We start from the raw sequence: 57,671 nt of genomic DNA, 5'->3' as shown, positions 1-57,671 counted from the left end.
AAAAATGCAAGAGATATCTACTTCAGCAGAAGGTTCCGTAAACGGAAAGAATGATGGACGAAAACGAACATCAACATCACTAAACATATATTTTAAAAAATCTTCTAAAATAAACTTTAGATTTGCAAAAGAAACAGTTCCTTCTTCATCTACTAATAGACCTTCAACTTGGTGAAACATAGGTGTATGTGTTAAATCATAATCCCTACGAAAAACGGCTCCTGGTGCTATCATGCGAATGGGAGGCTTAGTACTCATCATAGTTCTAATTTGAACAGGTGATGTATGTGTTCGAAGCATCATCTCATCTTTAAAGTAAAATGTGTCTTGCATATCACGTGCAGGATGATACTTTGGAAGGTTAAGTGCTTCAAAGTTGTTAAAGTCATCTTCAACAATCTGACCTGTTTTTACTGCAAAGTTCATAGATGAAAAATATTCTACGATTTTGTCCATTGTCTCCATAACAGGGTGTAAGGCACCTGCTTGACTTCGAGCACTAAACATTGAAACATCAATTGCTTCTGCTTTCATAGCTATTTGCAATTCTTGGGTTTGCAGTGTTATTTTTTTTGCTGTAAACTCATTCATTAGAGTCGATTTGTGAGTGTTTAATTCTTTAGCTATTTGAGATTTTTCCTCATTTGGCGCTGATTTCATTTTTATAAATTCAGCTGCTAAAACACCTTTTTTACCAAATACAGCTATACGGATGTCTTCAAGTGTTTGAACATCCTTAGCTTCATTTATTTTATCATACCATTCTTTCAAATTTACTCTTCCATAATTATTGATTTTATCTATTATTATACTTTAATATAAGTTATAAATAGCTTCATTAGACTTTTAGTATGTTATAATTAAACAAAATTAAGGATTTAATATGTGCCTATTTTGTAAAATAGTTAATAATGAAATACCCTCAAATGTAATACTAGAAGATGAAAACTTTCTTGCTTTTCACGATATAAATCCTAAAGCACCAGTCCATATACTCGCTATTCCAAAAGTACATGTAGATAGTTTTGATGATGTGAAACCAGAAACTATGTCAGGTTTTACTAGCTTTATACAAAAAGTTGTTAAAGAAGTAAAAATAGATAAGACGGGATATAGAGTTATAACAAATATCGGAGATAACGGTGGGCAAGAAGTTGGCCATTTACACTTTCATATTCTTGGTGGGGCAAAACTAAAATGGGGGCATTTCAGTGATGCAGATCCTATGAATAATCTCTAGAAAAAACTCTTTGAGTTTTCTCCCCAATCTCTACCTTTTGCAACAAAGGTAAACTCATAAGCTATACTCATTAATGCAATACTAGCTAATAAAACAATAGTCATTTCAAACATAATATAATCCTTGTAGATAATTTTTATGTTTGAATTCTAGTCAATTTTTGCCTTAACATTCAAAAACTTTGCGTTTTGTCATACTTTTTTTAAGATTTACTCTTTTAACTTGGACAGGCTTCTATCTCACCCATATCAATATTAGAACCACCACCACTTATAACTTCTTTATTTTCACAGATTAGTTTTCCATTATGTGTAACTGAATATGTTATTTTAGTAGTATCACGAATAGTATTAATAGTTGAACAATATGTTTCTATTGATGCCATCACCCACCTTTGTGCCATTGTATCATCAGCATCAGAGTCAAAAGTATATGTTAGGTGTAAAGATGTGAACTTTGCAGGATGCGGCTCAGCACGAACAACTTCCCCATCAACAACTAAGTTACTAACAGTTTTACCTTGATTTTTAGGCATCATAATCAAATCTGTAGCACTACAAGTAATAATTCCAGATAAAAAATATTCTATCGGGGATATTGTTGGACAATCTATAATGAAACTACTTTTTGCAGTTTTTGCTTCAAACTTCATTTCTTCTTTATGTGTTATGCTAATTTTCATAATTATTCCTTGTTTACTTCAGATAGTTTTTAAAGTGCTCTAGTTGTTCTTCAGTTCTTACAGATGCAGTTCCGCCCTCTGAAGTTCTTGCATTCATTGAGTGACGAAGTTCTAAGTATGCCATTACATCTTCATTTATTCTCGCATCAATCTCTTTTAAGTACTTAAAATCCATCTTAGATAAGTCGATTTTAAGCTCTTCGCCCTTAGCAACAGCACGACCTGTTATAAAATGTGCTTCACGAAATGGAATTTCACATTTTTCGACTAAATAGTCAGCTAAATCAGTTGCACTTAAATGTCCAATCGCACATGCCGACTCCATATTTTGAGATTTAACTTCCATTGTTTTAATAGCTTCTTTTAGTATCTCTAAAGATATTTCAGCAGTCTCAACTGCATCAAAAACTCCTTCTTTATCTTCTTGTGTATCTTTGTTATAGGCTAAAGGAAGCCCTTTCATTACTGTCAAAAGTCCCATTAGTGACCCATAGACACGACCAGTTTTTCCACGAAGAAGTTCGGGAACATCAGGATTTTTCTTCTGTGGCATAATTGAGCTACCGGTAGAATATTCATCACTGAGTTCTACAAACCCAAACTCATATGAAGACCACATAACTATTTCTTCACTCAAGCGTGAAATATGCATCATCATTGTTGAAATATTAAAAAGTATTTCAAGAGCAAAGTCTCTATCACTTACCGTATCTAAACAGTTTACACTTACACTATCAAAGCCTAACATCTCAGCTGTCATATTTCTATCCACATTATGTGGTGTTCCAGCTAAGGCAGCACAACCAAGTGGAGAAATATTATTGCGCTTGTATGAATCTTCAAATCTTTGAATATCGCGTTTGAACATACAAAGATATGCCCCTAAGTGAAATCCAAAGTTGATAGGTTGTGCATGTTGAAGGTGAGTCATTCCAGGCATTAGTGTCTCTGAGTGTTTCTCTGCCACTACAAGAACTTCTTTCATAAGTAACTTCATTAAATCTACAATCTCTAAGTTTTTACGAAGAACATAACGACGAAAATCCACTGCAACTTGGTCATTTCTACTTCTTGCAGTATGTAATTTCTTACCACTATCACCAATGAGTTGAGTCAAGCGTTTTTCTATACCCATATGCAAATCTTCATCCTGTATATTCCATTCAAAAGAACCAGACTCTATTTCAGATCTCACTTGATTTAAACCATCTATGATTTCAATTAGCTCTTCTGATGTTAGAATACCTTGTTTAGCAAGCATAGAAGCATGAGCGACTGAGCCCTCAATATCTTCTTTATAAAGCTTTCTATCATACATAATTGAAGCATTAAACTGGTCTAATAGACTTGAAGCACTTGCATTAAAACGACCTGACCACATTTTATCCATAATTATATCTCCGATTTTAAAAAGTTTTGTATTTTAGCGAAATAAGGTGATTTTACAAAGTGTAAGAAGAACAACAGAGTAATAAACTACTCTGTTTAAAAAAGAAGTTAGATATTAGTTACAAGCTGGAACATTTCCACTATCTCTTGCATACTCAACAAGGAACTGTTTCAAGTGTTTAGTTTTTTTAGAATATTTCTTACTTCTAAAATATTTCCAAGATTTTTTAGCTTTTCTCTTTTTAAGGTGAAGAGCTGCCAACTTTTTACCTTTTTTCTTCATAAGCTTTTTCCATGTCCTCATTTTATACTTAGAAACAAAGTTTTGCCCAGCATCATGGCACTTTAAACATTTTTTTACAAAAACCCTTTGTCCCTTATAAATTGCTGCGTTTGACGATGTTAATGTTAAAACAGTTAACGATAGAAAAATTAATATTAGTTTTTTCATACTTACCCTTTTATGATTTATCATATAATATTACATTAGAAATTATTATATTTTCCTTAGATGGGGTAAAATATATTTTTTAATCACAAAATATCTATAATTGATACTTTATAGCGAGGTTTTCTTCCAAACTCCAAACATTTTTTTCTTTTAATCTCTCTATTACAGAAGCTGTACAATCAACATCATCAGGCCATTCTCTTGTAAAACCATCTAAACTATTTTTATTTGTTCCGTCCACACCTACCATAAGTCCAGATGTATATATATCTCTTTGTGCATCTACATTATTACTTACTCGCCAAACTAGCATGTAAGGATTATCTAACTCATTCTTTTCCTCATCTACAAAAACTACTATTCTTATATGTGGGCTTAAAGATACTAAATCATCAAAATACTCACTTACACTCTTTTTTTTATTAAGACTTATAACTGTAATAGGATTTTTTGTACTTGGCATATACTGATGTAATCCAACTACTTCAGGTATCAATTCTTTTAATTTACTTAAAAGATCCGTATTTCCCAGATAAACAGGAGCCTCAACTTTATTTGCTGCTGTTGCATCAATTCCAAGTTTTCCACCTACTAGTGTTTCAGGCGAAGAATGATCAAGAGCATCTAAGATACCCTCAGTAATAAACATAGACTTAGGTGTAAATCTATTTAAAATATAGTTTGTTAATGCCTCATAATTATCAAGTTTTGGAGCTTTATCATCTACAAATATTGCATGTTTTACAAAACTCATCTGTCCTGCTCCCCAAAAAGCATGCATAAATTGTTTTGCATGTCCTTTATATAGTGGCTGCATTTTCCCAAAGATTAGGTTGTGGAAACCTGCATTTTCTGGCATATGATAATCAAGTAAATCTGGTACTGTTGTTTTTAAAAGAGGGAAGAATATCTTTCCTGTCGCCCAACCCATATACTTATCTTCTAAAGGTGGTTTTCCAACAACTGTTGCCAAAAATGTTCTTTCTTCCTTCATTGTAATTGCACTGACTTCCATAACAGGATAAGGCTCTTCAAGAGTATAGTAACCTGTATGATCACCAAAAGGACCTTCTACTTTAAGCTTACTCGTGTCAACCCATCCTTCTATGACATAATCAACATCACGAGGAATATAAAGTGGTGTAGTCAAAGACTTTACAAGTTGTGCAGGTTTTTTAGTTATAAGACCATACATGAGAAGTTCATTAACCCCATAAGGAAGAGGTGCTGTTGCACACCAAGTATAAAGAGGATCTCCACCGATGGCTATACTTACAGGCATCTTTTTTCCAGCTTTTTGGTACTGATCAAAAAAGTGAGAGCTATCTTTGTGTATCTGCCAATGTACTCCTAGATGATTTTTATCATAAACTTGTAGTCTATACAAACCAAGGTTTACCATTTCTCCATCAAAACTCTGAGTATAAACTTGTCCCATTGTTATGTATGGTCCACCATCTTGTTCCCAAGTAGTAAGAACAGGAAGTTTCCCTAAATCAACATCTCCATTAAGATACTTTATTTTTTGGCATTTACCCTCGCCTTTTAACTTTTTGGGGAAAATATTTTTCAACGAAAAAAGCTCTTTAGCTAAGCCCATTTTTGCAACTAATCCACTAGGTGGTTTCATATGAAGTAGTTTTGTAATTTCCTCCGCTACAGACTCAACACTTCTACCAAAAAGTAGCTCAGTACGCTTATATGAGCCAAATACATTCATAAGAACAGATTCATCAAATTTTTGTCCATTCTTCGCGTCGATTACATTTGTAAAAAGAAGTGCTTTTCCACCATCTTTTTTCTTTACCTCAGCATAGGCTAAATGAGGAATTTCAAGATATATATCTAACTCTTCATCAATTATCTTGAGTTCATTATGCTTTTCTAAAAGTTTTATAGTTTTTTTCATATTTTAATTCTTATAGTCTTTGTGGCATTTCATCTTTAAAGGCCATTTTTTGTGCATTTTCTAAAAGTTCTAGAGCACCCTCTGCTATCATTTTTTGTGCCACTCTTTGACCTAAACCTTGAGAATCACATAGAGATACTACTTGTTTTTCTTGCATTATATTTGTTCCATCAGGAAAACCAAGCATAACTCGAAATGTAACTTCATTTTTTCCTACGACGGCGTTACATGCTACAGGTGCCGAGCACCCTGCCCCAATAGCAGATATAAAATCTCTCTCAATTCTAGTTTCCATAAATGTATTTACATCTTTGAGACTCTCTGCAATCTCTCTTACTTTATCATTATTGCATACTATCTCTATTCCTAGAGCTGCTTGTCCCATTGGAGGTATCATCATATCAAGTGAGAGTTTTTGTATATAAGGAATATCTTTAAGTAGGTCTAATCTATGTAGTCCTATCCAAGCAAGTATAATCGCATCATACTGGCCTTCACCTAGTTTTCGAAGTCGTGTGTTTACATTACCCCGTAAATTTTTTACTACAAGATCAGGTCTTTTTTTAAGTAGTTGCATTCTTCTTCTTAAACTTGTAGTACCGACAACTGCTCCACTAGGTAAATCTTCTACAGATGTGTACTTATGGGATAAAAAAACATCACTCTGGTCTTGACGAGCAGTTACTGCTACTAACTCTAAACCATCAGGTATATAAGTAGGTACATCTTTTAAGCTGTGAACTGCTATATCAGCCTCACCGCGAAGCATTGCATCCTCTAGTTCTTTTGTAAAATGACCTTTGCCACCTATTAGAGCTAAAGGTTTATTTAAAACCTTATCGCCATTACTAACTATCTTGTTTAAAACTACTTCTACATCAGAAAATACGGATTCTATCCTATCTTTTATATGATATGCTTGCCACAGTGCTAAGTCTGAAACTCTTGTTGCTATTGTTAATTTCATGATTATTTATATTTCAAATATTTTTTTTTAGTTTTATCTATTGCACCATCAAAGTAAAGAGTTGGTGTTCCGTTAACCATAACATTATTAGCTGTCTCTGAGTCATAGTTAACTTGTTTATTTACCTCTGTAGTTGTCAAGTCTGCTGGAACTAACTTTGAACCTATAGCCTTGTTAAACGCAGTAAGAACCTTCTTTATATCTTTTTCTTTTGCGTCCACTTGAACCTTATAAAGATTTAAAACGACATTCTTATATCCTTTAAGTTCTGCAGCTACAGCGGCTTTCACTAAAGGCACAGATGCCGGATGAATCGATGGAAGTGGAAAGTGGTAGTAATATATAGCAAACTTTTTAGGCTGCTTTTTCATATCTTCTATAGCACCAGGAACAAAGCTTCTACAAAATGGACATAATGGATCTGAAAAAATTGCTACTTTATGTTCTGCATTGTTATTTCCATAAATAAGATTTTCTTTTTTATAGTACCCATCTTTAAACTTTGGTCTTACAGAGTCAGTAAGACTTTCTTCTGTTTTAAGGCTCGTAAGTTCTTTAGTGATAACTTCTCCATTTGAGAACCATATCACTTTTTGTTGAATTAAATTATCTGGTTTTTTTTTGAGTGTTGCTTTAAGCACTACTATATATGCTTTCCAGTCTTTGAGTTCCTTTAATGCAACTTCTTCTTCAATTTCAAGTTGCAGAGTTTTAATATTTGTATTTTCTGAATACTTTTCTTCTAAATACTCTTTAACTTTTTCACCGCTTGTACTTGCGTTTACAAAACTAACTAATAGTAGACTTGTCGCTAATAACTTCAACATCAATAACATCTGAATCCTTTGTAATATTTCTATCTTCCACAAAATCTGTCTTACACTTGCCTTTATACATATTATAACGACTCACTAGTATCGTAGTAAAAAGAGAAAACTGCATTAGTGCTCCTATTATATCAGTTAAAAAGCCCGGAATAATAAACAGAAGGGCTCCAAGAAGTGTAAAAAGGTTAAGCTTTTGGAATTGTTCTAAGTCTATGCAATTATAGGAAACTGCTGTCATATTTTCTACTAATATCTTTCTAAAATTTACAAGAATCGCAATCCCTACAAATGCACTCAGTACTATTTCTAAAAAAGTAATCAAACCACCAATAGAAGACGAAATATTTACAGAAATCAGTACTTCTAGAAAAAGATAAATAATAAAATATAGCATTTAAATAAGTTCCATAATTGATTTAAAGACATTATCTGCACTTACATCATCTTTCTCTTTTGTAGCTCTTGTAAATATCTGAACATTTCCATTTACAAGTTCTTTTCCTATAATGACAGTATATGGAAAACCTATAAGTTCTGCATCTTTCATCTTAAAGCCAAATCTATCTTTTCTATCATCTATCATTACTTCAACACCAGCAACTTGAAGTTTTAAGTAAAGGTCTTCACCCATTTTCATTTGTTCTTCATCTTTGATATTACTAACCATTACATTTACCATGTAAGGTGCTGTTGCTTTAGTCCAGATACAACCACTTTCATCATGATGCTGTTCTACTACTGAAGCAACTAAACGCGAGACACCCATACCATAGGTACCCATGATAAAAGACTGTGCTTTTCCATTCTCATCTAAAAACTCAGCCTTAAGGGCCTTTGAATATGTAGTTCCTAATTTAAAGATATGTCCAACTTCAATACCCTTAGAAAAAGACAACTCTCCCTCACAATGAGTACATGAGTCTCCTTCATTAACTTGGGCAATATCACAAAAATAGGCCACATCGCTTATAACAGAAAGGTCCGCACCAACAAAGTGATAATCTTGCTCATTAGCGCCACAAATCATATTTGTTGCACCTCTAAGGCTTTCATCTATTACATGCTTTGCCTTATCTTGATCTAGTGGACCTACAAATCCTGGAAATAACCCAATTTTGGTGAGTTCTTCTTCACTTGCATCTTCTATCTCTAATGCTTCAGTTGCATTCATTGCTTTTACATCTTGAAGAGTATCACTACCACGTAGAAAGAAAAGTACTATCTCACTACTCTCATCATATATCACTTTTTTAGCCACACATTTTATAGTGTAATAAGCATCTACTTTAAAAAATGCTTTTAATTCTTCTATACTCTTTACATTGGGAGTTTGAAATTTATTAAAAGCAGCTTCTGGGGCTTCTGGTAGTTCTGTTTTAACTGAGCGAGTCGCTGCTTCTATGTTTGCACCATATTCACATTTTGAACAAATTGCTATTGTATCTTCACCACTATCAGCTATCACCATAATCTCTTTAGAAGCACTTCCACCAATCGCTCCACTATCAGCTTCAACAACTCTAAAATCAAGTCCTAAACGAGAAAGAATCTTTTTGTATGAAGCCTCGACAGCATCAAATTCTCTATTTAAATCTTCTTCTGATGCATGAAAAGAATAGCCATCTTTCATAGTAAACTCACGCCCACGCATAAGTCCGAAACGCGGTCTTGCTTCATCACGAAATTTAGTTTTAATCTGGTAAAGATTCATTGGAAGTTGTTTATATGAAGTGATTCGATTTCGAACTAAATCTACCATCATCTCTTCATGTGTTGGCCCTAAAAGAAAAAGGTTATCTTTACGGTCACGAAAACGAAGTAATTCTTTTCCAAATTTTTCCATTCTTCCAGACTCTTCCCATAACGAGGCAGGTGTAACAAAAGAAAGCTCAACTTCTTGTGCTCCTATATTGTTCATCTCTTCGTGAATAATATTTTCTATCTTTCTTATAACACGTTTAGCAAGAGGCATATAGTTATAAAGTCCTGCTGCATTTTGAGAAACAAAGCCTGCTCGTGATAAAAAAATATGGCTTACTAATTGTGCATCTGATGGTGCATCTTTTGATGTTGGTATAAATACTTTACTTCTTCTCATTAAACTAATCCTACACTTTTTCTTTAATTATTGAAGCGATTGCTCCACTTAATAAATCACTATATGGCTCTTTCGTCTCATTTCTCATGTTTACTGTAAAATCATGTAAAAATCTTTTTAATACCTGCTCACACATTTTCTTAGCTTCTTTTTCATACTCTTTAGGTATATATCCACTTTGGATGGCTCTTGCGCTTTCTTGTGCAGCTGCATCCCCTGCTCTAAGGTATATCTCTTTTATTAGTGGCTCTATATCTTGAGTATTAAGCCATTCAAAAAAATCTACTATTTCACGACCAATAATACTATGTGCAGCTCTTGAAGCATTCTCACGAAAAGTGAGATTTTCATCTACTATCGCCTTTAAGTCATCTATGACATATAGATGTATATTCTCACCCTTACTATAGTGAATATCTCTAGGGAGGGCTAAATCAAACCAATATCTATCAAAATCACATGATTTAATAATTTCATCAGTTATTATTGGAGAAAATGAAGATGTTGCCGTGTATAATATCTCAAATTCATTTATTGCTGTTGGTAATTCACAAAAGTCTAATACTTCAGCCTCACAACTTTGTGCAAAGGCCTCAGCCTTATGTTTAGTTCTATTCATGATATAAACATTTACGCCAGCTGTTTTTAAATGCTTTGCAGTGATTTCAGACATCTCTCCAACACCAATAATTAGTGCTTTTTTACCTTCTAAATCATGAACTAATGATTTTAGCTTTGAGGCAGCAACACTTGCCATTGAAACTGGTTTAGAAGATATTTCTGTAGTACTTCTTACCTTAGCCGCACATTTAAACGCTGACTTCATCGCTCTTGCTAATTTCTTACCACAAAATTGATTATCATAAGCAAATCTAAATGCATCTTTTAACTGTCCTACTATTTGCGTCTCACCTATAACCATCGAGTCCAATGAAGATGTAACACTAAAAAGATGGTGTATTGCGGAACTACCATCAAAAATATCAGCACGGCCTTCTAACTCTTCTATACTGATATTTGAGCGATTACTTAACATATTAAATATATGTTCTGTCGCGCTTGGAATATCGCTACAATTACAAAGTACTTCCATTCTATTACAGGTAGAAATTAAAATAATTTCTAAAATAGCATCATTTTGTAAAAGAGCTGTAAGACATTTGTGCTTACTCTCTTCATCTGGATAAGAAAGTTTTTCTCTTATCTCAAGAGTAGCATTTTTATGAGTAAAGCTAATATTTAAATAGTGCATTAATAGTTTCTCTTTATCATTGTTTGTAAAATATTTACCAAATCTTCATCACCACTCATAACACTTTGAGCTTCTAGTGAAAGTTTTTCTGCAAGTTTAAAAGACTCTTCAACACTTTGGTGAGTCATCATTTTTTCTTTAATCCAAGAGATTTCATCTGCACAGAGCTTTTTAGCATGAAGTGATACTAGCTTTTTTCTATCATTTTCTTCAAGCTTTTCATAAAGGTATATATATGGTAATGTACATTTTCCCTCTACAAAATCATTCATAGCTGGTTTACCAAGAGTTTTTGAATCAGTTGTAATATCTAAGATATCATCAATTATCTGAAATGAAAGACCAAGATTTTTGCCATACACTTTATGAGTATTAACATCTTTTTTTGCGAGCATTGCACTAGCAGCAGCTGATGCTTCTATAAGTGTAGCTGTTTTAAGGTAAAGCATATTTAAGTAAGTCTCTTCTGACTCATTAAACTCTTTTGCCATATTTACATCTAATAGTTCACCCTTAGAAAGAGAAGTTACTGAAGATGCTATAATCTTTGCAATCTCTTTATCAAATACTACAAGCTCGCTAAATGCCTTTGAGTATAAGATATCTCCTAACATAACAGCTGTTTTACTACCTTCTGTCGCGTTTACAGAAGACTCTCCACGTCTTGTCATTGCATCATCTATAACATCATCATGAAGAAGTGAAGCAGCATGAATCATTTCTACTATTGCACCTAAAAGTGGTGCTTGCTCATTATCAGAAGCTATTTTTAAAATTAATTTCGCACGAAGACGTTTACCACCGTTTAGATTACTAAATAATCGTGTTACTTCATCATAATCAATCTCTTCAATTAATCGTGCTAATTCTTTTTCAACTCTTTGCATTATCTCACTTTAATCATTTTTAAACTCATCTATCTGTGTCTCTCGTCTTGGATCAGATAAAAAAAGTTCAAAAATAGCTCTATTTTCTTTAGTATCAAATTTCTTAAACTTAACTAAGAAGTAGACTCTTTCATAAATCCTAGAACCTCTTTTTAGTATTACTTTAAAAGTTTGATTTGTATTATTTAAAAACATCATATGATGTGACACAATTGTATCGTAAGAGCTTAAAGTAACAAGCCCTTCATTTGTATAAAGAGTCCATCTAAAGGTAAACTTTCTCTCTTTATTTTCATATTTTACAAGAAATACCTTTTGTTCATCCTTTTGTAAAGAAATATCATCCATTTTTAGTAACTCATCAGCAGATGAAATACTCATAAACAATATTAAAGCGATGAAAACTTGTAAAATCAAACTCACATCTTTACTTAACTATTTGGGTACCAACACCCTCTGAAGTAAAAAGTTCAAGTAACATAGAGTGTTCAAGTCTTCCATCAATAATGTGTGCTTTTTCAACGCCACCAGTAATTGCTTCAAGGCAAGCATCTACTTTTGGTACCATTCCACCATGAATTGTTCCATCAAGTTTAAGGTTATTTACTTCATGAGCATTTAAAGATGTATAAAGGTTCTTATCATTATCTAATACACCTTCAGTATCTGTTAAAAATATAATTTTATTTGCACCTATTGCTTTTGCAACATATGAAGCACAAAGATCTGCATTTATATTATATCCTGGATGACCCATCTCTTCTCCAGCGGCAATAGGAGCGATAACAGGAATAAATCCTTCATGGATAAGGTTAGAAACTACATCTGCTTTTACATCTGTAATATTTCCAGTTAATCCCCATTTTGAAAAATCTTTCGCCTCAGCTGTAATAAAATGTGCATCTTTACCACTTATGCCGATTGCTTTAGCACTGTGTGAGTTCAAAAGAGAAACTATTTCTTTATTTATTTCACCACTTAAAATCATTTCAGCTATACGCATAACTTCTTTAGTAGTTACTCGCTGTCCATCAATAAACTTTGTATCAATTTTAAGTGCATCTAACATCTCTGTTATTTTTTTTCCACCACCATGAATGATTACTGGTTTAATACCAACAAGGTACATAAGTAAAATATCTTCGGCAAATTTTTCTTTTAATTGAGGGGAAGTTTGTGCTGAACCACCATATTTTATAACAACAATCTCTTTACGAAACTCTTTTATAAAAGGGAGTGCTTCAAGAAGTGTTTTTACTGTTTCTATTTTTGCTTTCACTTTATTTCCTTCTAGGTAAATAATAATTTCGCAATTTTATCTAAATATTTCTTTATTTATCAATTAGTCAGTATTAACAATTTCTAAAATACCTTCTTCATTTTCTTCTAATTGAAATATTTTTTTCTTCATATCTTCATGAATATTAAGTTTAATATCTCTACTTGGATTCTCTAATTTATATGTTATATGATTAAAACCACGTCCAATATTTCCTATTTCAACTTTAGAATCTAAAATATTTGTCATATTTTTAATAATTTCCTCTTCTATTGCTTGAATCTTTGTTTTTTGATAGAGAACTTCTTCTCGAAGTTTTTTATAACGAACTTTCATAAGTTTACATGATTTAAAATTTTTGATAAGGACTGCCGAAATTGTAATTCCCTGGGATTGAGCCTTTACAATAGCATTTTTTATTTTTTTACATGGTTCCATATTTGTTTTAAGTTTTTCGCCATAATCTTTGAACTTTTTAGACAGACCTTTAAATTCTTCTCTTGAATTTTTGAGATTTATTTTTCTCTCATCATTATTATCGATATTACTGAGGCCCTTTACAGAGGAATCTAAGATAAATTTATTTTCTTCTCCTCGGATACGCTCTACTTCTATAAACTCAGAAGCTTCCATTGTTACATAAGCACCTAATTCCCTTATTTTAATTGTTTTAGCACGTATTTTTCCACTTATTGCATTTTTAATAATAGCAATATCAGCGATAACTTCCCCACCTTCAAGTGTTTCTATTTCTACTGTATGTCCTGTTATTTTTCCTTTATGAAGTCCCACTTTAGCCTCACTACATTGGATTAGTGAACTGTTATGTGTTTGACCACTAATTTCAACACTTCTTGCTTCAACCTGCGTAGATGGGCCAATGCTTCCCTTTATTGTAAGGTTTTGCACCTTTACAGTCATCCCTTTTTCAATAGCATCTTCAAGAGGATTTTCCTTAGTAACATTTACAGATATATCATTATCAAGGTCTGTGTTGATTATTCCAGTAGTTTTAAATGATATTTCACCTATATCAATACTGTTTGAAACGTCATAACTATTTCCAGTTTTAACAAGATAACCACTTTTTGTGGACATATACTTTATATTTTTAAGACTATCAAGTATTTCAATATTATTGTCAATAGTAAAGTTTGGTTTTGCATCTAAATCGACAATATCCACTGCAATAATCTTTCCACGACATGTTCTTCCATTTGTACCCTGCTGTGGTTTATTAAATTGAAAAAGCTGTTCACCTTCTTCACAACTAATAAGGAATCCTCTATTAGCATAATCAACACGACCTTGGTTATCTTCTTCTCCAAGTCTATAGCTATCTTCTTTCGTCATAATACTTTCATGTTTTATTGAAGGGATTTCTTTGAGTCCTTCTGAAATAGGTATATGTTTATCGTCTTTAAAAGTTATTTTTTTTATTTGCTTAAGCACACCAATAAAATCTTTTATGCTCTTTTTATAAGGCACATCAAATAAATTGATAAGAATCTTTGCTTTAAGTTGCTGTTCTTGAATAAATTCTATAAAGTCTGAGTAAATATTATCATAGTATTTAAGTGTTGAACCCTTTTGTATAATTAGGTTAGCTTTTGTATATCCATCTTCAAATTCCACTTTAACATTCATGTTATTAAAAGGATAATTGTCGAGTTTTGAGAGAATTTCTATTTTACACTCTTGTTCAAACTCTAAAGAGGCATCACACATATAATTTTCATTTCTGTACTTACTAAGATCATCCTCTTTAATCTCAACAAGGTTACTATTACTGTCTTTAATAAAAGTAGTAGAAGTACCTATTTTGATGTATAGGTCTGAAGATGAAATAGAATTTTCTGCTGCAACACGAAGAAGTTCACGAGATACACTTTTAGTTACTATATGAACTGATTCAATCATATCTTAATGTTCCTCACTACTATTATCTTTTAAGGATAACAAATTTAATCTAACATCTACCTTTAATACTTTGCAAATACTACTCTTGCATTAATACTATATATTTATGTAACAAATTTATTCTATTATTAGACTAAGTCCAACTTTTCCATTGGCATTATCTATAGAGACTACTTCTATCATGGGTAAGTATTGATTTATTGATAACACCTCTAAAGGATGTGCTATTCTTTTTTGACTCATCTTTGATATATGTATCATCCCATCATTCTTTAGTCCAATATCGACAAATGCTCCAAAATCTGCAATATTTCTCACAACTCCTGAAACAAAACTCCCTTCTTTAAGCATTTTAATATCAGTTATACCTTCTTTAAATGGTACACCAGGCAAATCTTCTCTAGGGTCAAACCCAGGCTTACGAAGCTCTTTAACAATGTCACGGAGTGTTTCTTCTCCAACTCCAAACTCTTTAGCTTTGAGATTAAAATCCAATGTGACCAAGTCAAGTGTATGGAGTTTTTTAGCAATCTCATAACTTTCAGGGTGAATTCCAGTATTGTCAAAGGGACTTATTCCATGTTTTATTCTAATAAATCCGGCAGCCTGTTCATATACTTTTTTCCCTAAACCTTTCACTTTTAGAAGTTGGTTCTTACTTGTAAAGTTTCCATTTTCATCTCGAAAATCTATAATGTTTTTTGCAATTTTAATCCCAATACCTGCTACATGAGAAAGCAAAGACCCTGAAGCAGAGTTTAGATCAACCCCCACACGATTTACCAAGTCCGAAGTTACATCATCTAGTCTTTTATGTAAAAGCTTTTGATCGACGTCATGTTGATACTGCCCTATTCCAAGTGATTTAGGATCTATTTTCACAAGTGCCGCCATTGGATCACGAAGTCTTTGTGCTATAGATATTGCTCCACGGATTGTTACATCTAAATTAGGATATTCGTCTTGTCCTAGTTGTGAAGCTGAGTAAACGGAGGCACCTGCTTCTGAGACAACTGTGTAACTAAGATTAGCATTTTCTTCACTGTTTAGACGAGCAAAAAATTCTTGTGCTTCACGTGAACCAGTTCCATTTCCAATCGCCACACCCCTAATAGCATATTTTTTTGCAAGTTGTAAGACCTTGTCTTTAGAGTTTTCATAATCTTTTCTAGGTTCCGTCGGATAAATTACTGCTGATTCCAAATAGTTTCCATTTTCATCTATAACTGCCAACTTACATCCACTTACAAATGCAGGGTCAACACCTAGTAAAACCATATTGGCAACTGGTACATTCATTAGAAGTTGACCAAGATTTTTCCCAAATACACCAATTGCTGCCGAATCGGCCTTCTCTTTCAACTCTCCTTGAACTTCTCTTTCTATTGATGGAAGTAGAAGTCTTTTAAGCCCATCTTTATATGCAGCAAAAAGGTACTCTTTTGAACTAGAAGCATTACGAGGAATTTTATACTGTTTTATATTTTCTTCAATTCTCTCAACATCAATGCTTATTTTAACTGACAACTCTTTTTCTTTAACAGCTCTCATAATTGCTAAGTATCTGTGTGAGGGAATGTAAGCAACTTTTTCTGACTTTGAAGCCAAGTTTTTAAAAACTCCATTTTCATTAAAAGTTTTCGTTTTCTTTGTTTCTAAATTTCCATAGCGCTGCATAGAAGTACGAATGGCTTCTCTTTCTCTAGGCTGATCAGAATAGCGTTCGGCTAAAATATCTTGAGCACCTTTTATAGCTTCTTCTATGGAACTCACATCCCTTTTTATAAACTTCTTTGCCTCACTTTGAAATTCAGTAGTTGTAAGTCTTGCACTTTGCAAAGTATTTGCCAAAGCTGTGAGACCATTGGCAACTGCAATAGTGGCACGAGAAGATTTCTTCTCTTTAAAAGGTCTATAAATATCTTCTAAAATCCTCAAAGTATCCGCTTCTTCAATGCTTTTTTTGATTATTTCAGATAAAACTGCTCTCTCTGCTATAAGACGAGAGACTTCAACCTTTCTATCAAGCAGTTTTTTAGAACTGATATATATCGTCTCAAACTCACGTAACACCTCATCATCCGCACCGCCTGTCATCTCTTTTCTATATCTAGCGATAAATGGTATGGTAGAACCATCTTCTAGAAGTTTTAAAATGTTATTTATATATTCTTTTTTTAGTAATGTTTTTTTACAAAGTCTTTCTATTAAATTATCCATTATTTGCTTTACCCCACTCTTCAAATTTTGATTCTCTATCCATATGTGTCAAGTAAAGTCTTAAGTCAAACTCTACTTGATGATAAGAGCCCATCATATATTCACACAATTTATAAAATGCCTTGTTATGTTCTTTCTCTTTAAAATGGGCTAGTTCATGCACCACTATCATCTCTAAAAACTCTTTTGGAACACTTTTAAACATTGAAGCTATTTTTATCTCGTTTTTTGCTTTGAGTTTTGAACCTTGAACCCGAGATATAAAGTGATGAGTTCCAAGTGCATTATGTATCACATTAATCTTTCCATCATAGTGAGTTTTACTGAGTGGAGGAGATTTTTTGAGATACTCATTTTTGATATCCATCGTATAGCTAAAAAGTGTTTTATCATTTTTATAATTATGTGCATTGGGATATTTTTTTAAAAGGTGTGACTTTAACTTATCAGCTTTTATAAGTTTTACAACTTGCTCTTGCACACTGATTGGATAATGCTTTAAGTACTTTAACTTCATTATCTCTCTTTTTCTGAAAGTATACTACAACTAAATCTTTTATAAATTTAGTATATAATAAAATAATTGAATGAACCAAGAAGGAACACCATGAAAACATATGACATTATAGTAATTGGAGCAGGACGAGGGAGTAATCTCGCCCGAAATGCAGGCAAAGCCGGTAAAAAAGTAGCTATCATCGAAAAGTCAAAATTCGGAGGGACTTGTCCAAACCGTGGGTGTGTTCCTTCTAAGCTTCTTATTGGATATGCCCAAGTGGCTCGCGGCGTTAAAGATTCTTCTAGACATTTTATAGATGCAACCATTAATTCTATAGATGTTAAAAAAATATTTGAAGATACTAACAGCTATATCCAAACGATAGATCCTGCATATAGAAGTAGATTTAATGAAAATGTTGATACATATACTGGTACTGCTTCTTTTGTCTCTAACTATGTAGTCCAAGTCAATGGAGAACAAATTACAGCTCCTAAAATAGTTATAGCAACCGGTACTCGTCCCATAAATGCCCCGCATGAAAAAGCTTGGACTAGCGATGATATATTTCCACTTCTGGGTGAAATTCCAAAATCTATTACTATTGTAGGTTCTGGATTTATTGCATGTGAATTAGCTAACTTTTTTGATGCTGTAGGTATAGAGACAAAGTTACTAGTACGTTCACAAAGTCTTTTGAAAAATGAAGATGAAGATATATCTGCAATTTTTAAAAAAGAGTTTACTCAACATGTTGATGTCGTGTTTGATACTAGTATTAAACAAATAGAGCATAAGGACAATACTTTTTATCTTACTCTTGAAAATAAATCCGGAACAGTAACATCACATGCTAGCGAAGCACTTCTTTATGCAACGGGAAGGATGGCAAACACCGATACATTAAACTTAGAAAATACAGATATTCAGACTAATGAAAGAGAATTCATCGTGAGAGATGAGCATTTTGAGACAGCAGTTCCTGGTATTTATGTTGTCGGTGATGCATCTGGAGAGCATATGTTACAACATGCGGCAGCTGCAGAAGTTAATCATGTCCAAAAAGCTTTACTTACAGGAAAAAAAGAGATATTAAAATTTAAGTATATGCCTCATGCAGTATTTACACATCCAGAAATAGCTAGTGTCGGTTTAACTGAACAAGATGCTAAGGCTAAGGGGATTGAATATGTTGGCATTACTAAAGGCTGGAATGCGAGTGCTAAAGCTCAGTCTATGCGTCTTAAATACCCTAGAACAAAATTCCTAATAAATCCAAAGACTTATGAGATACTCGGATGCCATCTTATAGGTCCGCAGAGTGCAACAATGATGCATCAAGTTTTAAGTATAATGCATATAGATAATGACATACGACATTTAAAAGAGATGTTATACATCCATCCTGCACTCAGTGAAGCCCTCCTTCCTGCTGCAGTGAAGGCTGTAGGTGCCATGAAGTAATGAATCAAGGAACATTGACTTCTACTGCTACACACAACCTCCGCACAATCATAGACCTTGTGTTTAATTACACAGACAAAGAGACTGCTGTAGTAGTATATGACAACAACTCTTTGCTATCTAGTGTGTTAAGTGAGGCATATAAACATTGCCTTCCAAATGCCATCTTTATAGACTTTGATGAGTGCCCTGCTGCGGAAATCTTAAAAATATTAGATTCACTTGAAGCATATGACCTCGTAGCCTTAGTCCAATCTACAAGTTTTCGTCTAGATGCGTTTCGCATACGTGTAGAGTTGTTTAAACGAAAAATAAAAGTCATTGAGCACCCTCATGTTAGTCGTATCTCAGACGAAGATGCTATTCACTATATAAATTCTCTTGAGTATGATTCTGAATATTATAGAGGTATTGGCCATGCATTAAAAGCAAAAATAGACAGTTCCCCATCTGCAATTATTGACAGCGGTGGAGAGTTTTTAGTCTATGACGCACCCTTTGAATCTACGAAACTTAATATTGGGGACTACTCTAACATGCCAAATATAGGTGGTCAGTTTCCTATAGGAGAAGTATTCACAGAAAGTAAGGACTTAAAAGCTCTCAATGGACGTCTTCGGATTTTTATATTTGCTGATAAAAATTATAGAATCAATAAGCCAAAAAATCCTATCACACTCATAATAATACAAGGACAAGTAGTGGCATGTGAAAATTCAACTCCAGAGTTTGACCAAGTCCTTTTTAATATACGAAAAGATGAAGGGGTTGTTTGGGTACGTGAACTTGGGTTTGGACTTAACCGTGCATATAGCAAAACTAAAACGGTTGATGACATAGGCTCTTATGAGAGAATGTGTGGTGTTCATGTCTCTTTAGGTACCAAGCACGGAATGTATGGTAAACCTGGATTTAAACGTAGAGATGGTAAATACCATTTAGATGTTTTTGTAGATGTTCATAGTGTAACACTTGGGGATGAAGTTGTTTATAAAGATGATGCTTGGATTATTATTCCATTCAATCATTCTACTTAAGAGTAAAGCATTATGTATTTATTTTACTTCAAGTACTTATCATATAATATTAGAGATGATTGAAGGAGAATTAAGTGCTACAATCATTTGTTGAAGGTTTCTTGTTAGGGTTTGGTGCTGCCCTCCCATTAGGACCTATAAATATATTAATAGTGAATAATGCTTTAAAAAGTTATAAAGCCGGTGTAGCCCTTGGTCTTGGAGCTATGAGTGCAGATATACTTTATTTATTTTTAATTTTAGCAGGAACGACAGGCTTGATTCATAATCCTGCTATTCTCAATATCATAGGAATATTTGGAAGTTTATTTTTACTATATCTTGCATATATTATTTATAAGAGCAAAGAAAAAATCTTAAAAGTACAAACAATAAGAGTACAAATAAAGAACCTTTTCAAGATATACTCACAAGGATTTATTTTAACACTTTTTAATCCAATGACCATTGCTTTTTGGTTTAGTATTACAGGATATGGATCGAGTCGGGATTTAAATATGGGATTTACTATTTTGGGATTGATAAGTGCAATCACCCTATGGATAACAATTATGCCCTATTTAGTACATCGATCTAAACAAAAAATTTCGCAAAGAGCATCTAAGTATTTAAATACCATCTCTGCCTTCATTTTATTTGGCTTTGCTATTTTCTTGTTTACTGATGTAGTATTTTTATAATAAAATTAACATAAAAGATGAGTATTGCTCCGACATAAAAAACATACCCATCATAGAAGACAACATCTCTCTTTCTAAAAGTATAAGTATTATAAAAGAAGCAGACTAAAGACTTTATAAAGCAAAAAATCGGGTATAAATCGTGTAATATCAACATATATCGAAGTTTTATAAATATTTCAGACCCCTTAATTTTTCATAATTCCATACAATCCTGCTTGTTTTTCTTTACTCAAATCCTCTTTATCAACAGTCCAAAATATAACCTTATGGCTTTGCATAATTCCTCGTTTAAGTGCAATGTTTCTCAGTGCAATTTCTATATCGAAGTAACTGACATACGGGTAGTGTTTGTCAAACTCTTCATCACAGAGAACCGATGCTCTATCTATTAGTTTATGAAGCTTTATATTATGATTTAAAAAATGTATATATTCCAATACTCTATCTTCAAAACAAGAAACTTCCACAAAATCCAGTTTATCCCGTATCTTTTTCTCTATGATTTCACATAATTTTTTATATGTAGATGGAACATATTTTATTTCCAACACAAGTATAATTCGTTTGTTTAAAAGTTGAAGTATTTCCTCTAAAGTTGGAATTGATTCTCCCAAACCAACATCGATTTTTTTCAATTCTTCCAATGAAAGATTTTCAGGTTTTTCATCAGACCCGGTAAATCTAACAAAGTCGTCGTCGTGAAAAAGGATAACCTCCTCGTCTAGGCTTAGTCTTAGGTCTGTTTCTATTCCATCTGTGCCAGCCTCAATGGCTTTTTTAAAGGCCAATAGTGTATTTTCTGGATATAGTTCACTCAAGCCTCTATGTGCAATACTTATCATAAATCATCTTTTTATGTTATTATACCTAATGGACAAAAAATATGATACAGTTATTATTGGAGCTGGGATCAATGGTGTTGCAATAGCAAGAGCGCTTGCTTTATCTGGAAAAAAAGTTCTCATAGTAGAAAAGTCTCACATTGCTGCTGGTGCTTCTTCTAATTCTTCAAGGCTTATTCACGGCGGTTTGAGATACTTGGAAAATTTTGAATTTTCATTAGTAAAAGAAGCATTACTAGATCAAAAATATCTTTTAAAAACATATCCTGGCCTAGTAAAACAGTGTCCATTTTATCTGCCAATTTACAAAGGTTCTAAGCGTCCATTTTGGGTTATAGGTCTTGGTTTATGGTTGTATGGACTGCTCGCGTATCATAAAGAAAAACCTACAGAGGTAAGTAAAATAGAGTTTTTAAAACAATTCGAAGCGATTAAAAAAAAGAACTTAAGAAAAATATATAAATATTTTGATGCGAAAACAGATGATAACTTACTCACTCATACTATAGCTGAAGAAGCACGAAATGCTGGCACAGAAATCTTAGAATACACTCAAATAACAAGGATTGATGTAAGTAAAACACTCATAACATTGCAAATTAACAATGATGTTGTTCAAACTAATATACTTATAAATTCGGCTGGTGCATGGATAGACGAAGTCAACACTACATTTAACCTTCCATCTTCATATACAATCGAGAAGCTAAGCGGAATTCATCTTATTATAAACAGAGCACTAGTGCCCCAACCACTTATTTTAGAAACTTCAACTAAACGTATATTTTTCATCATCCCGGATAAAGATGCCACCATTATAGGAACAACCGAACGAAGCGAAGACATGCAAGTGGACGATATAGTCATAAATAACGAAGATATTGAATATCTCCTCAATCAAAGTAATGCATATCTTAATATTGTATTGACTAATGACGATATCCAAGAGGTATATATAGGAACAAGACCAATAATCAAAAGTAAGAAAAATCTATCTAAAATGTCGAGAGAATACAAACTCGACTTGCACAGAATAGGTCAAAATAAAATTCTTAATGTGTACGGAGGAAAATTGACAACTTTTCATTCTCTCTCCAAAAAAGCATTCAAAATTTTAGACTAAATTCTTGAGAACCTATATGCAGCCATAACTCACATAACAAGTCAAAACAAGCTCATGATTTATCTATCTCTTTCCTAAAGATTCAATCTATTAAAATATATTTAAGTACTTCATTAGCAAAATTCCCCTACCCTACAAATAATAAATTTATAAAATAAAATACAGAGAATAATTATGTCAAATAGACTAGAAAAAGAAGATTCCCCTTACCTCCAACAACACAAAGAAAATCCAGTAGACTGGTTTCCTTGGTGCGACGAGGTGTTTGAGAAAGCTAAAAAAGAAAATAAAGCTATATTTATAAGTATAGGTTACTCTTCTTGTCACTTGTGTCATATTATGGAAGAACAAGTATTCCAAAATCAAGAGTGTGCTGATATTTTAAATAAAGACTTTATTTGTATTAAAGTTGACCGTGAAGAGAGACCCGACATCGACAAGTATTATCAAGAAGTTTATCGACTTTTAAACCGTCGTGCAGGTGGTTGGCCAACATCTATTTTCTGTACACCAGAGAACAAACCATTTGTTGCGGGAACATTTATTCCTCTAGAGTCTACATCTCAAGATATGGAAGGGATGGGCTTTAAAGACCTTTCTACTCTCATAGCGAATAAAGTCCGTGAAAAAGATGAAGATGTTTTTAAAAATGCTGCTGAGATTGAAGGTTTTATAAACAAGGTAGAACATCCAACACAAGCGACTATATTAAAAGAATCATTTATAAAAAACTTTATGCTTCAAGCAAAAAATAACTTTGACACTACAAATGGAGGTTTTTCATTAAAACCAAAATTTCCACAAGCCTCAACACTCAACACACTCCTCACCATAGATAAACTCTATGATGACAAAAGTGCGAAGTCTATGGCTACTGATACTTTAAACGCCATGAAAAGAGGTGGAATGTATGACCTTATAGATGGTGGGTTTTGTCGTTACTCTACAGATAACGAATGGAAAGTGCCCCATTTTGAAAAAATGCTTTATGACAATGCGCTTCTAACAGGTGTTTATACAGATGCATATTTATCATATGATGATAATAGCTACCTCCAAACAGCAAAAGAATGTGCAGATTTTTGGCATAACTTTATGAGTGAAGATGATCTTTTTTACTCCGCAAGTGATGCAGACAGTGAAGGGACGGAGGGAACTTACTTTGTATACACTTATGAAGAAGTTTATTCCTGTTTAGTAAATGCAGGTTATGAAGATATAGAGTCCATGTGTGAAGAGATGTCAGTTACACACCTTGGCAACTTTGAAGGTAAAAATATCATAAGATTTAAAGATGGTATTCCTGAGTGGTTTTCAGATGTCAAAGTTTCACTTAGTACCATACGAAGTACCCGACTCTACCCTTTCATAGATAAAAAAGTACAGACTTCATGGTCAAGTATGATGATTAACTCTCTATTCAAACTCGGTTCTATAGATGTAAGTTATAAAGATAGAGCTGTTAAAAATCTTGATTCTCTTTTAAAAACTATGTTTCTAGATGGCGTTTTATACCACACAACACTCATACATAAAAAACCAAAAGTAGAAGCTTTTTTAGAAGACTATGCTTACTTAGCACAAGCTCTCATGAGTGCATTTAACCATACAGCTAATGAAGTTTATCTTATAAACGCACATCGTCTTGCAAACAAGGCACTTGAACTCTTTTATGAAAAAGGTCTATGGAACTTTAGTGTAGGAGAGTTTATCACTCAAGCTGAAACTTCTGACAATACATACATCAGTTCTATTAGCATAATTGTAGATGTTTTACTCTCTCTTGGAACTACTCTTGAAGATGAAAAGTATACTCATTTTGCTTATAAAACTATGGAGTATAATTCTTATGAACTCGGTCGAAAACCAATTTATGCACCTTATATGCTTACTCAAGTTTTACGATATCTAAAAGGTGACAGAATCATTAAATAACCTGCTAACAAACTCTTTTTAATAATTATTGATTTATAATTTAGTATAGATATAGGAGTTTATATGGGATCAAAAAGAAAAATGCTAGATGCCGAGCTACATGATAAGACAGTTTTAAAAGATATTATTCATGATGATAGAAGAAAAGCTAAAGATGCAAACAAATGTGAAGCAGATAAGCACTCTAAAAAAGATGCTAAAAAAAGAGTTGCTGTTTGGGTTAAAGATGAAGTTATACAGTATGAAATTGAATTAAAATCACTTCAGATTGAACTGCTTAAGATGCAAAACCATGTAAAAGAAACTGGTCAAAAAGTACTTATGATTTTTGAAGGTCGTGATGCCGCTGGAAAAGGTAGTACGATCAAGCGTATCACAGAGCACCTTAATCCTCGTGGTGCGAGAGTAGTGGCACTTGACAAACCTAGTGATACCGAAACAACTCAGTGGTACTTTCAAAGATATACTCACTTCCTACCATCAGCTGGAGAGATAGTTCTTTTTGATAGAAGTTGGTATAACCGTGGTGGTGTTGAGCCTGTAATGGATTTTTGTACACAAGAAGAGCACAAAGAGTTCTTACATGAAGTTCCAGAATTTGAAAAAATGCTAATAAATTCTGATATTAAAATATTTAAATTTTACTTCTCAGTATCTAAAGATGAGCAGAAAAAACGATTTGACAAACGCCGTACAGATCCACTTAAGCAATACAAACTATCACCAGTAGATGTAAAGTCACAAGGTTTATGGGATAAGTACACAATCGCTAAGTATTCTATGCTTTTAGCTTCACATACAGAACATTCTCCATGGACTATTATTCGTTCAGATAACAAGAAAAAAGCTCGTATAAATTGTATTAAGCATATCTTGACACATATGAAATACTCTGATAAAATTAGTCTCAAAAAGCTCAAAGCTGATGAAAAGATACGAATACATGCAAATGATGAGATAAAAATCATGGAAACAGAGATGAGTCTCAAAAAAAATTAAAAGGAGATACGAAATGAAAGCAGTTATATTTACAATAATCATCGCTCTTGGTATAATGAGTACACTAGCAGGTTGTGAAAAACCAGACTACCAACACCCTGGATACAGAAGTGGAAAAGTAAAGTAATCCTATTTAACATTTTTTGCTATAATCTATCTTTTATATTTAAAAGGTAGTTTATGCTTAAAACATTAGGTAAGTTTATATTTATGATCCAACTAGGTTTCAAATATATAGCCATCTTCAAAAAAACATTTTTCCATCCCTTTATAAGTCTCAAACCAGCATACACTCAACTTTCAATAGATCGGCAAAATTATTCTAAACAAGTGTTGCAATTTCTTAATATTGAGCTTAAAATCATAGGTTCTCTCCCCTCACACAACCGTGTACTCTATGCTATAAACCATCGTTCTCTTCTTGACATTATCATCATGGAAAATGTCTTTTCAAAAAACAATAAAAGTGGTTCTTGGATAGCAAAACAAGAGCTACTTGATTCTCTAATATATGGTAAGTTTTTTGAGTATAGTGGTTGCATTAGTGTTGACTTAGAAAATAAGAAAGGACTTTTAAGTTTTTTTAAAAATATTAAAAAAACTTTTAAAAAGGTAGATACAATGAACCTTTATATGTTTCCAGAAGGGGAACGTTTTAAGGGTGATGGTATTCATTCATTTCAAAGTGGTGCAGCAAAGATTGCAAAAGCGAATAAACTCACGGTTGCTCCTGTATATATAAATGGAAAAATGGAAGCAGTGTTTGAAAATGCTCCTTACAAAGAAACATTTACAGTAGAAGTTCACATTGGGAACTCTATAAGTCATGAAAACCTTGAAAATGAATACAATACATTTTATAATGAAATTAAGAAGGCTTACTAAATGAAGTTAGGTGTAAACATAGACCATGTAGCAGTTCTACGTGAGGCAAGACAAGTAAATGACCCAGATATTCTTCAAGCACTCTATGTAGCTTGTGAGAGTGGAGCAAATCAGATAACGATTCATCTACGCGAAGATCGACGCCATATTCAAGATATAGATGTAAAGTCTATCATAGCGTTTAGTAAGGTTCCTGTAAATCTAGAGTGTTCAATCAATCGTGACATCTTAGATATTGTGAGTGCCATACAACCACATCGTGCAACACTTGTACCTGAGAAACGCGAAGAAGTCACTACAGAAGGTGGCCTTGACGTGATAAACCATGCAGACGCAACTCTTTATGCAATTGAGCAACTTCATGATGCTCTTATACCTGTTTCTCTCTTTGTAGACCCTACTATAGAGGCTATGGAAAAGAGTAAAGAGTTAGGTGCTGAAATGGTAGAACTTCACACTGGTCTTTTCTCCAATCTTTTTGCTATGCTCAACTCATCACTTCCTCACTCAAACTACACTATTAAAGAGTTACAGCTTCCTCGATATGAACTTAGTGATAGGCTCGAACAAGCAGTACAAGATATAAAAAACTCTGCTATTCATGCAAATAAACTAGGGCTAGAAGTTGCAGCGGGACATGGACTAAATTATCATAATGTACATGAGATGATGAAAATAGAAGAGATTGTAGAACTTAATATCGGTCAGAGTATCATAGCTCGAAGTGTTTTTTCAGGTCTTAGTGATGCAGTTAAAGAGATGAAAAGACTCACAACAAGAAATGACTAAACCAACGATAGCCATTAGTGTCGGTGACCTTAATGGTGTCGGCATAGAAATTGCCCTTAAAGCCCATGAAAATGTATCTAAACTATGTAGTCCCATATACTGTATAAATAAAGAGCTACTTTCTCAAGCTTCTACTCTTTTATCAATAAAAATTCCTCAAGATTTTAGCCTCAAAGAAGTGGAAGGTTCATTTGACATACAAGCGGGTGTTGTTGATGTTAGTAGTGGTAACTACTCTTATGACTCCTTTATTTGTGCAATACAAATGTGTGAGAAAGAAGAAGCAAACGCAGTTGTCACAATGCCGATACATAAAGAAGCTTGGATGAAGGCAGGACTAGAATATAAAGGTCATACAGATCTTTTACGTCAGTATTTTGATAAAGAGGCCATAATGATGCTTGGATGTGATGAAATGTTTGTTGCCCTTTTTACAGAGCATGTTCCACTAAAGACTGTGCCTTCAATGATAGAATACAAAAAATTAAAACAGTTTTTTATAGACTTTCATAATGCAATTGGAAATGATAAAGTAGCTGTTCTTGGACTTAATCCTCATGCTGGTGATAATGGTGTTTTAGGAAATGAAGAACTTCGAATATACAAAGCTATAAAAAGTGCAAATAAAAAAATAGGTATAGAACAGTTTTTTGGTCCCATCGTTCCAGATGTCGCATTTACTCCTCACTTTCGTAAAGATTTCAAATACTTTATAGCCATGTATCATGACCAAGGTTTAGCACCTCTTAAAGCTCTGTACTTTGATGAAAGTGTAAACATCTCACTTAATCTTCCTATCGTTAGAACATCAGTAGATCATGGTACTGCGTTTGACATAGCCTATAAAGGGAATGCAAAAACATTAAGTTATATAAATGCTATTAAAAGTGCTGTTGATTTAGTTATTTAGCACTTTAATTGTTTTATTGATTTAAAGTACAGCTGACTTATAACCATGAAATGAAGATATTTTTATCAACTTTTTTATATCACTTTTTGATAACTTATTTTTTATAAGAGAAGGACATAGTAGTTGGGATTTTACATTCTCCTGCTCAAATAAATCTTCAAGAGAACACTCATCTTTTTTCAAAGAACCTGTTATATAAAAATAGTACTCTTGGAGTTCTTTGTCCTAAATGCACACATGCAAGTGTATTTAAATTTGCACTTTTTTTTAGTATTACTAACAGCTCGAGAAAGGTCACTTTTAGCTAAAGCTTTTTTATCACCTAAAAAGTGCTTCGTATACTCAGAAAAATTATTACACAAAAAAGATTAAAGTTCTTAGTATATATCAAATCCCACAGTATTAGATACAGATGAAATTATGTTATTTTCTATACTTTTAACTGAAATATAAATTTTATTATTTTGAGAAATTGTACTTAACTCTGCCCAATTATTTTGTAACTCATTTAAATTATGCACGATTATTGAAATTGTGTTAGTATTCATTGTGATATTTGAAGATACATAGATTATGTACTCTGAAGCTTCTGCATTAACAACTAAAGTAGGAGCCACATGAAATGTGGTATTTGTTTGGTTGGTTGAAGAGAGTAAAAGTGTTGTATTTGTAATACTTATATCTTTATCTACAATTTTTGTATTTAACTCTGCTACATCAAGTATTAAATCTGCCATTAACTGCTCTGTGTGAACAATTTTATCTGCCATAGTTAAAATTCGGTCAGCCATAATACCTATATCATCAGCCATAATACCTATATCATCAGACATTTTACTCATAAGTTTTAGCATTTCTAAAGAGACTGCTGTTGCACTCTTTACTACTGTTCTAAAAAAACCAGCATTAACTTGCGCTGGTAAAACAAGGCTTAAAGCTAAGACAATTATTAGTATATTCTTTTTCATAATGAATTCCATAAGTTAAATTTATAATGGAATAATACATTTACAATCTTAATATAATATTAATTTATTATTAGTATAAGTTTGATACAATGTTTACTTAATATCTAAAATAATATAAATACTAGGTAGGAAAAAATGATTATGGCATTATCAACCCAAGCTCAAGAGACGTATACACTTGTAAGAACTCTACAAAAAAGATTTGCTGACAAACTTGATATAGTTAGTAGTAAACTAGGTGAAGGTAAAAAGTTTAAAGAAGTCACTTGGTTAAGAGACAATGGTCTCCATGGTGGAGGTAGCCGTTATGAATCTAGAGACACTTCACTTTTTAATGCGGCAAGTATAAATGTATCTCAAGTTCACTATGATGAAAATCCAGAGAAAAGCCTCAAAAGTGCAACAGCTATTTCTACCATCATCCATCCAAAAAATCCTAATGTTCCATCTATTCATATACATATAAGCCTTACAGAACTTAGGGACTCTTCATCTTACTGGAGAATTATGGCTGATCTTAACCCAAGTATTGCAAAAAGCCAAGATACTGATACTTTCAGTAACTCTTTAAAATCTTTGAGTGCTTCTCTTTACGATGAAGGTAGTCTCCAAGGTGATAAGTACTTTAACATTCCTGCTTTAAAACGCACAAGAGGTGTTTCTCACTTTTACCTAGAGAACTATGCAACAGAAAATAAAGCAGCAGACTTTAAACTTGCAAAAGAATTTGGCGAGGGCATTATAGATACATATGTAGATATTATCAATGCTGCGTTTAAAACAAGACCTGGTATTTCTAGTAAAGATAAAAAAGAACAACTTGACTACCATACGCTCTACCTATTTCAAGTTTTAACACTTGACAGAGGAACAACATCAGGACTTCTTGTTCATTCTCAAAACGATGTTGGCATCATGGGTTCACTGCCAACTCATGTTGACAGAGAACTTTTAGCATCTTGGAGTGACAAAGTTGAATCACCACAAAATGAACTAGTAAATGACCTCGCAAATAGTATCAATGAAAAAGGTGAGATAGATGTAGATACTAAGTTAAAACTAGCATCTGTAATTAGAGAACACTATAAAAAATATCCACAAGCTCTAGACCTACAAGCAAGTGGAAACACTATACCAAGTACAGTAAGCAACCACTCTAAACCTTAGTATACACCCAAGTTTTCTTCTGGTAAACATACCAGTAGATGACTCCCTTTATAAGTGTTTCTATATTCATAATAATAAAAATAGCGATAATCCCATAACCAAGAGAGTAAGCTATATATGATGGAAGCACTCTAAAAACCCATAAAGAAAAAAGATTAATTTTTAGTGTTATTTTAGTAGCACCAGCACCACGAAGAGCAGAAGAGTAAACAAACATAATGGCTAAAGGAATCTGTGCTAAACCCACTAAAATTAGATACTTAGAAGCCACAGCGATTGTTAAAGTGTCTTTTGTAAAAAAAGAAACTAAAAATTCAGGAAAAAGTATAAGTACAACTCCTACACTTCCCATAAACACATAAGCAATTCTTCCACTAATAATTCCCATGTTATAAGCTTTATCATACTCTTTTGCACCGATACTCTGTCCGACTAAAGCCATTGCAGCGATGGCAAAGCCAAAACCAGGCATAAACGCGATGCCCTCCACTCTTAGTCCAACTTGGTAGCCTGCAAGTTCTGCTGTTCCATAAGCCGTAATTATTGAGACAAAAACTAAAAAACTCATACTTGAGGTTCCTCTATCTAAAGCTGCACTCCAGCCTACATGCCAAGCGCGAATCAAATCTTTTATTCGGATAAGCGGGATAAAGTCTAGTTTTGAATTCATCTTTGTTATAAGGATGTAGTATGCAACAGCATTAAAGGTATAAGCGATGATAGTAGCGATTGCAGCACCCTCAATACCATAAGCATCAAAACCAAAATGTCCAAAGATAAGTACATAGTTTAAAAAAGCATTTAAACATGCAGAGAGAAGTTTTATGTAGAGTGAACTTTTGGTATCTCCCGCCGCAGAGAGTGCATTATATAGTAAAGTATCTATGAAGATTACAACTATTCCTAAAGAGATGATTTTAAAATATTTTGAGCCTTCATCTACTACTGTATCTGATGCACCCATTAGAATGTAAATAGCCTCACTTCCAAAATATCCTCCAATGCCAACAAAAAAAGACAAAGCTATAGAGAAGAGAGTCAATGAAAAAAGAAGAGAAGATGCACGGTGTTTTCGACCTTGACCGATAAAACGTGAGATAAGAGCATTTCCTCCTACCACATAAAGAGTCATTAAAACATTTATCACCATCATAAACTGCATACTCAGACCAACACCTGCTAGAGCCGCAGTACTAATAACACCAACCATAAGCATATCAATAAGAACTTGGAGAATATCAACGAGATGTTTGAGTGCTGCAGGAATAGCTAAAGCAAATACATGCTTCGTATCCTTTGAGATTAATCTAGATATTTTGCTACCTCTTGTATTTCTTTTATGAGAGCCTCTTTACTTGTAAAAATCAAAGTAGTCCTCTCTTTTACATCTTCATTGAGTGGTGTAAAGTCAAAAACTAAAACATAATGTACAATTTTCACTTTGTCACCATAGAGTTCTTCCCACTCTAAAGACATTTCGGCAACTTCCCCTTGCATGTCTACTACAACAGCAGGATAAAGTCTAGTAATGCGAAATAGGTCTAAATCACCTTCTACAGATTTATATATTTTATTTTTCATGATTTAAACTCTTACGCATAGCACCTTTCCTCATCTTTAAAAAAGCTAAAAAGCCTAGGAAAGTTCCAACGACAATAAATATGCTCCCTAACATATCACCGCGTTCGTAAGCCATAATCATCCAACATATATCTGCGAAAAGATAAACTATAACAGCTTCATAAACCTTTCCTTTATATGTTAAGTATGCTCCTATATTTAAAAGTATTCCACCAATTATTGCAAAATTCATACTGATATTTCCTCAATTTTTTCTTTTTTTAGTACCCAAGCATAATAGATACCACCAACCATAAACGCCACACCCATAATGACAGCTATCATCTCTAATGAAAAGTCATGAGTCGCTAAAAATCCTATCATGTAGGAAGTAAACGCAGCTGAACTTAAAAAGAGCATATCGTTATAGGCAACTATTCTGCCGTAATACTTTTCTTCAATATTTTTTTGTAAAAGTGTATAAGTATATGACCATAGTGTCGTAGTAAAAAACCCAACAACAACACTTGCTAAAAGTGAAAGATAAAAGTTCTCCATCATATATGCCCATAACCAAACACTCAAACCTTGCAGTATAAATATATAAATAAGGCGTTTATTATTTATCCATTTTCCTAAAATAACAGGTCCTATAACTAAACCAATCGCACGAGAAGAATGTAATAAGCCTAGAGCTAAAGACGTTGCAATTACAGATACATAGTATGTATCTACCATCAGTGCTACAAGGGCATCAAACGCAGTCAAACCTACAAAAGAGTGAACTAGCATCAGATGTAAAGCCTTGGGAGTACTTCGTATATATGTAAATGTATCTTTCATCATAGAGAGAAACTTTTCTTTTACTTTGTTCATTTTCACATCTATCTCTAAACTCCACAAAAGCTTAAACGCCATCACAAATATCATAGCATCTAACATAAATGCAAGTTTAATCCCAAAAATATAAACAACAAAACCGCTAATAGCCATACCTAAAGTATAAGAAATTGACCAGATTATAGAATGAAGTTCATTTGCTTTTTGAAGTTTATCTCCATCGAGTACTTTTGGAAGTAATGACATTTCAGTTGTAAAATAAAAAGAGGCTGCAGCCATTTTAAAAAATATCAATATATAAAGAAAAGGTAAATCAGTAATGGTGTTGATAAATACTAAAGATATTGTAGCAATAATCTCAACACCTATTAATATTAACATCAATCTTTTAGGAGAAACACTATCTATAATGGAACCAGAAAATGGTGCTTGAACGACCCCTGCTAAAAAATGTAGCATTGCTACAAACCCAACAATACTTGCTGAGACTTCCATATTAATAAGAAGTGTATAGATAGCGACATTACTAAACCATGCTCCAAAGTAAGAGATAAGCTGTATAGTAGATAATCTTCGTAGAAGGGTATGTGAGTTTAATAGTTCTATATATTGTTTCATTAGTGCAAGATTATCATAATAAATGCCACAGTACAAAAAAAAATCAAAATTTAATTAAAGTTATAATTTTAGATGCCGATATGTATTTTAATATTTATACTTAAAAGAGGAGTACGTCATGGATGGCATAGCAAATGTTGCAAAACAACAACAATCACAAGTAAGTTCCAGTGAGTCTCAAGGAAGAGCAGCTCAACAGATACAGCAAGTAATACCCAAATTAGAAACGGTCAAGCAAGAAGATATTGTTAAAGATATTCAAGATGCATCAAAAGTAAATACTAAGATTAACTCAAAGGAACAAGTTCGAAATTTGGTGGATGACCTTAATAAAGCAATGGCTCCAATGAATACAAACTTAAGATTTGGAGTTGACACTCAAGATATATTTTATGTATCAGTTATAGAATCAGAAACAAGTAAGATGATAAGAAGATTCCCAGCTGAAGAAGCACAAGGTTTTCTACCAAAAATGCAAGAACTTACCGGTATGTTGTTTGATTTAAAAGGGTAGTCTACCTATTACCCTTTTTATCTACTCAAGATTTTACCTTTAACTTATCTTGAAGACTTTAAAATATTTCTAAAATAGACACTACCCTTCTTCACTAACCAAATCTTAATACTTTTTATAGTAAAATACACCTAATAATTTTACATTTTATAGGGATTATACATGAAAAAAGAAGTTAAAAAAGTAGTCCTTGCCTATTCTGGCGGACTTGATACAAGCATTATTTTAAAATGGTTACAAGATGAATACAAAGCAGAAGTTATCACTTTTACAGCTGATCTTGGTCAAGGTGAAGAGGTTGAGCCAGCTCGTCAAAAAGCTCTTAACAATGGTATTAAACCCGAAAATATTTTTATTTTAAACATTCAAGAAGAGTTTGTAAAAGATTATGTTTTCCCTATGTTTAGAGCAAATGCCATCTATGAAGGTGAATATCTTTTAGGTACTTCTATCGCTCGTCCACTTATTGCTAAAAAGCAGATTGAAATCGCTGAAAAAATGGGTGCGGATGCAGTCTCTCATGGTGCGACAGGAAAAGGAAACGATCAAGTTAGATTTGAACTTGGCTATCTTGGTCTTAATCCAGATATTACAGTAATCGCTCCATGGAGAGAATGGGATCTAAACTCTAGAGAAAAACTTTTGTCTTATGCTAAAGAACACGGAATTAACATCGATCAAAAGCATGTTGATTCAGAAGGAAATCCAACTGTAAGTCCTTACTCTATGGATGCAAATCTTCTCCATATTTCTTACGAAGGCCTTCACTTAGAAAATCCAATGAATGAGCCTGAAGAGTCTATGTGGTTATGGTCAAATTCTCCCCAAAATGCTCCTGATGAAAAAGAGTACATTACTATTGGATACAAAAATGGTGATCCAGTTTCTTTAAATGGAAAAGAGCTTTCACCTGCTACTATGCTTAGAACTTTAAATGAATATGGTAACAAACACGGTATTGGACGTATTGACATTGTTGAAAATAGATTTGTTGGTATGAAAGCACGTGGTTGTTATGAAACTCCAGGTGGGACAATTATGCTTAAAGCTCACCGTGCTATTGAATCTATCTGTCTAGACCGGGAAGAAGCACATATGAAAGACGGTATGATTCCTAAATATGCAGAGCTTATTTATAACGGTTTTTGGTTTTCTCCAGAGCGTGAAATGTTACAAGCTGCAATAGATACTACTCAAAAGTATGTTCAAGGTACAGTTAGATTAAAGCTTTATAAAGGAAATGTTGAAGTTGTTGGACGTGAGTCTGATATGTCTTTATATTCTGAAGAACATTCAACATTTGAAGAAGATGAAGTGTACAATCAAAAAGATGCAGAAGGTTTTATTCGCCTCAATGCATTACGAAGAATTATCGCTGGTAAAAAAAGAGGAAATAAATAATGATTAAAATAGATATGAATTCTCCAGAGTTTATAGAGAGAATGGAAAAAACAGTTAGGTTTACAGATAAAGTTATTGCACAATTTGGTTGGGAATATAATCCACAAGAAGATGTCAATGAAGGTGTACAGATGGGTCTTGCTCGTAACAAGATAATGTACAATAAACTTTTTTGTCCATGTTTCATGGTTGAGGAAGTAGATGGAAAACCACAATCTGTAGATAATAGAACTTGTCCATGTACACCCGCTATTGAAAAAGAAATACCTGAGCTTGGTGCTTGTCACTGTGGAATCTTTTGTACACCTGAATTTGCCGCTGCAAAAAGAATTGAGCTTGGCATGGAAGAAGCTACTCATACCCACTCACGCGGTCTTACATTAGAAGAAGCTAAAATGCTAGTAAACAAAAGTGAATTAGATAGTGATGAAATGATCTCTTTACTTGAAGCACGCGAATTAAAAATGGTTGATTTTAAACTTGTTGATGTGCGTGAACATATGGAATGGCAAATGGCACACATTCAAGGTGCTGATGCGCTTGTACCAACTTCTTCATTTTTTCAAACTTGGGATGAACAAGGCTACTCAAAAGATGACAATATAATTCTTTACTGTCATGTTGGAAGTCGTTCAGCTCATGTTGCAAAAATATTAACAGATATGGAATATATGCATATCGGGAACTTAACACACGGTATCGTAGCATACGGTGGAGAGAAGGAAAAATAATGAAAGTACTATTAATAAAAGATGTTAAAAGCCTTGGTAAAAAAGGTGAAGTTAAAGAAGTTAAAGATGGTTATGGAAAAAACTTTTTAATTGGTAAAGGATTTGCAAGATCTGCAACACCTGAGATATTAGAACAACATAAACAAGATGAACTCATAGTTGCAGAAAATCTTGAAAAAGAGGTAAACTTACTCAAAGACATAGCTGCAAAACTTGATAAAGCAGAAATAATCATTACTAAAAAGTTAGGAAGTAATGGCCATCTTTTTGGATCAGTAACAAAAGAAGAGATAGCTGTAGCTTTACTAGAACAACATAATATAGAAATTGACAAAAAGCACATCAATGAAAAGTCTGCTATAAAAACTGTTGGTGAACATGACCTAGATTTTAAACTGGGTCATGGTCTCCATGCAACATTACATGTAGATGTTCAAGGAGAATAGTTTTTGTTTGACGCAACTACTATACTAGCCTACAAAGGAAAGAACAAAGCCGTTATTGGCGGTGATGGACAGGTTACATTTGGGGACTCTGTTCTAAAAGCAAATGCCACTAAGATTCGTACACTTCATCATGGACAAATCCTTGCTGGATTTGCAGGAAGTACCGCTGATGCTTTCAACCTTTTTGATATGTTTGAAGAATTTTTAGAAAATAAAAAAGGTGACCTTTTAAAATCAGTAGTTGAGTTTTCCAAAGCTTGGAGAAAAGACAAGGTACTACGCCGTTTAGAAGCGATGATGATAGTTTTAAATAACAACCATATTTTTATTCTCACAGGAAATGGCGATGTAGTTGAGCCTGAAGATGGCGAGATAGCATCTATTGGTAGTGGTGGTAATTATGCAATTTCAGCTGCTCGTGCTTTAAAAAAACATACGAACCTTGATGAAGAGACACTTGTAAAAGAGAGCTTAACTGTAGCAGCAGACCTCTGCATCTATACAAATCACAATATAAAAACACTGACACTAGAAGAGAAATAATTATGGATTTAACACCTAAAGAGATAGTAGCTTACCTCGATAAATATGTTATCAGTCAACACAATGCAAAAAAAACAATTGCCTTAGCTCTACGAACTAGATATAGAAGGATGCAATTAAATAAAGATCTTCAAAGTGAAATTACACCAAAAAATATTCTTATGATAGGTTCTACTGGAGTGGGAAAGACTGAAATATCTCGGCGTTTAGCTCGTATGATGAAAGTCCCTTTTATTAAAGTAGAAGCATCTAAATATACTGAAGTCGGGTATGTAGGCCGCGATGTCGAGTCTATGATAAGAGATTTGGTTGTTAACTCAATTAGTATAGTAAAAGCAGAACTTGAAGAAAGTAATAAAGAAAAAATAAACAACTATATATTAAATAAGATAGTAGAAAAACTACTACCACCCCTTCCTGAATCAGCAAGTGAAAGTAAAAAAGAAAGTTATCAGTTACTCCTTCAATCCATGGAAAAACGTGTAAGTGATGGGGAGATGGATGATAAAATCATTAAACTAGAAATTGATAAAATCAATGTAGAATTTAATGACACAAATCTTCCTCCTGAAATGCTAAAAGTACAAGAAAGTTTTTCAAAAGTATTTGCAACAATGAATAAAGAAGACAATACTCAAGAGATGACAGTAAAAGATGCAAAAATCCTTCTTCTTCAGGAAGCAAGTTCAAAACTTATAGATACTCAAACACTAAATACAGAAGCTCTTCGTCGTGCTGAGCATGGCGGTATTATATTTTTAGATGAAATAGATAAAATAGCATTAAGTGAAAAAACTTCCGGACGTAATGACCCAGGAAAAGAAGGGGTTCAACGTGACCTCTTACCTATAGTTGAGGGTTCAAGTGTTTCAACAAAATATGGAACAATTCAAACTGACCATATTCTTTTTATTGCTGCTGGTGCTTTTCATGTAAGTAAACCTAGTGATTTAATCCCCGAATTACAAGGAAGGTTTCCATTGCGGGTTGAATTAGAATCTCTTACAGAAGAAACTCTTTATAAAATTCTCACTCAAACTGAGAACTCCCTACTCAAGCAATATATAGCACTTCTTGGTGTAGAAGGAATGACTTTAAAATTTGATGATGAAGCAATTAGAGCTATTGCTAAACTTGCACATAAAGCAAATGGAACAACTGAAGATATAGGTGCACGTAGACTCCATACTGTATTAGAAAATATATTAGAAGAGATTAGTTATGATGCTGATGAATATAACGGTAAAGAGTTTGTTGTTACAAAAGAATTGGTTCACAAGAAGCTTGATAGAGTCGTCGAAGATGATGATCTCTCTCGGTATATATTATAGTCCTGTAAAAAATTAAACTTTTTTCACTCTGTTGACACAACTGTGGCGACTAACAGCAGACAGTAAAGTCTGTAAATTATAGACAAGGTAACACAATGACAAAAGCTGGTTTTGTATCTCTCATAGGTCGTCCAAACGCAGGTAAAAGTACTTTAATGAATTCACTATTAGGTGAAAAAATCGCGATGGTTAGTCAAAAAGCCAATGCAACAAGACGACGATCTAATGCTATAGTTATGTTAGAAGATACACAAATAATTTTTGTAGACACTCCTGGACTACATGAACGTGAAAAAATTCTTAATCAATTTATGCTCGATGAAGCACTCAAAGCTATGGGTGATTGTGACTTAATTGTTTACCTTGCACCCGTAACAGATAGCGTTGAACATTATGAAAAATTTTTAAGGCTTAACAAAAAAAATGTGAAGCATATTATTGTTATTAGTAAGATTGACCAGGTTAAACAAGAAAAACTCTTTAAAACTATTGCATCTTACAACAGATTTTCAGAGAATTTTGAAGCGCTTATTCCTGTTGCAATTCCTAAAAAAGTTGGACATGAAGATTTACTAAAAGTTATTGCTAAAAATCTTCCTGAATCTCCATTCCTTTTTGACCCTGAGGATTTAACGAGTGAACTTGTTCGTGACATATATGCAGGTTTTATTCGTGAGGGAATTTTTGAAAATGTAAGTGATGAAGTTCCTTATGAATCAGATGTTATCATAGAAAGTATTGACGAAGAGGATCACGTAGATATCATAACTGCTATGATCATCATAGAAAAAGAGTCTCAAAAAGGAATTATCATAGGTAAAGGTGGTGAGTCTATTAAACGTATAGGTAAGTCTGCACGTGAAAAAATAGAGAGACTCAGTACTAAAAAAGCATATTTAAATTTACAAGTTACAGTAAAGAAAGGCTGGACGAAGGATGTAAACTTTTTAAAAGAGATCGGATACGATAATGACAAATAAAAAATATTTACTAATAAAAATAATTACTGTTTTTTTACTTGTAAACAGTACTCTTTCTGGTGATATTTTATCTAACTATAGACTTAATGGAATAGAAAACATTGAGAAACAGATGGATGCTAATCTAATGAAAAAAGATTATTGGGATAAGTATTTAAATAATGTCAATACTACTTTTGGCTACATTGAATCATACTCAAATATATTAGTTTGTGACAAGTCTCTTGCTACTCTGACTTTATACATAAAAGATGTTAATGGTTCATATAACTTAAAACGAAAGTATAGTGCATTTACAGGTGAAATAAAAGGTGATAAAGTCAAAGAAGGTGATCTTAAGACACCAATTGGTATATATGATATTACAAAAAAAATCTCCAAAGTAGACTCATTCTATGGTCCAATGGCATTTGTTACTTCTTATCCAAATATTTATGATAAATACCGAGGTAAAAATGGTTCAGGCATATGGATACATGGCCTTCCAACTAAACAAGTAAGAGATGAATATACAAAGGGTTGTATAGCCATTAATAATCAAAATATTGAGTGTTTAGATAGAAATATAGATATAAAACAAACTCTCTTGCTTATAAATGAAAAAGAAATATCTCAAAATGTATCTAAAAATACACTGGCTAATATTTTAGCCCAACTCTATGAGTGGCGATATGCTTGGTTATATAATGATATAAAATCTTATCTACATTTTTATGATGAAAGTTTTATACGGTATGATGGAATGAATAGTCAAAAATTTAAAACTTATAAAACACGAATTTTCAATAAGAAAGAAAGTAAAAAAATTATCTTTTATAAAATTAATATAATTCCTTATCCAAATACGGATAACATGTATAAGATTACATTTTTAGAAAAATACCAGTCAGATAGTTTCACATTTACTGGTAATAAAGTTTTAATTGTTAAATTAACTGATTCTCAAATAAAAATCATTACAGAAAAATAGATGAAATTTCTTTTTATCTTATTTATACTTCTTTTTACCTCTTTATATGGAGAGGTTCAACTTATCAAAAAAGAAAACAGTGATTATAACACTACTCTTTTAGTTATTGGTGGTATTCACGGCGATGAGCCTGGTGGTTATTTCGCTGCATCAATTTTAGCTACCCATTATGAAGTCACCTCAAAAAACCTATGGATAATCCCAAATTTAAATAAAGATAGTATCAGAGAAAATAAACGCGGTGTCAACGGAGATATGAATCGAAAATTCTCTATATTAAGAGAAGGTGACAAAGATGCACAAACTATTAAAGAAATCAAAAAGATTATTCTTTCGGCAAAAGTATCTCTTGTTTTAAATCTTCACGACGGGCATGGGTTTTATCGTAAAGAGAATAAAGGAAGTATTTTCAATCCAAATGCATGGGGTCAAACTTGTGTTATTGACCAATGTGATTTAAGCAAAGATCAACCATTTGGGAACCTAAACAATATTGCTAATACCGTACGTGATAGCATTAACAAAAAACTTTTAAAAGCACACCATAGTTTCGGTGTAAAAAATACAAATACAAAATACGAAGATGAAGCAATGCAACTTTCTTTAACATATTTTGCTGTTACAAATAATAAACCTGCATTTGCCATTGAGACAAGTAAAAATTTATCTTCTTTAACACAAAAAGTTTTCTATCAACTCCTAGCAATCGAGGAATATATGAAAATTATGGGAATTACTTTTATAAGAAAATTTAATCTTACTGAAAAAGAAATAGCTAAAATAATAAAAAAATATGGAACTTTAGGTATAAATAGTAATATTTTCATTAATTTATCTAAAATCAAAAAAAAATTAAGCTTTATTCCGATAGAATCAAAGAGTAATAAATTTATTTTCTCTCATCCTCTTGGTGCGATTAAAAAAATAAAAGGTAATTATTTGGTTTATATTGGTAATAAAAAAGTTACCACTTTAAAGCCTCAATATTTTAATATATCTCAAAATTGTGATGTAAAGTTCGATCTTAAGGTAGATAAACAACTAGTTTCTCTACCTAAAGCTTCAGAATTTTATGTAACTACTAATTTTAAGATTATTAAAAGTAAGGATTACCGTGTAAATGTAATTGGTTTTAAGTCAAAAGGTACTGTTAATGAGAGTGGAATAACAATCGCTCTTAATAATTTAAACCCTTACTATTCTGTTGACAAGAGTCATAAAGTCTACAGAATAGAGTTTTATAAAAATGATGAATTTTGTTCCATGTCAATGGTTCATTTTAAATAGGATTGTAATTAATGAGCACAGAATCACAACACTCTTTTTCTAGTATACTATCCGTTAATCCATATAAAGAAACATACTTTAATGGTCTCTCTAGTTTTTTAAGTGAAACTTCAACTCCAGAATTTTCTAAAGATCAATTTGTAATATCATATCTCGATACTAAAGAGTTTATGACAGCACTAATTGAAATCAGTAAAAATATTTCTAATGATGACTTATATGATGCGATTAATTCTAAAGCTTACGATGAACTTGCATTAGATCAAGCAGTAGAATATCAGATGCAGTTCATTGAATCATTTAGTAATCTTGATGATGAAAATCGATTTTTTCATGTTTTTATTGTTGATCCTTTAGATATAGCGCAAACATTTACTAATAGTATAGAAAAAGTAAAATATTTGGATGTTATAATTCCAACACCACTTTTAATTAAATCTCTTTATTCAAAAGAAATTATTGATAGTAATGGTGTACACTGTTTTATCTACATTCAAGAAAATGATGCATTCATCACTATATACAGTGATAAAGAATTCGTTTACACAAAATCTATTAAGTACTCACTAATTGATATGCATGAAAGGTTTTGTGAAATACATGGTGAAAGAATCGACTATTCAAACTTTTTTGATTTCTTTACAAAACATAGCTTAAAAGATACACAAAGTGAGTATAAAGAGTATTTTATTAGACTTTACAAAGAACTTTTCGCAAATATTAATGATGTCTTAACATATGCAAAACGTGCCTTTGAGATAGAAAAATTTGAGCATGTATACATAGGTTCACAAGTAGAAACTGTAACAAAACTAGACGAGATGCTAGAAGTAGAACTTCATATAAAATCAAGTGATTTTCACTTCGATTATGGTTTAGAAAGTGATGACACCTATGTTGATGAGCTTCATGCTCTAATGCATACATATACAACTGTATCAGAAGATGATCGTTATGCATCTAATTTTACAGTCTATCATAGACCTCCAGCATTTATGAAAAGAGAAAGTGGTAAGTTAATAGTTCTAGCAGCAGCTTCTTTTGCTCTTGCATTTGCATATCCTGTTACATATTGGGCACTAGACTATGCACAGCAACTTCAAGAAGAGTTGCTAAAACAAGAATCTATAGAAGTTCGAAATATTAAAATTACGAGAGAATCAAGTATTAAAAATAAAAGAGCCGACAAAAGTAAGGCATTAACGCTTTTAAATACTGAGAGACAAGAATACATAGATAAGAAAAATACTCTTATCAAAATTCATGATGTAAAAGTCAATTATCCTATGAAAGGAAAACTACTCGCTAGCATAACAAAAGATTTAAATAAATATGGTGTGAAGCTAGAGTCACTAGCATATAATGAAACAAATGCAACAAAAATATTTGATTTAAACCTAGTCTCTTCAAAAGATAGAAAAATCACAAAATTAGTTGAGCATTTAACAGAAAAATATTCTGGAAAATTTAAGTATAATATAGAAAAGATATATTATGATGAGGATAGTCATGTATATTTGAGTTTATTAAAGGTGGAGATACTATGAAAATAAACTTTATGAATATTAATATAGAAGACTATTTACATTCAATAGATGCAATGTTTAAAGAAAAAGTACAAAAAGATATATATATGACTTATGCAATGATTGTTGCAGTTATATTTACTTTTTCTTATTACTTTTTTTGGGATAGTTCATTCGCTAGCTTTGAAAAGACAAGAGCAAGTGTTGTAAGTCTAGATAAAAAAATCATAAATGACAATAGATATCTACAACTCAATCCAGAGTCTGTCATTACACGACTTGATGAAGAAATAAAAAAGATAACCCTTGAAACTATTGTGCATAAAGACAACAATGCCTATATCAAGACAAAGATTGAAACAATCTCATCACTATTATATGATGAAAGAGCTTGGGGAGAGTATATAGACTCTATTTCTAAAAATGCTCAAATATATGGTGTTAAAATAGTAAACTTTACAAATAAGTATGCTTTACTTAATAGTTCATTTGGACATGTTTTAGATATTACTGTTCAATCAACTGGTAAATATAAAAATACTTTACAGTTTATTAATTCATTAGAGAAAAGTAATCTAGTTGTTGATATTCATCAGCTAAATATTAAAGCAGATGAAAAGTTAACTTCTGATTTAAATATATCAGTTTGGGGGATTACATACTAATGAAAAAAACACTATTAATCTTAACATTGATTCTTTCTACACATCTTTTGTGTGATGAATTAGCATGGGTAAATGAACAAATAGAAGCTATTAAACCACCCAGAAACGGAATGAAGCAACATGTTGTATCTGGATTGAAAGATCCTTTTATCTTTTTAGTGAAAAAAACTAAAAACAAGGTAAAAGTTGAAGGTAAAGTAAATGTTAAAAGTAAGGTGAAAAAAGTTTCTAAAGTAATTTCTCTTACTATGGTCATAAATAAAAAAGCTATGATTAACGGTAAATGGTATAGATCTGGTGATTTAGTCAATGGCTACAGAGTAAAGACTATTAGCACCAAATCTGTTCTCTTAGTTAAGAGTAAGAAGCAACTATTACTATCTGTGAAAACTAATAGTAAAAAATTAAATTTCAAAAATAAGTAGGATTCAAAAATGAAATATTTAAAACCATCAATTTACTCGACAATGTTAGCGTTACTATTATCAACAAGTAGTTTTGCTGACTGTTCTTACGAACTATTTAGTATTAGTTCCGCAAAAGACACTAAAATAATAGACTTTGTTGATCAACTGAGTGATGAATGTGGATTTAGTATTATTATAACTGATCCTATTGCCGAAAAATATTTAACTACAACACTAAATAAAACGAACCTTAAAAACTTAACAATAGATGAAGTTCTAGATATTATCTTACTAGAGAACAACCTTTCATATACATTAAATAACAACCTACTTAAAGTATCTTACCTAACAACTAAAGTATTTGAAATAGACTATATTCTATCCCAAAGAAAAAGTACTGGTACAACTGATGTAACTCTAAGTTCAGCAACTACAGCAAGTTTAATGGGTGAGTTGGCTGCGGGTGTTGTAGCTCCTACACCTGGGCAGGAATCTACTGGGGGAGGAACTTCTAAATCAGAGACTGGTATAAAAATAGAGAGTACTGATGAAGTGAAGTTTTGGCAAGAACTTGACTTAGAATTTCAAAGTATCCTTAATCGTCCCCACGATTTATATAAGGCCGAAGCACCTATAATAAATAAAAATGCAGGCCTTGTTACTGTTACTGCTACAACTAAACAGATGAAACGCCTTGCATCATATTTACAAAAGTTACAAGAAAAAGTACAACTTCAGGTTCTAATAGATGTGCAACTTTTGTCTGTAACAATGAGTGATACTAAAACTACAGGTATTGATTGGCAGCAGCTATATCAACTACAAAATGTAGAAATAGGAGCAGACTTCGTAAGTACTCACAATGCAGAAGTAGGTACAGATGGAAGTTTTGCAGCTATTGCCGCTAGTACCGTTGACAGAGTTGCAAGTGTTGTAAATGTTAAAGCTGGTATAAGCTTAAACCAAGTTGTTAAGTTTTTAAAAACACAAGGTGAAGTAAGTTCAATATCCAATCCTAAGGTCTTAACTCTTAATAACCAACCAGCACTTATTACTGCTGGTACCGAATTCTTTTATAAAATATCAAGTACGGAAACTCTTGCTGGTGGTACTGGTGCTGGTGCGCAAAGTGCTAATGAAAATGTTCAATCAGTATTTGCAGGCGTACTTCTTACAATAACACCTGAAATAGCTGATGACAAAACAATTACTCTAAAAATAAACCCTTCACTTTCTGAAACAACTCAAGATATATCTGGAACTGATAACTCAGATAGAACAATGCCTCCCGACTTAAATCGTCGTCAACTATCTTCTGTTGTAACAGTTAAGGACGGTAATAGAGTCATTCTTGGTGGACTTATTAATACTAAGTATACAAATAAATCAAATCAGATACCCCTTCTTGGAAGTATCCCAGTTGTAAGTTATCTTTTTAAATATGAAGAAAAGATTAAGCAAGTTGAAGAGTTAGTTATAGTTATTGAACCACATATCATAGATAAAGAGAAGCAATCAATTTCTCTTAGTGATCTAGGTTATACTGGATATAAAGATAATCTCTTAACTGGGGCAGAACCTTCTACTAAGAAAACAGTAGAAGATTCTAAATCGAAATAACACTATATGGATAACATCTTTCTTAACTCTAAAAATGTTTTTTTAGATGTTATAAATAATAAAGACTACATACAATTAGATCGAGTATCGGTTATTTATCAATCCTTGAGAGATTCTATTAGTAAACCTCTTAAAATGATTCTCTTCTACGGTAAGCCAGGTACTGGTAAGAGTATGTTCTTATCAAAACTCTATAACGACTTACGACAATCCCAAGAAGTATATCTCTATTCAACACCTATTTTAGATGAAAGTGAATTCTATAAAACTCTTGCACAAGATATTTTCAAGATAAAGCATGATGCAGAACTCAATTTTACACAATTTATGGCTATTGTTAAACATAAAGAAGAAGAAGATTCAAAGGAAACTCCAATAATTATTCTTGATGAAGCACAACTATACTCACAAAACTTGATGGAAAAGATTCGTCTAGTCTCAGATACCAGAAAAGTTAAATTCTTAATTACTCTTCATAAAACTGAAAAAGAAGACATTATTGCTAAAGAGCATTTTCAGACAAGAATATGGGAAACCATTGAACTTCAAAATGCAACAAGTGAAGAACTTAAAATGTACATTCAAAAGAAACTTATGCAAGCTAACTGCTTTGATAGTGTTCATATGTTTACAACCAAAGCAGTAAATAGAATTCATAGTCTTACAAACGGAAACTATAGGGATACGAATAAACTTCTTTATACACTATTTGACTTATACACAGTTTATGAAAAAGAGAATAAAGTATCTGCACTTAAAACAAATTATATTTCAATAAAGATGATAGAAATGTCAGCAATTCATACAGGGTTAATAAATGTTTAATACTACTGAACTTGAAAAACAATGGTTACAATATAAAATAAAATCTTATATTCCTTATCTAATAATTTCACTTAGTTTACTTATTATTATTCTTATCGTTTACTTTTTCAAATTTGATATGGAAAAGTCAAGTACAAATATACAAACATCTATTATAAAGAGTAAACCAAATCCAAAAAAAGAAATAGTACAGATAAAGCCTTCACCTCATATACTTGTTGAAGATAATAAAAAGGTTCAGTTATTACCTTCTTTAGATTTTATGAAAAAAATGCAAAATGCCTCTCAGCTACATAGACCAACAGTTAAGAGTATCCAGAGACCTCATATTTCTGATATTAGGCCCAAGGAAGAGACTAAACATGCTAAAAGAAAGAAAATCATTCAAGATAATATAGAAGAATTGCCACAGGAGTCAAAAAAAGATATAGACAAAACAATAAATATAGAAAGAAAAAATACACAAAAAGATATATATGATATTATTAAACGCTTTAAAAAGAACAATAATCCAGTACTAAGTCTCTTTATTGCAAAAAAATATTATGAACTCGGAAACTATAAACAAGCATATAATTATGCATTAATTACAAATGAAATTAATAAAGATATAGATGATAGTTGGATTATATTTACTAAGTCCTTAGTAAAACTTGGAAATAAAGATAAGGCTCTTGATATCTTAAAGCAGTATATAGAACACTCTCATTCCAATTCAGCAAAAATACTTAGAAAAGAAATTCAATCAGGAAAATTTAAATGAAAATCATAATTATGTTATTTTTAACTCTCAGTTTATATGCAGATATTAAACAAAAGATGTTTGATCTTTACCAAAACAACAAATATGAAGCTGTCTGTACTCTTGGATTTGAAAACTTTTCTAATCATAATAAAGATGAAGAGTTTATATCTCTATATGCTTTTTCCTGTTTAAATTCTGACTATATCGATAGGTTATCTAAACCGATAGCTCTTTTAAAGGTCTCCAAAGAAGCTCGTGCGAATTCTGCTTACTTTTCAATTATATTAATGCAGAAAAAACTTCTCTATCATGCTCTAGTTGACAATTATGATTTATCTGAATTTTCATTACCTACTACAGACTATGTTTTATCAAAAGTATTTGATTTCTATTCTAAAATAGGCAAGCATGATCCAAGGGATTTTTATCTATTTCAAGATTTACAAGAGAGCAAACTAACCTATAAACTTTATCTTGTAAAGAATTCTAAATTAAATAAAATGGTCATAGAAGAGTTTTATGATACAATAAGTATTAAACGCCACATATACTGGTAAATAGGAGCTCTCATGGATAGAATAACTACAGACTTACTCGCTGATGGTTCCATTATGAAAGGACAAGTTGATAGACTTTTATCAAAAGGCATAAGTGAAAACCTAGTTCTTAGAGACATAACACTGTCTGGATTTATGCCTATGGATAGACTTGTGCGCTACATTGTTCAAAAAGTACGTGATGGAGTATATGACCTCTCAATAATTGACAATTATGATTATATATATGAAAAAGTTGTTTTAGAAAAACTTGCAAATGAACTTGACCTTTTATTTATCGATTTAGATACTATAGATATGGATTATCATCTAACAGATAAAATACCATTAGCACAACTTCAAAAGCACAATGCTATTCCCGTATCACATGACGATATGAGTGTCACATTCGCCTTTAATGACCCTCTTAATATTGAAGCTGAAGAAGCGATGCAGAGACTATTTCCTAGAAAAATTATAAAAATTGCACTCTCTACAAAAAAGCAAATTTCTTCATTCCTTTACAAAATAGGCCTCAAAGAGAGTGTAAAAGGTCTAGTACAAAAAGTACAGGATGAACTTCAGTCAATTAATACAATAGAAGAACAGCAAGCAGCTTCTTCTATTCTTTTACTTATAGATGTTGTTTTAAAGACTTGTATAACATCTAGAGCAAGTGATGTTCATGTAGAACCAACAGAGAAAAACTGTGTTGTACGAGGACGTGTTGACGGAAAACTTGTAGAAATGTTTATTTTTGAAAAATCTATTTATCCTCCTCTAGCATCCAGACTCAAACTTTTAGCGAATCTTGACATAGCCGAAAAAAGAAAGCCACAGGATGGACGTTTTTCTACAGCCGTAGGAGCTAGAGAATATGATTTCCGTATATCTACATTGCCTATTCTTTATGGTGAGTCCATTGTAATGCGTGTTCTTGATAAAGAAAAAGCTCTTGTAAAACTTGAAGATGCTGGTATGGACTCTGATAGTTATCATAAACTTCTTAAGGGTCTAAAGTCTCCATATGGAATTATTTTGGTTACAGGTCCAACAGGTTCGGGTAAGACAACGACTTTATATGGTGCTTTAAATGAACTAAGAAATGTTGAAGATAAAGTGATTACAGTTGAAGACCCTGTTGAGTATAGAATGAATCTAATTCAACAAGTTCAAGTAAATGCTAAAGTCGGTTTAAGTTTCTCAGATGCGCTACGTTCTATACTTCGTCAAGATCCAGATAAGATAATGATTGGAGAGATTCGTGACCAAGAAACCCTAGAAATAGCGATAAAAGCCGCACTTACTGGGCATATGGTTATATCTACCTTGCATACAAATGATTCTATATCCGCTATTCCTCGTATGGCAGATATGGGAATTGAACATTATCTTATTAGTGGTGCTCTGGTAGCTATTCAAGCACAGCGCCTTATAAGAAAAATATGTAAACATTGCAAAGAGGAAGAAGAGCTATCTCCTTCAGTTTTAGAAGAAATAGGTGGAAATATACCTGTAGGGAGTAGGTTTTATAAAGGTAGTGGCTGTAAAGAGTGTTCTGATAGTGGATATATAGGAAGAGAGATGATTTGTGAGGTTCTAGAGATTACTGAAGAGATGGCAACTCTCATAGCAAAGGGTGCTGGAAAAGATGAAATGACAAGACAAGCTAGAGCAGATGGTTTTGTTGATATATTTCAAAATGGTTTACAAAAAGCACTTGATGGCATAACAAGTGTTGAAGAAATTTTAAAGGTGGCAAAAGGATGAAGTACTTCATAGTAACTGTACTAACAAAAGGGAAAAAAGAAGAAATTGGTTTTTATTCAGAAGATAAAAAAGCTGCTGCATCATATGTAAAGCTAAAATTCACGGGAATAATTATTAAAATTAATGAGGGCCAAGAACCTCTTGAAGCGCAGTTTAAAAGATTTAAAACTAACTTACTTAAAAACATACAGAAAAAGAAAATTAAACCAGATTCACTTATTGCTTCTATTCGGCAATTAGCAGTTATGATAAATGCTGGTATTTCTATTCATGATTCACTTAAAGAGATTGCTGATGCAACCGATGATGAAACTTTAAAAACTGTTTTTTCTAAACTTGCTGATGATATTAATTCAGGTCATTCTCTTTCTGCAGCGATGGAAAACTTCAGATTTGAGCTTGGTAACCTTACAATTGCTATGGTTCAGCTTGGGGAAAAAACAGGTAACCTTGATGAATCTCTTTATGCTCTTGCCAATATGCAAGAAGAAATTCGTGCAAATATTGTTAAATTTAAAAAAGCCATGGCTTACCCACGAAATGTAATGATTGCAATGGCTGTTGCATTTACTATTCTTATCTCTTATGTTGTGCCTCAGTTTAAAACTATTTTTGAAGAGTTAGGTGCTGATTTGCCTCTTCCTACTGTTATTCTTTTAACACTAGAACACCTGTTTAACAATTATGGTCCCTTCGTGTTAGCAGGGCTTGCAGCTGCATTTATAACTCTGAGGTACTTCATAAACAACTCTATTGTGTTTAGATTTAAATGGCATCAACTCCTGCTTAGAACAATACTTATAAAGAATATTATTAAGTTTTCAACACTTAATAGATTTACACTAGTCTTCTCAGAACTTGTTCGTGCGGGTATTCCAATTGCTGAAGCTCTTGACACAACAGTAGAAATGATTGACAATCTACCCCTTAAGCAAAAGCTTAATTCCGTAAGAACTACAGTTGAAAAAGGTGGTACTCTAAATAGTGGATTAAAAGACACTGAACTCTTTGAAAATATGATTATTCAAATGGTACGAGCGGGAGAGGATAGTGGTACACTAGACACCATGATTCAAAAAGTCGCAGAGTACTATAAAATGCGTTTTGATGCTATTATTGATGGTCTTAGTGAGGCTATTGAGCCTATTATGCTCTTTATTATTGCGGCTATGGTTATTTTACTTGCTCTTGGTATCTTCTTGCCTATGTGGAGTATGGGTGATGCTGTTCAAGGTCGCTAGAACAAAAGTTTAGAGAGTTTTGACAACTCTTGAAACTTTCTCTAAAAAATTTTTCATATTTGATTCATCTGATTTTATCCTGTAAACTATCTTTATATCAAATACTTTCTCAATAATGGACACATTAAAACTGTTACATTCATGTTCTATCAATCTTACATTACTATATTCTATCTCTATTGCTGCGAACAGTTCTTTTTTATACTCAATGAACTCTAAGTTTTCTATTACAATGTTTACTGATTCACTATATGCACGAACCAGCCCACCAGTACCGAGTTTAGTACCGCCAAAATATCTAACAATGACAACAGCTCCATTAATAATACTTTGTCCCTGAAGTACCATTAATGATGGTTTCCCCGATGTTCCTTTTGGTTCTCCATCATCGCTTGAGTGTTCTACTATTTGTTCATACTCATTGAGGTAACGAAATGCAGTAACAAAGTGTCTTGCCTTAGGATGTTCTTCTTTTAATTTTCTGAGTGTTTCTTCATAAAGGTTATAGGGGATAAAGTGAGCAATAAACTTAGATTGCTTCACTTCATAGTTGTAGGTTGAAATATTTTCACTATATTTCATTAGTAGACTATGCTAAGTTAGTAAAAACTTTCTGAACATCTTCATCATCATCTAGTCTCTCTAATATTTTATCAATATCAGCTTGTTGTTCTTCATTAATTTCAAGTCGAACATTTGCTATTCTTTCTAAAGTCGCTTTTTTTATTTCTATATTCATATCTTCTAATGCAGTATTTATAGTTCCAAAGCTTGTATAGTCCCCAGTAATGAGAACTTCTCCATCTTCAGCTTCTATCTCTTCCAAACCAGCATCAATAAGTTCTAGTTCTAACTCTTCTATATCCATATCTGCTGCCGCACTAAATTCAATAAGTGCTTTTCTCTCAAACATAAATTCTAAAGAACCATTTGTTAAAAGTTCTCCGCCATGCTTAGAAAGTATATTCTTCACATTTGCAACTGTTCTAGTATTATTGTCCGTCATACATTCTATAAATATCAAAACACCATGAGGAGCTTTTCCTTCAAAGTTTACTTCTAACATACTTGCTGTATCTTTAGCAGTTGCTCGTTTAATAGCTGCTTCAATGTTATCTTTTGGCATATTTTCAGCCTTAGCATTGATTATTGCTGTACGAAGTTTTGAATTACCATCAGGATCCATTCCACCCTCTTTGGCTGCCATTGTAATAATTTTTCCTAACTTTGGAAAAAGTTTTGACATTGCTCCCCATCTTTTTAGTTTTGATGCTTTTCTGTACTCAAATGCTCTACCCATAAAAATATTCCTTCTCTATTCTTTTAATTATAATTGCGATTATAGCATTTTAGCTGTATAATATTATATAAGGATAATGAATGACACTTGGATTCAAGATAAAACACTATTTTTTCAGTGCATTTAGAGAGTTTTTTGTACATCATCATGGTTCGTTAGAATTTCGAGCTAAGATTTGTGCTTTAGTTATTGCTGCTGATGACAATGTTCGTGAAGAGTACTTTTTAATTGTAAAAAGTATAGGCTTACATATATATAATGATGATGATGAACGCTCAGACCTTCTTATTCTCTCAACTCAAGAACTCGTTAAAAAGGTTAAGGACAATAATGGTCTAGATATAGACTCTTTAGTAAAGAGTATTCAGAATGAACTAAAAATTATTCCTAGATATGCAAAAAAGATAGATATCCAAGTATTAACACCTCTCTTAACTATTTCAAAAGATGCGGATATACTTTCATACCAAAATAATATTTTAGAATTTCTTCAAAATCTAAAAGATGAAATATTGTAAGGGAATTCTATAGAATACTTTACGTGATGAAAAAAATTTAAGTGGTTTTAGATAAAATAAGATAAAAGGAAAATGAATGGATTTACAAACTAAAGCACTACATGCAGGGTATGAAAAAGACTCTCAAGGAACTATGGCTGTTCCAATATATATGACTACAGCTTATGAGTTTAGAGATGTTGAACATGCAGCGAATCTTTTCGCATTAAAAGAGTTAGGAAATATTTACACTCGTTTAAATAATCCAACTACGGATGTTTTCGAGAAGCGTTTTGCTGAGCTTGAAGGTGGTGAAGCTGCTATCGCTACTTCAAGTGGAATGAGTGCGATTTTTTTTGCCATTGCAAATTCAGCTGAGGCAGGGGACAATATAGTTTGTGCAAAACAACTTTATGGCGGAAGCTTAACTCAGACAGCACATACACTCAAGCGTTTTGGAATCCAAGCACGTTTCTTTGATGTTCAAAACCCTTCTGAAATTGAAGCTCTTGTAGATAATAAAACGAAAGTTATCTTTTTTGAATCATTAACAAACCCAAGTATCGATGTTGCCGATATTGAAGCTATTACTAAAATTGCAAATAAGCACAATATATTAACAGTAGTAGATAACACGGTTGCAACACCTGCCATTTGCCGTCCATTTGAGTTTGGAGCTGACATTAGTGTTCATAGTGCTTCAAAATATACTACTGGACAAGGTCTTGCTATTGGTGGAATACTTGTAGAGCGAAAAGGTCTTTTAGAAAAACTCAAAGGAAATCCTAGATATCCACAGTTTAATGAGCCAGATGCTTCTTACCATGGTCTTGTCTATGTTGATGTCCCTCTTCCTGCATTTACACTTCGTACAAGACTTTCACTACTTAGAGATATTGGTGCAGTTTCATCACCATTTAATTCTTGGTTATTTATTCAAGGGATGGAAACACTTTCCCTTAGGATGAGAGAACACTCTAATAATGCTTTAAAACTTGCAGAGTACTTAGAATCACATCCTAAAGTAAATAAAGTTAATTACCCTGGATTAAAAAGTAATTCCAATTATACCAATGCACAAAAATATTTTGAAAATGGAGCTTCAAGCGGTTTGCTTAGTTTTGAAGTAGATTCTTTAGAAGATGCTACAAAAATAGTAAACGCCACTGAACTTTACTCTTTGGTTGTAAATATTGGCGATTCAAAATCAATCATTACTCATCCAGCTTCAACGACTCACCAACAGTTAACGCCAGATGAGCTAGATGCATGTGGAGTACCAGTTGGACTTATTCGTATATCATGCGGTTTAGAGTCGATTAATGATCTTATTGCAGATATAAAACAAGCGTTAGAAGCATAATTAAGAGATTTTCGCTAAAATAACATTACAATTTTACGGAGACTTAAAAACTTGTCATTAAACCTTCAAACACATACGGAGCACTTTACTAACCCTCTTTACTTAGAAAGTGGCCGTATACTAGAGCCTTACGATATCACTTATGAGACATATGGTACTCTAAATGAAGACAAAAGCAATGTTATCGTTGTTTGTCATGCACTTACAGGTTCTCATCATGCGGCTGGCACATATGAAGGTGATAATAAAGCTGGGTGGTGGAATGGTTTTATCGGTTCAGGTAAAGCTATTGACACAGATAAGTACTTTGTAATTTGCTCAAATGTAATAGGAAGCTGTTTTGGTTCAACTGGTCCAATGAGTCCACAACATCCTCATCATGAGCCATATAGATATAAATTTCCAGTAGTAAGTATAAAAGATATGATAAAAGCACAACGTATACTTTTTGACCGTTTAGATATTCATAGAGTTGAAGCCATCATTGGTGGCTCTATGGGTGGTATGCAAGCACTTCAATTTGCTATTCATTATCCTAACTTTGCAAATAAAATTATCGCTCTTGCAGCTACACATGCAGCACAACCATGGGCTATCGCGTTTAACAAAGTAGCTCAAGAATCTATACTAAAAGATCCAGACTTTAAACAAGGTTATTATGACCCTGAAGTCATAAAGGAACAAGGACTATCAGGAATGGCTGTTGGTCGTATGGCTGGACATATTAGCTTTTTATCACATAAAACTATGAGAGAAAAGTTTGGACGTGATTACAAAAGCACTGATGGGCTTTATGAACTTTTTGGAAAATTTCAAGTAGAATCATATTTAGAATACAATGGTTATACTTTTACAAAATGGTTTGACCCACTTGCATACATTTATATCACAAAAGCCATAAATATTTACGACCTTTCTCGTGGTTTTGATTCACTAACAGAAGCGGTAAAACGCATCTCATCGAAACTTACCCTCATTAGTTTTAGAGATGACGTACTTTTTAAAAATATAGAGATGAAAGAGTTAGCACAAGAGTTAGAAAGTGTAAGGAATAGTAATTATACATACATAGATGTTGATAGTGACTATGGTCATGACGCATTTCTTGTAGAGTTAGACAAATTTGAAATTTATGTAAAGGATGCACTCAATGGCTAAAATAGACTTTGAAGGTAAAATAGAAAACGCGAAGAAGGTTTTAGAGACTCTAATGAATCCAGAGATAACACTTCAAAATAGTGTTAAAGCATACGAAACGGGTATGAAAGAGTTGAGAGAAGCCTCACAAATGCTTCAAGACGCTGAGATAAAAATAGCACAGATTAAGAAAAGCTAAATGGTCGCTGCCGTTTTACAGTTAAACTCGCAGGGAATGAGTTCTACAAAATTGTATAACAACATACGCATAGCGAGTAAAAAAGGTGTAAAACTACTTCTTTTAGGAGAATATGTTCTCAATCCATTTTTTAAAGAGTTGCAGAGCATGTCAATGAGCATGATAAAAGAGCAGGCAACACATCAGATCAAGATGCTTAAAGAATTGTCTACTACTTATAGTATGACTATAGTTGCACCTCTAGTTATTGTGAAAAAAAATGGTATTTATAAGACTATCGCAAAATTTTCACCCTCTTCTACTTCTTACTATCAACAGCAAATTTTGATAAACTACACACATTGGAATGAAGAAAAATTCTTTGCTAATGAAGTAAAAGAAATTACTACTCCTATGATATTTCAAGTAGATGGATTTAAATTTGCTATAATTAATGGTTTTGAACTTCACTTTGATGAGATATTTCAAAAAATATCTGAAAAAAAAGTAGACTGTGTTTTAGTTCCAAGTGTTTCAACTTTTGATTCGTTTGAGCGTTGGAAAGCACTTATAGTTTCAAGAGCTTTTACAAATAACTGCTATATACTTAGAGCCAATAGAATAGGTGAGTTTCAAGATGGTGATAATTCTTGGAAGTTTTATGGCGACTCTATTTTCACCTCTCCAGATGGAGATATTCTTAATCATCTAGGAAATAAAGAAGAACTGATGATAGTAGAAATGAGTCATACAGAAGTCGTTAAGTCCCGTCGTTCTTGGGGTTTTACTGAGTCAATAAAAAAAAGAGTTACATCTTCAAATAAAGGATAAATCATGATGCAATATTTTCATAGACAGGTACAACTTTGGGGAGAAGATACACAAATGCTTCTTCAAGATAAAAAGATAGCAATTATCGGTTCAGGTGGTCTAGGTTCTTCCCTCGCGTTTGCTCTCGGGTCTACTGGTATTGGTGAGATACATATGGTTGACTTTGATGAAGTGAGTCTTCATAACATTCATCGTCAAATCGCTTTTAAAGTTGGAGATGAAGGAAAAAATAAGGCTATTATAAACGCTGAACTTATTGAGCAGAGATGCCCCTTTACAAAAGCAATCCCTCACAACTGTGACTTTAAAGCATGGAGTGAAAAAAACATAGAAGTGGACCTCATCATAGATGCAACAGATAACCTCCCAACTCGAGCGGAGATAAATGCCTATGCTAAAAGTATAAATATGCCTTGGCTCTATGGAAGTGTTGAAGCATTTCATGGACAGGTCTGTTTTATTGATAACTCATCATTTACAGATGCCTTTAAGATTATAAAAAAAACACCTGCTGGAATTGCCGCTCCCATTGTAATGCACATAGCATCACTTCAAGCAAATTTAGCACTACGATATCTCGCAGGCCTCAGTGTTAAAAAAGACATGCTATATTATCTCTTTTTTAATGAAGATGGAGAGATGATTACTCAGAAATTTGGGCTTCCAAAAGCGGGTTAATCATAGCTAAAAAATCATCTCTAGCATTTGCATTAGCACTTGCTACAATATAACCTTTGTGGTGAATAGGGTCTATCTCTTCACCACTTAAGTCTGTCACGAATCCTCCACTATTTTTAATAATCAAACAAGCAGCAGAAAGATCCCAAGCATTTGCTTCACTTCCAAAATAAGCTATATAGTTACTAAATGCACCTTTTGCAACCATACACATTGAGTATGTAATAGAACCACCTATGGAGGTTAATTTTTTTACCTTATCTTCTTTAAAAAGCTGATTTAAACTTTTCACAATAGGGTGAGAACGTTCTGGTTTAAAGTTTACAACTGCTACAGTTGGATTTGGTCTTAGAGGAAGGGTAAGCATACCAATATATGACTTTGCTCCTTTTTCTGTTTGAAAAAATTCATTTGTAAAGGGGTTATAGACTATAGCTACTACTACTTCAGCATTTTCTATAAGAGAAAGATTTATTGCAGAAGTATTTTCATGTGTTATAAAAGCCCAAGTTCCATCTATTGGGTCTATTGCCCAGTATGGTTGTGACTCATCAATAGCATCACAGTTTTCTTCACCCATCACCTGAATGTCAAAACTATCCTTTAAACGTTTTGTCATATAGTCTTGAATCTGCTGGTCAATATTGCTTATAGGAGTATCATCCTCTTTAAACTCAAAACTAAAAGTATTTGTTTCTCTGGCTTCACG

61 protein-coding genes (1 of these 61 running past the window's edge) are annotated in these 57,671 nt (G+C 32.7%); 35 read left to right on the top strand and 26 right to left on the bottom strand.

The window, feature by feature from the left end; genetic code table 11:
- On the bottom strand, positions 1-771 hold the 5' portion of the coding sequence (pheS, locus tag HOG88_RS03815) for a phenylalanine--tRNA ligase subunit alpha (RefSeq protein WP_295003378.1). Its footprint begins 222 nt before the window's first position; the window shows 771 of its 993 coding nt (coding positions 1-771); the start codon lies at positions 769-771; its stop codon lies off the left edge, out of view.
- A gap of 112 nt (positions 772-883) precedes the next feature.
- Here pheS and HOG88_RS03810 point away from each other — a divergent pair, with 112 nt between their 5' ends.
- Positions 884-1,240, top strand: coding sequence for a histidine triad nucleotide-binding protein (locus tag HOG88_RS03810; protein ID WP_295003376.1), 357 nt, complete (start codon positions 884-886; stop codon positions 1,238-1,240).
- Positions 1,241-1,457: 217 nt separating this feature from the next.
- Here HOG88_RS03810 and HOG88_RS03805 read toward each other — a convergent pair whose 3' ends face one another.
- The 15 genes from HOG88_RS03805 to HOG88_RS03735 form a co-directional block, all read right to left on the bottom strand.
- Positions 1,458-1,922, bottom strand: coding sequence for an OsmC family protein (locus HOG88_RS03805; RefSeq protein WP_295003374.1), 465 nt, complete (start codon positions 1,920-1,922; stop codon positions 1,458-1,460).
- A 13-nt stretch (positions 1,923-1,935) separates the two neighbouring features.
- Positions 1,936-3,312: an argininosuccinate lyase gene (gene argH / locus HOG88_RS03800; RefSeq protein ID WP_295003372.1), complete on the bottom strand. Its 1,377-nt coding sequence runs from the start codon at positions 3,310-3,312 to the stop codon at positions 1,936-1,938.
- A gap of 114 nt (positions 3,313-3,426) precedes the next feature.
- The gene (locus tag HOG88_RS03795; RefSeq protein ID WP_295003369.1) at positions 3,427-3,762 is read right to left on the bottom strand and encodes a cytochrome C; all 336 of its coding nucleotides are present in this window, start codon (positions 3,760-3,762) and stop codon (positions 3,427-3,429) included.
- Positions 3,763-3,856: 94 nt separating this feature from the next.
- The gene (locus HOG88_RS03790; RefSeq protein ID WP_295003367.1) at positions 3,857-5,671 is read right to left on the bottom strand and encodes a menaquinone biosynthesis decarboxylase; all 1,815 of its coding nucleotides are present in this window, start codon (positions 5,669-5,671) and stop codon (positions 3,857-3,859) included.
- Between the two features lie 10 nt (positions 5,672-5,681).
- Positions 5,682-6,641 carry a hydroxymethylbilane synthase gene (gene hemC, locus HOG88_RS03785; protein WP_295003422.1) on the bottom strand — a complete coding sequence of 320 codons (960 nt, stop codon included), beginning with the start codon at positions 6,639-6,641 and terminating at the stop codon, positions 5,682-5,684.
- Positions 6,641-7,465, bottom strand: coding sequence for a thioredoxin domain-containing protein (locus HOG88_RS03780; protein WP_295003365.1), 825 nt, complete (start codon positions 7,463-7,465; stop codon positions 6,641-6,643). Before HOG88_RS03780 ends, hemC begins: the two co-directional genes overlap by 1 nt.
- On the bottom strand, positions 7,428-7,859 hold the full coding sequence (locus HOG88_RS03775; protein WP_295003363.1) for an FxsA family protein: 432 nt from the start codon (positions 7,857-7,859) through the stop codon (positions 7,428-7,430). Before HOG88_RS03775 ends, HOG88_RS03780 begins: the two co-directional genes overlap by 38 nt.
- Entirely contained in the window at positions 7,860-9,563 is a 1,704-nt protein-coding gene (locus tag HOG88_RS03770; RefSeq protein ID WP_295003361.1) for a proline--tRNA ligase, read from the bottom strand.
- A 10-nt stretch (positions 9,564-9,573) separates the two neighbouring features.
- On the bottom strand, positions 9,574-10,815 hold the full coding sequence (gene hemA, locus HOG88_RS03765) for a glutamyl-tRNA reductase (protein WP_295003357.1): 1,242 nt from the start codon (positions 10,813-10,815) through the stop codon (positions 9,574-9,576).
- Positions 10,815-11,702: a polyprenyl synthetase family protein gene (locus HOG88_RS03760; protein WP_295003355.1), complete on the bottom strand. Its 888-nt coding sequence runs from the start codon at positions 11,700-11,702 to the stop codon at positions 10,815-10,817. The genes hemA and HOG88_RS03760 overlap by 1 nt, the downstream gene beginning before the upstream one ends.
- 9 nt (positions 11,703-11,711) lie before the next feature.
- A complete protein-coding gene (locus HOG88_RS03755) occupies positions 11,712-12,125 on the bottom strand; it encodes a hypothetical protein (RefSeq protein WP_295003351.1) in 414 nt (137 codons plus the stop codon).
- A 4-nt stretch (positions 12,126-12,129) separates the two neighbouring features.
- A complete protein-coding gene (gene argB, locus HOG88_RS03750) occupies positions 12,130-12,981 on the bottom strand; it encodes an acetylglutamate kinase (RefSeq protein ID WP_295003349.1) in 852 nt (283 codons plus the stop codon).
- 63 nt (positions 12,982-13,044) lie between these two features.
- The gene (locus HOG88_RS03745) at positions 13,045-14,901 is read right to left on the bottom strand and encodes a flagellar assembly protein A (RefSeq protein ID WP_295003346.1); all 1,857 of its coding nucleotides are present in this window, start codon (positions 14,899-14,901) and stop codon (positions 13,045-13,047) included.
- A 117-nt stretch (positions 14,902-15,018) separates the two neighbouring features.
- The gene (locus HOG88_RS03740; RefSeq protein WP_295003344.1) at positions 15,019-17,121 is read right to left on the bottom strand and encodes a Tex-like N-terminal domain-containing protein; all 2,103 of its coding nucleotides are present in this window, start codon (positions 17,119-17,121) and stop codon (positions 15,019-15,021) included.
- The gene (locus tag HOG88_RS03735; RefSeq protein ID WP_295003342.1) at positions 17,114-17,638 is read right to left on the bottom strand and encodes a YgjP-like metallopeptidase domain-containing protein; all 525 of its coding nucleotides are present in this window, start codon (positions 17,636-17,638) and stop codon (positions 17,114-17,116) included. Before HOG88_RS03735 ends, HOG88_RS03740 begins: the two co-directional genes overlap by 8 nt.
- A gap of 90 nt (positions 17,639-17,728) precedes the next feature.
- Here HOG88_RS03735 and HOG88_RS03730 point away from each other — a divergent pair, with 90 nt between their 5' ends.
- The 3 genes from HOG88_RS03730 to HOG88_RS03720 all read left to right on the top strand — a co-directional run bounded on the left by HOG88_RS03730 (position 17,729) and on the right by HOG88_RS03720 (position 20,801).
- Positions 17,729-19,084, top strand: coding sequence for an FAD-dependent oxidoreductase (locus HOG88_RS03730; protein WP_295003341.1), 1,356 nt, complete (start codon positions 17,729-17,731; stop codon positions 19,082-19,084).
- The gene (locus tag HOG88_RS03725; protein WP_295003339.1) at positions 19,084-20,121 is read left to right on the top strand and encodes a hypothetical protein; all 1,038 of its coding nucleotides are present in this window, start codon (positions 19,084-19,086) and stop codon (positions 20,119-20,121) included. The genes HOG88_RS03730 and HOG88_RS03725 overlap by 1 nt, the downstream gene beginning before the upstream one ends.
- Positions 20,122-20,195: 74 nt before the next feature.
- Positions 20,196-20,801, top strand: a complete 606-nt coding sequence (locus HOG88_RS03720; RefSeq protein WP_295003337.1) for a LysE family translocator — start codon at positions 20,196-20,198, stop codon at positions 20,799-20,801.
- 188 nt (positions 20,802-20,989) lie between these two features.
- Here HOG88_RS03720 and HOG88_RS03715 read toward each other — a convergent pair whose 3' ends face one another.
- On the bottom strand, positions 20,990-21,646 hold the full coding sequence (locus tag HOG88_RS03715; RefSeq protein WP_295003335.1) for a glycerophosphodiester phosphodiesterase family protein: 657 nt from the start codon (positions 21,644-21,646) through the stop codon (positions 20,990-20,992).
- A gap of 13 nt (positions 21,647-21,659) precedes the next feature.
- Here HOG88_RS03715 and HOG88_RS03710 point away from each other — a divergent pair, with 13 nt between their 5' ends.
- The 6 genes from HOG88_RS03710 to pdxA all read left to right on the top strand — a co-directional run bounded on the left by HOG88_RS03710 (position 21,660) and on the right by pdxA (position 28,287).
- Complete coding sequence (locus tag HOG88_RS03710) at positions 21,660-22,769, top strand: FAD-dependent oxidoreductase (protein ID WP_295003334.1); 1,110 nt, start codon at positions 21,660-21,662, stop codon at positions 22,767-22,769.
- Positions 22,770-22,943: 174 nt separating this feature from the next.
- The gene (locus HOG88_RS03705; protein WP_295003332.1) at positions 22,944-24,704 is read left to right on the top strand and encodes a thioredoxin domain-containing protein; all 1,761 of its coding nucleotides are present in this window, start codon (positions 22,944-22,946) and stop codon (positions 24,702-24,704) included.
- A gap of 63 nt (positions 24,705-24,767) precedes the next feature.
- Entirely contained in the window at positions 24,768-25,703 is a 936-nt protein-coding gene (gene ppk2 / locus HOG88_RS03700; RefSeq protein ID WP_295003330.1) for a polyphosphate kinase 2, read from the top strand.
- Between the two features lie 180 nt (positions 25,704-25,883).
- Positions 25,884-26,588, top strand: a complete 705-nt coding sequence (locus HOG88_RS03695; RefSeq protein WP_295003328.1) for a lysophospholipid acyltransferase family protein — start codon at positions 25,884-25,886, stop codon at positions 26,586-26,588.
- Positions 26,589-27,377, top strand: a complete 789-nt coding sequence (locus HOG88_RS03690; protein WP_295003326.1) for a pyridoxine 5'-phosphate synthase — start codon at positions 26,589-26,591, stop codon at positions 27,375-27,377. It abuts the gene before it with no gap.
- Positions 27,370-28,287 carry a 4-hydroxythreonine-4-phosphate dehydrogenase gene (pdxA, locus tag HOG88_RS03685; RefSeq protein WP_295003324.1) on the top strand — a complete coding sequence of 306 codons (918 nt, stop codon included), beginning with the start codon at positions 27,370-27,372 and terminating at the stop codon, positions 28,285-28,287. Before HOG88_RS03690 ends, pdxA begins: the two co-directional genes overlap by 8 nt.
- A gap of 21 nt (positions 28,288-28,308) precedes the next feature.
- Here pdxA and HOG88_RS03680 read toward each other — a convergent pair whose 3' ends face one another.
- Both HOG88_RS03680 and HOG88_RS03675 read right to left on the bottom strand, forming a co-directional pair.
- A complete protein-coding gene (locus HOG88_RS03680) occupies positions 28,309-28,470 on the bottom strand; it encodes a hypothetical protein (protein WP_295003321.1) in 162 nt (53 codons plus the stop codon).
- Positions 28,471-28,664: 194 nt separating this feature from the next.
- Entirely contained in the window at positions 28,665-29,255 is a 591-nt protein-coding gene (locus HOG88_RS03675; protein ID WP_295003319.1) for a hypothetical protein, read from the bottom strand.
- 141 nt (positions 29,256-29,396) lie between these two features.
- Between HOG88_RS03675 and HOG88_RS03670 the strand changes: the two genes are divergently transcribed.
- Positions 29,397-30,422, top strand: a complete 1,026-nt coding sequence (locus HOG88_RS03670; protein WP_295003317.1) for a coproporphyrinogen III oxidase — start codon at positions 29,397-29,399, stop codon at positions 30,420-30,422.
- On the opposite strand, the gene HOG88_RS03665 is transcribed toward HOG88_RS03670, so the two are convergent.
- The 4 genes from HOG88_RS03665 to HOG88_RS03650 are packed head-to-tail and all read right to left on the bottom strand — an operon-like array spanning position 30,412 to position 33,440.
- On the bottom strand, positions 30,412-31,689 hold the full coding sequence (locus tag HOG88_RS03665; RefSeq protein ID WP_295003420.1) for an MATE family efflux transporter: 1,278 nt from the start codon (positions 31,687-31,689) through the stop codon (positions 30,412-30,414). The genes HOG88_RS03670 and HOG88_RS03665 overlap by 11 nt on opposite strands.
- 35 nt (positions 31,690-31,724) lie before the next feature.
- Positions 31,725-32,003, bottom strand: a complete 279-nt coding sequence (locus tag HOG88_RS03660; RefSeq protein WP_295003315.1) for a hypothetical protein — start codon at positions 32,001-32,003, stop codon at positions 31,725-31,727.
- Positions 31,993-32,235, bottom strand: coding sequence for a hypothetical protein (locus tag HOG88_RS03655; RefSeq protein WP_295003313.1), 243 nt, complete (start codon positions 32,233-32,235; stop codon positions 31,993-31,995). The genes HOG88_RS03660 and HOG88_RS03655 overlap by 11 nt, the downstream gene beginning before the upstream one ends.
- Positions 32,232-33,440: an MFS transporter gene (locus HOG88_RS03650; protein ID WP_295003311.1), complete on the bottom strand. Its 1,209-nt coding sequence runs from the start codon at positions 33,438-33,440 to the stop codon at positions 32,232-32,234. Before HOG88_RS03650 ends, HOG88_RS03655 begins: the two co-directional genes overlap by 4 nt.
- A gap of 118 nt (positions 33,441-33,558) precedes the next feature.
- Between HOG88_RS03650 and HOG88_RS03645 the strand changes: the two genes are divergently transcribed.
- The 18 genes from HOG88_RS03645 (at position 33,559) to HOG88_RS03560 (ending at position 50,978) form a co-directional block, all read left to right on the top strand.
- A complete protein-coding gene (locus HOG88_RS03645) occupies positions 33,559-33,954 on the top strand; it encodes a flagellar protein FlaG (RefSeq protein WP_295003308.1) in 396 nt (131 codons plus the stop codon).
- 162 nt (positions 33,955-34,116) lie between these two features.
- Positions 34,117-35,355 (top strand): argininosuccinate synthase, encoded by a 1,239-nt coding sequence (locus HOG88_RS03640; protein WP_295003306.1) that lies wholly within the window; start codon positions 34,117-34,119, stop codon positions 35,353-35,355.
- Positions 35,355-36,086: a ferredoxin-thioredoxin reductase catalytic domain-containing protein gene (locus tag HOG88_RS03635; RefSeq protein ID WP_295003303.1), complete on the top strand. Its 732-nt coding sequence runs from the start codon at positions 35,355-35,357 to the stop codon at positions 36,084-36,086. Before HOG88_RS03640 ends, HOG88_RS03635 begins: the two co-directional genes overlap by 1 nt.
- On the top strand, positions 36,086-36,532 hold the full coding sequence (rplI, locus tag HOG88_RS03630; RefSeq protein WP_295003301.1) for a 50S ribosomal protein L9: 447 nt from the start codon (positions 36,086-36,088) through the stop codon (positions 36,530-36,532). The genes HOG88_RS03635 and rplI overlap by 1 nt, the downstream gene beginning before the upstream one ends.
- A gap of 3 nt (positions 36,533-36,535) precedes the next feature.
- Positions 36,536-37,075, top strand: coding sequence for an ATP-dependent protease subunit HslV (gene hslV, locus HOG88_RS03625; protein ID WP_295003298.1), 540 nt, complete (start codon positions 36,536-36,538; stop codon positions 37,073-37,075).
- A gap of 2 nt (positions 37,076-37,077) precedes the next feature.
- Positions 37,078-38,406: an HslU--HslV peptidase ATPase subunit gene (hslU, locus tag HOG88_RS03620; RefSeq protein WP_295003295.1), complete on the top strand. Its 1,329-nt coding sequence runs from the start codon at positions 37,078-37,080 to the stop codon at positions 38,404-38,406.
- A gap of 95 nt (positions 38,407-38,501) precedes the next feature.
- A complete protein-coding gene (era, locus tag HOG88_RS03615) occupies positions 38,502-39,386 on the top strand; it encodes a GTPase Era (RefSeq protein ID WP_295003292.1) in 885 nt (294 codons plus the stop codon).
- Positions 39,376-40,356, top strand: a complete 981-nt coding sequence (locus HOG88_RS03610) for a L,D-transpeptidase family protein (protein WP_295003287.1) — start codon at positions 39,376-39,378, stop codon at positions 40,354-40,356. The genes era and HOG88_RS03610 overlap by 11 nt, the downstream gene beginning before the upstream one ends.
- Positions 40,357-41,643 (top strand): M99 family carboxypeptidase catalytic domain-containing protein, encoded by a 1,287-nt coding sequence (locus HOG88_RS03605; protein ID WP_295003284.1) that lies wholly within the window; start codon positions 40,357-40,359, stop codon positions 41,641-41,643.
- A gap of 11 nt (positions 41,644-41,654) precedes the next feature.
- Positions 41,655-43,190 carry a hypothetical protein gene (locus HOG88_RS03600; protein ID WP_295003282.1) on the top strand — a complete coding sequence of 512 codons (1,536 nt, stop codon included), beginning with the start codon at positions 41,655-41,657 and terminating at the stop codon, positions 43,188-43,190.
- Positions 43,187-43,834, top strand: coding sequence for a hypothetical protein (locus HOG88_RS03595; RefSeq protein WP_295003280.1), 648 nt, complete (start codon positions 43,187-43,189; stop codon positions 43,832-43,834). Before HOG88_RS03600 ends, HOG88_RS03595 begins: the two co-directional genes overlap by 4 nt.
- Positions 43,834-44,259, top strand: coding sequence for a hypothetical protein (locus HOG88_RS03590; RefSeq protein WP_295003278.1), 426 nt, complete (start codon positions 43,834-43,836; stop codon positions 44,257-44,259). Before HOG88_RS03595 ends, HOG88_RS03590 begins: the two co-directional genes overlap by 1 nt.
- Before the next feature lie 9 nt (positions 44,260-44,268).
- Positions 44,269-45,861 carry a pilus (MSHA type) biogenesis protein MshL gene (mshL, locus tag HOG88_RS03585; protein WP_295003275.1) on the top strand — a complete coding sequence of 531 codons (1,593 nt, stop codon included), beginning with the start codon at positions 44,269-44,271 and terminating at the stop codon, positions 45,859-45,861.
- A gap of 6 nt (positions 45,862-45,867) precedes the next feature.
- Positions 45,868-46,686, top strand: coding sequence for an ATP-binding protein (locus HOG88_RS03580; RefSeq protein WP_295003273.1), 819 nt, complete (start codon positions 45,868-45,870; stop codon positions 46,684-46,686).
- Positions 46,679-47,449, top strand: coding sequence for a hypothetical protein (locus HOG88_RS03575; protein WP_295003271.1), 771 nt, complete (start codon positions 46,679-46,681; stop codon positions 47,447-47,449). Before HOG88_RS03580 ends, HOG88_RS03575 begins: the two co-directional genes overlap by 8 nt.
- A complete protein-coding gene (locus tag HOG88_RS03570; protein WP_295003269.1) occupies positions 47,446-47,988 on the top strand; it encodes a hypothetical protein in 543 nt (180 codons plus the stop codon). The genes HOG88_RS03575 and HOG88_RS03570 overlap by 4 nt, the downstream gene beginning before the upstream one ends.
- Before the next feature lie 12 nt (positions 47,989-48,000).
- Complete coding sequence (locus HOG88_RS03565) at positions 48,001-49,737, top strand: GspE/PulE family protein (RefSeq protein ID WP_295003267.1); 1,737 nt, start codon at positions 48,001-48,003, stop codon at positions 49,735-49,737.
- Entirely contained in the window at positions 49,734-50,978 is a 1,245-nt protein-coding gene (locus tag HOG88_RS03560; protein WP_295003265.1) for a type II secretion system F family protein, read from the top strand. The genes HOG88_RS03565 and HOG88_RS03560 overlap by 4 nt, the downstream gene beginning before the upstream one ends.
- 9 nt (positions 50,979-50,987) lie before the next feature.
- On the opposite strand, the gene HOG88_RS03555 is transcribed toward HOG88_RS03560, so the two are convergent.
- Both HOG88_RS03555 and HOG88_RS03550 read right to left on the bottom strand, forming a co-directional pair.
- Entirely contained in the window at positions 50,988-51,560 is a 573-nt protein-coding gene (locus HOG88_RS03555) for a YigZ family protein (protein WP_295003263.1), read from the bottom strand.
- A 7-nt stretch (positions 51,561-51,567) separates the two neighbouring features.
- Positions 51,568-52,278 carry a YebC/PmpR family DNA-binding transcriptional regulator gene (locus tag HOG88_RS03550; protein WP_295003261.1) on the bottom strand — a complete coding sequence of 237 codons (711 nt, stop codon included), beginning with the start codon at positions 52,276-52,278 and terminating at the stop codon, positions 51,568-51,570.
- An 80-nt stretch (positions 52,279-52,358) separates the two neighbouring features.
- Between HOG88_RS03550 and HOG88_RS03545 the strand changes: the two genes are divergently transcribed.
- The 6 genes from HOG88_RS03545 (at position 52,359) to HOG88_RS03520 (ending at position 56,962) form a co-directional block, all read left to right on the top strand.
- The gene (locus HOG88_RS03545) at positions 52,359-52,796 is read left to right on the top strand and encodes a hypothetical protein (RefSeq protein WP_295003259.1); all 438 of its coding nucleotides are present in this window, start codon (positions 52,359-52,361) and stop codon (positions 52,794-52,796) included.
- Positions 52,797-52,872: 76 nt separating this feature from the next.
- Positions 52,873-54,138 carry an O-acetylhomoserine aminocarboxypropyltransferase/cysteine synthase family protein gene (locus HOG88_RS03540; protein WP_295003257.1) on the top strand — a complete coding sequence of 422 codons (1,266 nt, stop codon included), beginning with the start codon at positions 52,873-52,875 and terminating at the stop codon, positions 54,136-54,138.
- A 51-nt stretch (positions 54,139-54,189) separates the two neighbouring features.
- A complete protein-coding gene (locus HOG88_RS03535) occupies positions 54,190-55,296 on the top strand; it encodes a homoserine O-acetyltransferase (protein ID WP_295003254.1) in 1,107 nt (368 codons plus the stop codon).
- Positions 55,289-55,474, top strand: coding sequence for an exodeoxyribonuclease VII small subunit (gene xseB / locus HOG88_RS03530; protein ID WP_295003252.1), 186 nt, complete (start codon positions 55,289-55,291; stop codon positions 55,472-55,474). Before HOG88_RS03535 ends, xseB begins: the two co-directional genes overlap by 8 nt.
- A 36-nt stretch (positions 55,475-55,510) precedes the next feature.
- A complete protein-coding gene (locus HOG88_RS03525; RefSeq protein ID WP_295003250.1) occupies positions 55,511-56,284 on the top strand; it encodes a carbon-nitrogen hydrolase family protein in 774 nt (257 codons plus the stop codon).
- 3 nt (positions 56,285-56,287) lie between these two features.
- Positions 56,288-56,962, top strand: coding sequence for a ThiF family adenylyltransferase (locus HOG88_RS03520; protein WP_295003248.1), 675 nt, complete (start codon positions 56,288-56,290; stop codon positions 56,960-56,962).
- On the opposite strand, the gene HOG88_RS03515 is transcribed toward HOG88_RS03520, so the two are convergent.
- Positions 56,928-57,671 (bottom strand): inositol monophosphatase (locus tag HOG88_RS03515; protein WP_295003246.1); only part of this gene is annotated, 744 nt, incomplete at its 5' end. The genes HOG88_RS03520 and HOG88_RS03515 overlap by 35 nt on opposite strands.

The sequence above is a fragment of the Sulfurimonas sp. genome (assembly GCF_018698455.1).
GTDB lineage: Bacteria > Campylobacterota > Campylobacteria > Campylobacterales > Sulfurimonadaceae > Sulfurimonas.
This window is presented reverse-complemented; position numbering and strand designations above follow the sequence as displayed.

Excerpts from the sequence above, each read along its gene's own strand:
- HOG88_RS03770 (WP_295003361.1), bottom strand. The coding sequence starts at position 9,563 with ATGAGAAGAAGTAAAGTATTTATACCAACATCAAAAGATGCACCATCA.
- HOG88_RS03520 (WP_295003248.1), top strand. The coding sequence starts at position 56,288 with ATGATGCAATATTTTCATAGACAGGTACAACTTTGGGGAGAAGATACA.
- HOG88_RS03740 (WP_295003344.1), bottom strand. The coding sequence starts at position 17,121 with ATGGATAATTTAATAGAAAGACTTTGTAAAAAAACATTACTAAAAAAA.
- HOG88_RS03645 (WP_295003308.1), top strand. The coding sequence starts at position 33,559 with ATGGATGGCATAGCAAATGTTGCAAAACAACAACAATCACAAGTAAGT.
- HOG88_RS03780 (WP_295003365.1), bottom strand. The coding sequence starts at position 7,465 with ATGTTGAAGTTATTAGCGACAAGTCTACTATTAGTTAGTTTTGTAAAC.
- HOG88_RS03540 (WP_295003257.1), top strand. The coding sequence starts at position 52,873 with ATGGATTTACAAACTAAAGCACTACATGCAGGGTATGAAAAAGACTCT.
- HOG88_RS03775 (WP_295003363.1), bottom strand. The coding sequence starts at position 7,859 with ATGCTATATTTTATTATTTATCTTTTTCTAGAAGTACTGATTTCTGTA.
- HOG88_RS03545 (WP_295003259.1), top strand. The coding sequence starts at position 52,359 with ATGACACTTGGATTCAAGATAAAACACTATTTTTTCAGTGCATTTAGA.
- xseB (WP_295003252.1), top strand. The coding sequence starts at position 55,289 with ATGGCTAAAATAGACTTTGAAGGTAAAATAGAAAACGCGAAGAAGGTT.
- HOG88_RS03635 (WP_295003303.1), top strand. The coding sequence starts at position 35,355 with ATGATTAAAATAGATATGAATTCTCCAGAGTTTATAGAGAGAATGGAA.
- HOG88_RS03710 (WP_295003334.1), top strand. The coding sequence starts at position 21,660 with ATGTTATTATACCTAATGGACAAAAAATATGATACAGTTATTATTGGA.
- rplI (WP_295003301.1), top strand. The coding sequence starts at position 36,086 with ATGAAAGTACTATTAATAAAAGATGTTAAAAGCCTTGGTAAAAAAGGT.
- HOG88_RS03705 (WP_295003332.1), top strand. The coding sequence starts at position 22,944 with ATGTCAAATAGACTAGAAAAAGAAGATTCCCCTTACCTCCAACAACAC.
- pdxA (WP_295003324.1), top strand. The coding sequence starts at position 27,370 with ATGACTAAACCAACGATAGCCATTAGTGTCGGTGACCTTAATGGTGTC.
- HOG88_RS03525 (WP_295003250.1), top strand. The coding sequence starts at position 55,511 with ATGAGTTCTACAAAATTGTATAACAACATACGCATAGCGAGTAAAAAA.
- HOG88_RS03555 (WP_295003263.1), bottom strand. The coding sequence starts at position 51,560 with ATGAAATATAGTGAAAATATTTCAACCTACAACTATGAAGTGAAGCAA.
- HOG88_RS03640 (WP_295003306.1), top strand. The coding sequence starts at position 34,117 with ATGAAAAAAGAAGTTAAAAAAGTAGTCCTTGCCTATTCTGGCGGACTT.
- HOG88_RS03805 (WP_295003374.1), bottom strand. The coding sequence starts at position 1,922 with ATGAAAATTAGCATAACACATAAAGAAGAAATGAAGTTTGAAGCAAAA.
- HOG88_RS03580 (WP_295003273.1), top strand. The coding sequence starts at position 45,868 with ATGGATAACATCTTTCTTAACTCTAAAAATGTTTTTTTAGATGTTATA.
- HOG88_RS03675 (WP_295003319.1), bottom strand. The coding sequence starts at position 29,255 with ATGAAAAAGAATATACTAATAATTGTCTTAGCTTTAAGCCTTGTTTTA.
- HOG88_RS03595 (WP_295003280.1), top strand. The coding sequence starts at position 43,187 with ATGAAAATAAACTTTATGAATATTAATATAGAAGACTATTTACATTCA.
- HOG88_RS03570 (WP_295003269.1), top strand. The coding sequence starts at position 47,446 with ATGAAAATCATAATTATGTTATTTTTAACTCTCAGTTTATATGCAGAT.
- HOG88_RS03575 (WP_295003271.1), top strand. The coding sequence starts at position 46,679 with ATGTTTAATACTACTGAACTTGAAAAACAATGGTTACAATATAAAATA.
- HOG88_RS03660 (WP_295003315.1), bottom strand. The coding sequence starts at position 32,003 with ATGAAAAATAAAATATATAAATCTGTAGAAGGTGATTTAGACCTATTT.
- hslU (WP_295003295.1), top strand. The coding sequence starts at position 37,078 with ATGGATTTAACACCTAAAGAGATAGTAGCTTACCTCGATAAATATGTT.
- HOG88_RS03745 (WP_295003346.1), bottom strand. The coding sequence starts at position 14,901 with ATGATTGAATCAGTTCATATAGTAACTAAAAGTGTATCTCGTGAACTT.
- HOG88_RS03650 (WP_295003311.1), bottom strand. The coding sequence starts at position 33,440 with ATGAAACAATATATAGAACTATTAAACTCACATACCCTTCTACGAAGA.
- HOG88_RS03605 (WP_295003284.1), top strand. The coding sequence starts at position 40,357 with ATGAAATTTCTTTTTATCTTATTTATACTTCTTTTTACCTCTTTATAT.
- HOG88_RS03760 (WP_295003355.1), bottom strand. The coding sequence starts at position 11,702 with ATGCAAAGAGTTGAAAAAGAATTAGCACGATTAATTGAAGAGATTGAT.
- era (WP_295003292.1), top strand. The coding sequence starts at position 38,502 with ATGACAAAAGCTGGTTTTGTATCTCTCATAGGTCGTCCAAACGCAGGT.
- HOG88_RS03715 (WP_295003335.1), bottom strand. The coding sequence starts at position 21,646 with ATGATAAGTATTGCACATAGAGGCTTGAGTGAACTATATCCAGAAAAT.
- mshL (WP_295003275.1), top strand. The coding sequence starts at position 44,269 with ATGAAATATTTAAAACCATCAATTTACTCGACAATGTTAGCGTTACTA.
- HOG88_RS03610 (WP_295003287.1), top strand. The coding sequence starts at position 39,376 with ATGACAAATAAAAAATATTTACTAATAAAAATAATTACTGTTTTTTTA.
- ppk2 (WP_295003330.1), top strand. The coding sequence starts at position 24,768 with ATGGGATCAAAAAGAAAAATGCTAGATGCCGAGCTACATGATAAGACA.
- HOG88_RS03695 (WP_295003328.1), top strand. The coding sequence starts at position 25,884 with ATGCTTAAAACATTAGGTAAGTTTATATTTATGATCCAACTAGGTTTC.
- HOG88_RS03565 (WP_295003267.1), top strand. The coding sequence starts at position 48,001 with ATGGATAGAATAACTACAGACTTACTCGCTGATGGTTCCATTATGAAA.
- argH (WP_295003372.1), bottom strand. The coding sequence starts at position 3,312 with ATGGATAAAATGTGGTCAGGTCGTTTTAATGCAAGTGCTTCAAGTCTA.
- HOG88_RS03550 (WP_295003261.1), bottom strand. The coding sequence starts at position 52,278 with ATGGGTAGAGCATTTGAGTACAGAAAAGCATCAAAACTAAAAAGATGG.
- HOG88_RS03735 (WP_295003342.1), bottom strand. The coding sequence starts at position 17,638 with ATGAAGTTAAAGTACTTAAAGCATTATCCAATCAGTGTGCAAGAGCAA.
- HOG88_RS03690 (WP_295003326.1), top strand. The coding sequence starts at position 26,589 with ATGAAGTTAGGTGTAAACATAGACCATGTAGCAGTTCTACGTGAGGCA.
- HOG88_RS03795 (WP_295003369.1), bottom strand. The coding sequence starts at position 3,762 with ATGAAAAAACTAATATTAATTTTTCTATCGTTAACTGTTTTAACATTA.
- HOG88_RS03655 (WP_295003313.1), bottom strand. The coding sequence starts at position 32,235 with ATGAATTTTGCAATAATTGGTGGAATACTTTTAAATATAGGAGCATAC.
- HOG88_RS03730 (WP_295003341.1), top strand. The coding sequence starts at position 17,729 with ATGAAAACATATGACATTATAGTAATTGGAGCAGGACGAGGGAGTAAT.
- HOG88_RS03725 (WP_295003339.1), top strand. The coding sequence starts at position 19,084 with ATGAATCAAGGAACATTGACTTCTACTGCTACACACAACCTCCGCACA.
- HOG88_RS03670 (WP_295003317.1), top strand. The coding sequence starts at position 29,397 with ATGGCATTATCAACCCAAGCTCAAGAGACGTATACACTTGTAAGAACT.
- HOG88_RS03590 (WP_295003278.1), top strand. The coding sequence starts at position 43,834 with ATGAAAAAAACACTATTAATCTTAACATTGATTCTTTCTACACATCTT.
- HOG88_RS03790 (WP_295003367.1), bottom strand. The coding sequence starts at position 5,671 with ATGAAAAAAACTATAAAACTTTTAGAAAAGCATAATGAACTCAAGATA.
- HOG88_RS03810 (WP_295003376.1), top strand. The coding sequence starts at position 884 with ATGTGCCTATTTTGTAAAATAGTTAATAATGAAATACCCTCAAATGTA.
- HOG88_RS03560 (WP_295003265.1), top strand. The coding sequence starts at position 49,734 with ATGAAGTACTTCATAGTAACTGTACTAACAAAAGGGAAAAAAGAAGAA.
- HOG88_RS03600 (WP_295003282.1), top strand. The coding sequence starts at position 41,655 with ATGAGCACAGAATCACAACACTCTTTTTCTAGTATACTATCCGTTAAT.
- hemA (WP_295003357.1), bottom strand. The coding sequence starts at position 10,815 with ATGCACTATTTAAATATTAGCTTTACTCATAAAAATGCTACTCTTGAG.